The organism is Scandinavium sp., assembly GCF_036271055.1.
GTDB lineage: Bacteria > Pseudomonadota > Gammaproteobacteria > Enterobacterales > Enterobacteriaceae > Scandinavium.
Genome location: NZ_DATBBJ010000031.1, coordinates 1 through 57,282, shown reverse-complemented (window position 1 = coordinate 57,282; position 57,282 = coordinate 1). Strand labels below are relative to the sequence as shown.

General features: G+C 54.6%; 56 protein-coding genes (1 of these 56 only partly in view). 24 read left to right on the top strand and 32 right to left on the bottom strand.

From position 1 onward, the window contains the following. From alr to VH187_RS04630, 4 genes are all read left to right on the top strand, one after another. A protein-coding gene (alr, locus tag VH187_RS04645) for an alanine racemase (protein ID WP_329700317.1) crosses the window boundary here: on the top strand, window positions 1–919 show its 3' portion. Its footprint begins 161 nt before the window's first position; 919 of the gene's 1,080 nt are visible here — the last part of the coding sequence; its start codon lies off the left edge, out of view; it ends in the stop codon at window positions 917–919. A 171-nt stretch (window positions 920–1,090) separates the two neighbouring features. Further along, window positions 1,091–2,284 (top strand): aromatic amino acid transaminase, encoded by a 1,194-nt coding sequence (gene tyrB, locus VH187_RS04640; protein ID WP_329700316.1) that lies wholly within the window; start codon window positions 1,091–1,093, stop codon window positions 2,282–2,284. Window positions 2,285–2,493: 209 nt separating this feature from the next. Continuing rightward, complete coding sequence (aphA, locus tag VH187_RS04635; RefSeq protein WP_329700315.1) at window positions 2,494–3,210, top strand: acid phosphatase AphA; 717 nt, start codon at window positions 2,494–2,496, stop codon at window positions 3,208–3,210. Between the two features lie 200 nt (window positions 3,211–3,410). Continuing rightward, window positions 3,411–3,764, top strand: a complete 354-nt coding sequence (locus tag VH187_RS04630; RefSeq protein ID WP_329700314.1) for an MmcQ/YjbR family DNA-binding protein — start codon at window positions 3,411–3,413, stop codon at window positions 3,762–3,764. Here the strand turns inward: VH187_RS04630 and uvrA are convergent, their stop codons facing one another. Continuing rightward, window positions 3,765–6,587 carry an excinuclease ABC subunit UvrA gene (gene uvrA, locus VH187_RS04625; protein WP_329700313.1) on the bottom strand — a complete coding sequence of 941 codons (2,823 nt, stop codon included), beginning with the start codon at window positions 6,585–6,587 and terminating at the stop codon, window positions 3,765–3,767. It abuts the gene before it with no gap. 247 nt (window positions 6,588–6,834) lie between these two features. Between uvrA and ssb1 the strand changes: the two genes are divergently transcribed. Then, the gene (ssb1, locus tag VH187_RS04620) at window positions 6,835–7,368 is read left to right on the top strand and encodes a single-stranded DNA-binding protein SSB1 (protein ID WP_329700312.1); all 534 of its coding nucleotides are present in this window, start codon (window positions 6,835–6,837) and stop codon (window positions 7,366–7,368) included. Window positions 7,369–7,463: 95 nt separating this feature from the next. Here the strand turns inward: ssb1 and VH187_RS04615 are convergent, their stop codons facing one another. Next, a complete protein-coding gene (locus tag VH187_RS04615; protein ID WP_329700311.1) occupies window positions 7,464–7,748 on the bottom strand; it encodes a YjcB family protein in 285 nt (94 codons plus the stop codon). A 616-nt stretch (window positions 7,749–8,364) separates the two neighbouring features. On the opposite strand from VH187_RS04615, the gene VH187_RS04610 reads away from it, so the two are divergent. Then, complete coding sequence (locus VH187_RS04610; RefSeq protein ID WP_329700310.1) at window positions 8,365–9,693, top strand: GGDEF domain-containing protein; 1,329 nt, start codon at window positions 8,365–8,367, stop codon at window positions 9,691–9,693. A 302-nt stretch (window positions 9,694–9,995) separates the two neighbouring features. Then, the gene (locus VH187_RS04605) at window positions 9,996–11,594 is read left to right on the top strand and encodes an EAL domain-containing protein (RefSeq protein WP_329700309.1); all 1,599 of its coding nucleotides are present in this window, start codon (window positions 9,996–9,998) and stop codon (window positions 11,592–11,594) included. Here VH187_RS04605 and soxS read toward each other — a convergent pair. Continuing rightward, window positions 11,579–11,908 (bottom strand): superoxide response transcriptional regulator SoxS, encoded by a 330-nt coding sequence (soxS, locus tag VH187_RS04600; RefSeq protein WP_329700308.1) that lies wholly within the window; start codon window positions 11,906–11,908, stop codon window positions 11,579–11,581. The two genes, VH187_RS04605 and soxS, sit on opposite strands and share 16 nt — an antisense overlap. 86 nt (window positions 11,909–11,994) lie before the next feature. Between soxS and soxR the strand changes: the two genes are divergently transcribed. From soxR to VH187_RS04575, 5 genes are all read left to right on the top strand, one after another. Beyond that, a complete protein-coding gene (gene soxR, locus VH187_RS04595; RefSeq protein WP_329700307.1) occupies window positions 11,995–12,456 on the top strand; it encodes a redox-sensitive transcriptional activator SoxR in 462 nt (153 codons plus the stop codon). 266 nt (window positions 12,457–12,722) lie between these two features. Next, window positions 12,723–13,391, top strand: a complete 669-nt coding sequence (locus tag VH187_RS04590; RefSeq protein ID WP_329700306.1) for a glutathione S-transferase family protein — start codon at window positions 12,723–12,725, stop codon at window positions 13,389–13,391. 491 nt (window positions 13,392–13,882) lie between these two features. Continuing rightward, a complete protein-coding gene (locus VH187_RS04585; protein ID WP_329700305.1) occupies window positions 13,883–15,229 on the top strand; it encodes an NCS2 family permease in 1,347 nt (448 codons plus the stop codon). Window positions 15,230–15,469: 240 nt separating this feature from the next. After that, window positions 15,470–15,943 carry a type II toxin-antitoxin system PemK/MazF family toxin gene (locus tag VH187_RS04580; protein WP_329700304.1) on the top strand — a complete coding sequence of 158 codons (474 nt, stop codon included), beginning with the start codon at window positions 15,470–15,472 and terminating at the stop codon, window positions 15,941–15,943. A gap of 284 nt (window positions 15,944–16,227) precedes the next feature. Beyond that, on the top strand, window positions 16,228–17,874 hold the full coding sequence (locus VH187_RS04575) for a Na+/H+ antiporter (protein WP_329700303.1): 1,647 nt from the start codon (window positions 16,228–16,230) through the stop codon (window positions 17,872–17,874). Window positions 17,875–17,933: 59 nt separating this feature from the next. Here VH187_RS04575 and murP read toward each other — a convergent pair whose 3' ends face one another. Together murP and murQ are read right to left on the bottom strand one after the other, a co-directional pair. Then, window positions 17,934–19,385, bottom strand: coding sequence for a PTS N-acetylmuramic acid transporter subunit IIBC (gene murP, locus VH187_RS04570; protein ID WP_329700302.1), 1,452 nt, complete (start codon window positions 19,383–19,385; stop codon window positions 17,934–17,936). Window positions 19,386–19,387: 2 nt separating this feature from the next. After that, window positions 19,388–20,299 (bottom strand): N-acetylmuramic acid 6-phosphate etherase, encoded by a 912-nt coding sequence (gene murQ / locus VH187_RS04565; protein WP_329700301.1) that lies wholly within the window; start codon window positions 20,297–20,299, stop codon window positions 19,388–19,390. Between the two features lie 234 nt (window positions 20,300–20,533). On the opposite strand from murQ, the gene VH187_RS04560 reads away from it, so the two are divergent. Beyond that, a complete protein-coding gene (locus VH187_RS04560) occupies window positions 20,534–21,388 on the top strand; it encodes an SIS domain-containing protein (protein WP_329700300.1) in 855 nt (284 codons plus the stop codon). Between the two features lie 28 nt (window positions 21,389–21,416). On the opposite strand, the gene VH187_RS04555 is transcribed toward VH187_RS04560, so the two are convergent. From VH187_RS04555 to VH187_RS04545, 3 genes are all read right to left on the bottom strand, one after another. After that, on the bottom strand, window positions 21,417–22,058 hold the full coding sequence (locus VH187_RS04555) for a DUF2057 family protein (RefSeq protein WP_329700299.1): 642 nt from the start codon (window positions 22,056–22,058) through the stop codon (window positions 21,417–21,419). After that, window positions 22,058–23,137 carry a porin gene (locus VH187_RS04550; protein WP_329700298.1) on the bottom strand — a complete coding sequence of 360 codons (1,080 nt, stop codon included), beginning with the start codon at window positions 23,135–23,137 and terminating at the stop codon, window positions 22,058–22,060. The genes VH187_RS04555 and VH187_RS04550 overlap by 1 nt, the downstream gene beginning before the upstream one ends. A gap of 349 nt (window positions 23,138–23,486) precedes the next feature. Continuing rightward, window positions 23,487–24,374 carry a LysR family transcriptional regulator gene (locus VH187_RS04545; RefSeq protein ID WP_329700297.1) on the bottom strand — a complete coding sequence of 296 codons (888 nt, stop codon included), beginning with the start codon at window positions 24,372–24,374 and terminating at the stop codon, window positions 23,487–23,489. A 102-nt stretch (window positions 24,375–24,476) separates the two neighbouring features. Between VH187_RS04545 and VH187_RS04540 the strand changes: the two genes are divergently transcribed. After that, on the top strand, window positions 24,477–24,887 hold the full coding sequence (locus VH187_RS04540; protein WP_329700296.1) for a CidA/LrgA family protein: 411 nt from the start codon (window positions 24,477–24,479) through the stop codon (window positions 24,885–24,887). Then, on the top strand, window positions 24,880–25,569 hold the full coding sequence (locus tag VH187_RS04535; RefSeq protein ID WP_329700295.1) for an LrgB family protein: 690 nt from the start codon (window positions 24,880–24,882) through the stop codon (window positions 25,567–25,569). Before VH187_RS04540 ends, VH187_RS04535 begins: the two co-directional genes overlap by 8 nt. Before the next feature lie 103 nt (window positions 25,570–25,672). On the opposite strand, the gene actP is transcribed toward VH187_RS04535, so the two are convergent. The 3 genes from actP to acs form a co-directional block, all read right to left on the bottom strand. Then, entirely contained in the window at window positions 25,673–27,322 is a 1,650-nt protein-coding gene (gene actP, locus VH187_RS04530; protein WP_329700294.1) for a cation/acetate symporter ActP, read from the bottom strand. Then, the gene (locus VH187_RS04525) at window positions 27,319–27,633 is read right to left on the bottom strand and encodes a DUF485 domain-containing protein (protein WP_329700362.1); all 315 of its coding nucleotides are present in this window, start codon (window positions 27,631–27,633) and stop codon (window positions 27,319–27,321) included. The genes actP and VH187_RS04525 overlap by 4 nt, the downstream gene beginning before the upstream one ends. A 158-nt stretch (window positions 27,634–27,791) precedes the next feature. Further along, window positions 27,792–29,750: an acetate--CoA ligase gene (acs, locus tag VH187_RS04520; RefSeq protein WP_329700293.1), complete on the bottom strand. Its 1,959-nt coding sequence runs from the start codon at window positions 29,748–29,750 to the stop codon at window positions 27,792–27,794. 414 nt (window positions 29,751–30,164) lie between these two features. On the opposite strand from acs, the gene gltP reads away from it, so the two are divergent. Beyond that, window positions 30,165–31,478 (top strand): glutamate/aspartate:proton symporter GltP, encoded by a 1,314-nt coding sequence (gene gltP / locus VH187_RS04515; RefSeq protein WP_329700292.1) that lies wholly within the window; start codon window positions 30,165–30,167, stop codon window positions 31,476–31,478. Between the two features lie 35 nt (window positions 31,479–31,513). On the opposite strand, the gene VH187_RS04510 is transcribed toward gltP, so the two are convergent. After that, entirely contained in the window at window positions 31,514–32,182 is a 669-nt protein-coding gene (locus VH187_RS04510) for a tetratricopeptide repeat protein (protein ID WP_329700361.1), read from the bottom strand. 127 nt (window positions 32,183–32,309) lie between these two features. Continuing rightward, the gene (gene fdhF, locus VH187_RS04505; RefSeq protein WP_329700291.1) at window positions 32,310–34,457 is read right to left on the bottom strand and encodes a formate dehydrogenase subunit alpha; all 2,148 of its coding nucleotides are present in this window, start codon (window positions 34,455–34,457) and stop codon (window positions 32,310–32,312) included. 261 nt (window positions 34,458–34,718) lie between these two features. Here fdhF and VH187_RS04500 point away from each other — a divergent pair, with 261 nt between their 5' ends. Then, entirely contained in the window at window positions 34,719–35,450 is a 732-nt protein-coding gene (locus VH187_RS04500) for a response regulator transcription factor (RefSeq protein ID WP_329700290.1), read from the top strand. Between the two features lie 55 nt (window positions 35,451–35,505). On the opposite strand, the gene VH187_RS04495 is transcribed toward VH187_RS04500, so the two are convergent. The 6 genes from VH187_RS04495 to VH187_RS04470 all read right to left on the bottom strand — a co-directional run bounded on the left by VH187_RS04495 (window position 35,506) and on the right by VH187_RS04470 (window position 41,629). Beyond that, complete coding sequence (locus VH187_RS04495) at window positions 35,506–36,513, bottom strand: carbohydrate kinase family protein (protein WP_329700289.1); 1,008 nt, start codon at window positions 36,511–36,513, stop codon at window positions 35,506–35,508. Continuing rightward, window positions 36,510–37,370 carry a ketose 1,6-bisphosphate aldolase gene (locus tag VH187_RS04490; protein WP_329700288.1) on the bottom strand — a complete coding sequence of 287 codons (861 nt, stop codon included), beginning with the start codon at window positions 37,368–37,370 and terminating at the stop codon, window positions 36,510–36,512. Before VH187_RS04490 ends, VH187_RS04495 begins: the two co-directional genes overlap by 4 nt. A gap of 11 nt (window positions 37,371–37,381) precedes the next feature. Continuing rightward, entirely contained in the window at window positions 37,382–38,068 is a 687-nt protein-coding gene (locus VH187_RS04485) for a D-lyxose/D-mannose isomerase (protein ID WP_329700287.1), read from the bottom strand. Between the two features lie 64 nt (window positions 38,069–38,132). Next, window positions 38,133–39,074: an ABC transporter substrate-binding protein gene (locus VH187_RS04480; RefSeq protein WP_329700286.1), complete on the bottom strand. Its 942-nt coding sequence runs from the start codon at window positions 39,072–39,074 to the stop codon at window positions 38,133–38,135. Between the two features lie 30 nt (window positions 39,075–39,104). After that, entirely contained in the window at window positions 39,105–40,112 is a 1,008-nt protein-coding gene (locus tag VH187_RS04475) for an ABC transporter permease subunit (RefSeq protein ID WP_329700285.1), read from the bottom strand. Then, a complete protein-coding gene (locus VH187_RS04470; RefSeq protein WP_329700284.1) occupies window positions 40,109–41,629 on the bottom strand; it encodes a sugar ABC transporter ATP-binding protein in 1,521 nt (506 codons plus the stop codon). The genes VH187_RS04475 and VH187_RS04470 overlap by 4 nt, the downstream gene beginning before the upstream one ends. Before the next feature lie 135 nt (window positions 41,630–41,764). On the opposite strand from VH187_RS04470, the gene VH187_RS04465 reads away from it, so the two are divergent. Continuing rightward, the gene (locus tag VH187_RS04465; RefSeq protein ID WP_329700283.1) at window positions 41,765–44,047 is read left to right on the top strand and encodes an ATP-binding protein; all 2,283 of its coding nucleotides are present in this window, start codon (window positions 41,765–41,767) and stop codon (window positions 44,045–44,047) included. A gap of 69 nt (window positions 44,048–44,116) precedes the next feature. Continuing rightward, window positions 44,117–44,452 (top strand): DDRRRQL repeat protein YjdP, encoded by a 336-nt coding sequence (gene yjdP / locus VH187_RS04460; RefSeq protein WP_329700282.1) that lies wholly within the window; start codon window positions 44,117–44,119, stop codon window positions 44,450–44,452. 13 nt (window positions 44,453–44,465) lie between these two features. Here yjdP and VH187_RS04455 read toward each other — a convergent pair whose 3' ends face one another. Continuing rightward, window positions 44,466–44,732 (bottom strand): hypothetical protein, encoded by a 267-nt coding sequence (locus VH187_RS04455; RefSeq protein ID WP_329700281.1) that lies wholly within the window; start codon window positions 44,730–44,732, stop codon window positions 44,466–44,468. Window positions 44,733–45,107: 375 nt separating this feature from the next. Between VH187_RS04455 and VH187_RS04450 the strand changes: the two genes are divergently transcribed. From VH187_RS04450 to VH187_RS04430, 5 genes are all read left to right on the top strand, one after another. Then, window positions 45,108–45,377, top strand: a complete 270-nt coding sequence (locus VH187_RS04450; RefSeq protein WP_329700280.1) for a YdgH/BhsA/McbA family protein — start codon at window positions 45,108–45,110, stop codon at window positions 45,375–45,377. Between the two features lie 79 nt (window positions 45,378–45,456). Next, on the top strand, window positions 45,457–46,527 hold the full coding sequence (locus tag VH187_RS04445; RefSeq protein ID WP_329700279.1) for a DUF4331 family protein: 1,071 nt from the start codon (window positions 45,457–45,459) through the stop codon (window positions 46,525–46,527). A 7-nt stretch (window positions 46,528–46,534) separates the two neighbouring features. Continuing rightward, window positions 46,535–47,356 (top strand): DUF4198 domain-containing protein, encoded by an 822-nt coding sequence (locus tag VH187_RS04440; protein ID WP_329700278.1) that lies wholly within the window; start codon window positions 46,535–46,537, stop codon window positions 47,354–47,356. Further along, a complete protein-coding gene (locus VH187_RS04435) occupies window positions 47,353–47,928 on the top strand; it encodes a HupE/UreJ family protein (RefSeq protein ID WP_329700277.1) in 576 nt (191 codons plus the stop codon). Before VH187_RS04440 ends, VH187_RS04435 begins: the two co-directional genes overlap by 4 nt. Before the next feature lie 24 nt (window positions 47,929–47,952). Further along, window positions 47,953–48,276 carry a cupin domain-containing protein gene (locus VH187_RS04430; RefSeq protein ID WP_329700276.1) on the top strand — a complete coding sequence of 108 codons (324 nt, stop codon included), beginning with the start codon at window positions 47,953–47,955 and terminating at the stop codon, window positions 48,274–48,276. A gap of 30 nt (window positions 48,277–48,306) precedes the next feature. On the opposite strand, the gene phnP is transcribed toward VH187_RS04430, so the two are convergent. The 12 genes from phnP to yjdN all read right to left on the bottom strand — a co-directional run bounded on the left by phnP (window position 48,307) and on the right by yjdN (window position 56,981). Then, entirely contained in the window at window positions 48,307–49,065 is a 759-nt protein-coding gene (gene phnP / locus VH187_RS04425) for a phosphonate metabolism protein PhnP (protein WP_329700275.1), read from the bottom strand. A gap of 84 nt (window positions 49,066–49,149) precedes the next feature. Next, window positions 49,150–49,581, bottom strand: a complete 432-nt coding sequence (gene phnO / locus VH187_RS04420; protein ID WP_329700274.1) for an aminoalkylphosphonate N-acetyltransferase — start codon at window positions 49,579–49,581, stop codon at window positions 49,150–49,152. Continuing rightward, a complete protein-coding gene (phnN, locus tag VH187_RS04415) occupies window positions 49,571–50,137 on the bottom strand; it encodes a ribose 1,5-bisphosphokinase (protein ID WP_329700273.1) in 567 nt (188 codons plus the stop codon). The genes phnO and phnN overlap by 11 nt, the downstream gene beginning before the upstream one ends. Beyond that, window positions 50,137–51,273, bottom strand: coding sequence for an alpha-D-ribose 1-methylphosphonate 5-triphosphate diphosphatase (gene phnM, locus VH187_RS04410; protein WP_329700272.1), 1,137 nt, complete (start codon window positions 51,271–51,273; stop codon window positions 50,137–50,139). Before phnM ends, phnN begins: the two co-directional genes overlap by 1 nt. Continuing rightward, entirely contained in the window at window positions 51,270–51,950 is a 681-nt protein-coding gene (gene phnL, locus VH187_RS04405; protein ID WP_329700271.1) for a phosphonate C-P lyase system protein PhnL, read from the bottom strand. The genes phnM and phnL overlap by 4 nt, the downstream gene beginning before the upstream one ends. A 10-nt stretch (window positions 51,951–51,960) precedes the next feature. Continuing rightward, the gene (phnK, locus tag VH187_RS04400; RefSeq protein WP_329700270.1) at window positions 51,961–52,719 is read right to left on the bottom strand and encodes a phosphonate C-P lyase system protein PhnK; all 759 of its coding nucleotides are present in this window, start codon (window positions 52,717–52,719) and stop codon (window positions 51,961–51,963) included. Beyond that, window positions 52,716–53,561: an alpha-D-ribose 1-methylphosphonate 5-phosphate C-P-lyase PhnJ gene (gene phnJ, locus VH187_RS04395; protein WP_329700269.1), complete on the bottom strand. Its 846-nt coding sequence runs from the start codon at window positions 53,559–53,561 to the stop codon at window positions 52,716–52,718. The genes phnK and phnJ overlap by 4 nt, the downstream gene beginning before the upstream one ends. After that, window positions 53,554–54,618: a carbon-phosphorus lyase complex subunit gene (locus tag VH187_RS04390; RefSeq protein ID WP_329700268.1), complete on the bottom strand. Its 1,065-nt coding sequence runs from the start codon at window positions 54,616–54,618 to the stop codon at window positions 53,554–53,556. The genes phnJ and VH187_RS04390 overlap by 8 nt, the downstream gene beginning before the upstream one ends. After that, window positions 54,618–55,202, bottom strand: a complete 585-nt coding sequence (phnH, locus tag VH187_RS04385) for a phosphonate C-P lyase system protein PhnH (RefSeq protein ID WP_329700267.1) — start codon at window positions 55,200–55,202, stop codon at window positions 54,618–54,620. Before phnH ends, VH187_RS04390 begins: the two co-directional genes overlap by 1 nt. Continuing rightward, on the bottom strand, window positions 55,199–55,651 hold the full coding sequence (phnG, locus tag VH187_RS04380) for a phosphonate C-P lyase system protein PhnG (RefSeq protein ID WP_329700266.1): 453 nt from the start codon (window positions 55,649–55,651) through the stop codon (window positions 55,199–55,201). The genes phnH and phnG overlap by 4 nt, the downstream gene beginning before the upstream one ends. After that, a complete protein-coding gene (gene phnF / locus VH187_RS04375; RefSeq protein WP_329700360.1) occupies window positions 55,652–56,377 on the bottom strand; it encodes a phosphonate metabolism transcriptional regulator PhnF in 726 nt (241 codons plus the stop codon). Between the two features lie 169 nt (window positions 56,378–56,546). Further along, window positions 56,547–56,981: a VOC family metalloprotein YjdN gene (gene yjdN / locus VH187_RS04370; protein ID WP_329700265.1), complete on the bottom strand. Its 435-nt coding sequence runs from the start codon at window positions 56,979–56,981 to the stop codon at window positions 56,547–56,549. Window positions 56,982–57,282: the final 301 nt, after the last annotated feature.

Here is a 57,282-nt window from a genome sequence, read left to right as displayed (position 1 = left end):
CTTTGGTGTCGCCCGCCTGGAAGAGGCTCTGAGACTGCGAGAAGGCGGCATCAGCCAGCCTATTCTCCTGCTGGAAGGTTTTTTTAATGCCAGCGACTTGCCGCTGATTTCCGCTCAGGGTTTCCATACTGCGATACACAATCCCGAACAACTTGAAGCGCTGGAACAAGCTGAGCTGCCAGCACCTGTCACTGTGTGGATGAAACTCGATACCGGTATGCATCGCTTGGGTGTGCGTCCGGAAGAGGCGAATGCGTTCTACCAACGTCTGAGTCTGTGCAAAAATGTGCGCCAGCCGGTGAACGTGGTGAGTCACTTTGCCCGTGCCGACGAACCTGAATGCGGCGCGACTGAACAGCAACTCGATATTTTCACCACCTTCACCGAAGGCAAACCAGGCCAGCGTTCCATCGCCGCTTCCGGGGGAATTTTGCTGTGGCCGCAGTCGCATTTCGACTGGGTTCGTCCGGGGATTATTCTCTACGGCGTATCGCCATTGGAAAACAAACCCTGGGGCGAGGATTTCGGTTTTAAACCGGTGATGTCGCTGATGTCCAGTCTGATCGCGGTGCGTGAGCACAAAGCCGGGGAGCCCGTGGGCTACGGCGGCACCTGGACCAGCGAGCAAGACACGCGTCTCGGCGTGGTTGCTATGGGCTACGGCGACGGTTATCCGCGCGCTGCGCCAACAGGTACTCCGGTGTTGGTTAAGGGTCGCGAAGTGAAGATTGTCGGTCGTGTGGCGATGGATATGATTTGCGTTGATTTGGGGCCGAAAGCCACCGAAAAAGCGGGCGATTCGGTCACGCTTTGGGGCGAAGGTCTGCCGGTTGAACGCATTGCAGAAATAACAAAAGTAAGTGCTTACGAACTTATCACGCGCCTGACTTCGCGGGTGGTGATGAAATACCTCGACTAAACCCCTTTTCTTGCCCGGCAGCGCAATGCTGACCGGACCGGGGAGATGGCTGATTAGCCTATTACCAGCAGCTATCTTCCCTTCTCAGGCCCTGAATATCCTTCTCGATCTTCCTGCGTATCCAGTTTATTGTGTTTATTCATGCCCTGTATAACTCCGGAGAATCCACCCGTGTTTCAGAATGTCGACGCCTACGCAGGCGATCCCATCCTTTCCCTGATGGAACGGTTCAAAGAAGATCCTCGTAGTGACAAAGTGAATCTCAGCATCGGTCTCTACTACAACGAAGACGGGATTATCCCGCAGCTGCAGGCCGTCGCCGAAGCGGAAGCCAGGCTGAATGCGCAGCCGCACGGTGCGTCGGTTTATCTGCCAATGGAAGGGTTGAATACCTATCGTAATGGCGTTGCGCCGTTATTGTTTGGGGCCGACCATCCGGTTCTGCAGCAAAACCGTGTAGCGACTATCCAGACGTTGGGCGGCTCCGGTGCGCTGAAAGTGGGTGCGGATTTCCTCAAGCACTATTTCCCGGGTTCAAAAGTGTGGGTCAGTGACCCGACATGGGAAAACCACATCGCTATATTTGAAGGGGCTGGATTCGAAGTAAGTACTTACCCTTGGTTTGACGCTGACACTAACGGCGTGCGTTTCGAAGCGCTGCTGGAAAAGCTGAACACGCTGCCTGAAAAAGACATCGTGCTGCTGCATCCGTGCTGTCATAACCCGACAGGGGCCGATCTGACGAACGCGCAGTGGGATGCCGTCACTGAAGTGCTGAAAACGCGTAACCTGATCCCCTTCCTTGATATCGCTTATCAAGGTTTTGGCGCGGGCATGGAAGAAGATGCGTATGCCATTCGCACTATCGCCGCTGCGGGCTTGCCAGTGCTGGTCAGTAACTCCTTCTCTAAAATCTTTTCGTTGTACGGTGAGCGGGTGGGTGGATTGTCTATCGTCTGCGAAGACAGCGAAACCGCGGGCCGTGTGTTGGGCCAGCTGAAAGCGACTGTGCGCCGTAACTACTCCAGCCCGCCGAATTTTGGCGCGCAGGTCGTTTCCACGGTGTTGAACAGCGCTGAGCTGAAAGCCTCATGGCTGGCAGAAGTCGAAGCGATGCGCACGCGTATTCTGGCCATGCGCCAGGCGCTGGTGAAAGTGCTGAAAGAGGCGATGCCGGAAGGCAATTTCGACTATCTGCTGCAACAGCGTGGCATGTTCAGCTACACCGGTCTGAGCGCCGCTCAGGTTGAACGGCTGCGTGAGGAATTTGGCGTGTATCTGATCGCCAGTGGCCGTATGTGCGTCGCGGGTCTCAACTCTCGAAATGTACAACGCGTGGCACAGGCGTTCTCTGCCGTCATGTAAGTGCCCACTTACTTTGGCTCTCTCTTAACCGGGAGAGTCAATCTCAGCCCATTGACGGTAATGATAATCATGTATGTGATTATCATCTTTTTCTATAACATTCAGGCCAGATATTCCTTTCCTTCACTCCCTTTCGCAGTTAAGGTCAAAATGCTTTTTGACTACCCCTCGATCTTAAGTAATAACAATCGCATTTTTTAAGGATGAATATGCGCAAACTGACATTGGCGTTCAGCGCTATCTGCTTGTTGTTGACGTTCAACAGCACCGTTGTTGATGCTCATGCATCGTCGCCATCTCCGGTCTATGTCGGCACAAATGTAGCGAAACTCGCCGAACAGGCGCCGATCCATTGGGTCTCTGTGGCACAGATTGAAGACAGTCTTTTAGGTCTTCCCCCTATGGCGGTGGGTTTTGACATTGATGATACCGTGCTGTTTTCCAGCCCGGGTTTTTGGCGCGGGAAAAAGACATTTTCTCCGGATAGTGAAGATTATCTGAAGGTCCCTGCGTTCTGGGACAAGATGAACAATGGCTGGGATGAGTTCAGCATTCCGAAAGAAGTCGCTCGTGCGCTGATTGCAATGCACGTTAAACGTGGCGACAGCATCTATTTTGGGACCGGACGTAGTCAGACCAAAACAGAATCGGTGACGAAAACCTTGCAGGATGATTTCCTGATCCCGGCAGCAAACATGAACCCTGTGATTTTTGCGGGCGATAAGGCCGGGCAGAACACCAAGACTGAGTGGCTGCAGGCCAAGAGCATCAAAGTCTTCTATGGCGATTCAGATAACGATATCACCGCTGCCCGTGATGCGGGTGCACGCGGTATTCGCGTATTGCGTGCTTCAAACTCTACTTACAAACCGTTGCCCAATGCTGGCGCGTTTGGCGAGGAAGTTATCGTCAATTCTGAATACTGACAGCGAAAAGCGGCAACCCATAAAGTTGCCGTTTTTTTAATCAGAAGCGTTTCCCCTTTCTCCCGTCTTGCTGCACACTAAGAACAGACTCATTTCACTCTCCTGGCCTCTCGCGTTTTCAAAAGAGGTATTCGTTGGGAGGGTATCGCATCCATGGCGACTCGCGACGGACAGTGGCGGGGCTAAAAGGGGATTGAAAGATGACGATTTCGGAGTTGCTGCAATATTGCATGAACAAGCCAGGCGCTGAACAGAGTATCCACAGCGACTGGAAAGCCACACAAATCAAAGTGTCTGATGTGCTGTTTGCGATGGTGAAAGAGGTTGAAGGTCGACCGGCCACGTCGCTCAAAACCAGCCCGGAGCTTGCCGATCTCTTACGTCAGCAGCACAGCGATGTGCGTCCCAGCAAACATCTCAATAAAGCGCACTGGAGCACGGTTTATCTCGACGGCTCACTGCCGGATTCGCAAATTTACTATCTGGTGGATGCGTCGTATCAGCAGGCGATGGGGATGCTGCCGGAGCAAGTCCGACAGCATCTTTCGGAGTGATTACAGCAGAGGTTTAAGGAAGCGCGCCGTGTGCGAAGCCTCGCACTCTGCGACCGTTTCCGGTGTGCCGGAGACGAGAATTTCCCCGCCGCCGCTACCGCCTTCCGGGCCGAGATCGACAATCCAGTCTGCGGTTTTAATCACGTCCAGATTATGCTCGATAACCACGATGGTGTTGCCCTGGTCACGCAGCTTGTGCAGAACATCCAGCAGTTGCTGGATATCGGCAAAGTGCAGGCCGGTGGTCGGTTCATCGAGGATATACAGCGTTTGCCCGGTGCCACGTTTCGACAGTTCACGCGCGAGCTTCACGCGTTGTGCTTCACCGCCAGAAAGCGTCGTGGCAGACTGCCCCAGACGAATGTACGTCAGGCCCACGTCCATCAGTGTTTGCAGCTTACGCGCCAGCGCTGGAACGGCATCGAAGAATTCACGTGCCTCTTCAATGGTCATATCCAGGACTTCGTGGATAGTCTTGCCTTTGTACTTAATTTCCAGCGTTTCGCGGTTATAGCGTTTGCCTTTGCACTGGTCGCACGGCACATAAATGTCCGGCAGGAAGTGCATCTCGACTTTGATCACGCCATCGCCCTGACAGGCTTCGCAGCGACCGCCACGGACGTTAAAACTGAAACGTCCCGGCGTATACCCACGCGCACGTGATTCAGGAACGCCCGCGAACAGCTCACGTACAGGCGTAAAGATGCCTGTATAGGTCGCCGGGTTGGAACGCGGGGTACGCCCAATCGGGCTCTGGTCGATATCAATGACTTTATCGAAATGCTCAAGCCCTGTGATATCGCGGTACGGCGCGGGTTCTGCAAGCGTTGCCCCGTTCAGTTGGGTTTGCGCCAGCGGGAACAACGTATCGTTAATCAGCGTTGATTTACCGGAACCCGATACCCCAGTGACACAGGTAAACAGCCCAACCGGCACGGTCAACGTAACGTCTTTCAGGTTGTTGCCGCGCGCGCCAGTCAGTTTCAGAACCTTTTGCGGATCCGCAGGCACACGCTGTTTCGGTATTTCGATTTTGCGTTTGCCGCTCATGTACTGGCCTGTCAGCGATTCCGGCACTGCCATGATCGCTTCCAGCGTGCCTTCGGCCACGACTTCACCGCCGTGTACGCCAGCACCCGGGCCGATATCAATCACATGGTCCGCTGCACGGATCGCATCTTCGTCATGCTCAACCACAATCACCGTATTGCCGAGATTCCGCAGATGAATCAGCGTGCCAAGCAGGCGTTCGTTATCGCGCTGGTGCAGGCCAATCGACGGCTCATCCAGCACGTACATGACACCCACTAAACCTGCGCCAATCTGGCTTGCCAGACGGATACGCTGGGCTTCACCGCCGGAGAGCGTTTCCGCTGAACGGGAAAGTGACAGGTAGTTCAGACCGACGTTGACCAGGAATTTCAGGCGGTCGCCAATCTCTTTCAGCACTTTTTCAGCAATTTGGGCGCGTTGCCCGGACAGCTTCATGTTATTGAAGAAGTCCATTGCATGGCCGATGCTCATGTCTGAAATGGTTGGCAGTGGGGTGTTCTCAACGAACACGTGACGCGCTTCGCGATTCAGACGCGTACCGTCACAGCTGGTGCACGGGCGATTGCTGATAAATTTCGCCAGCTCCTCACGCACCGCATTCGATTCGGTCTCTTTGTAGCGGCGTTCCATGTTATGTAGCACGCCTTCGAACGGATGACGGCGCACGGATGTGTCGCCACGATCGTTCATGTATTTGAATTCAATCGACTCTTTTCCAGAACCGTACAGCACGACTTTATGCACATTCGCGCTCAGGCTGCCCCAAGGGGCTTCGACGTCAAATTCATAGTGCTCCGCCAGCGAGCGCAGCATCTGGAAATAATAGAAGTTACGACGATCCCAGCCACGAATAGCGCCACCTGCCAGAGAGAGTTCAGGATTCTGGATGATGCGATCGGGATCGAAATACTGCTGCACGCCCAAGCCGTCACAGGTTGGACACGCGCCCGCCGGGTTGTTGAACGAGAACAGGCGCGGTTCCAGCTCGCGCATACTGTAGCCACAAATTGGGCAGGCAAAGTTGGCGGAGAACAGCAGTTCTTCGGCTTTGGTGTCGTCCATGTCGGCGACAATTGCCGTGCCGCCGGACAGATCCAGCGCGGTTTCAAATGATTCAGCCAGTCGTTGAGTCAGATCTTCACGCACTTTAAAGCGGTCAATCACCACTTCAATGGTGTGTTTCTTTTGCAGCTCAAGTTTTGGCGGATCGGAAAGGTCGCAGACCTCGCCGTCAATACGCGCGCGGATGTAGCCCTGACTTGCCAGGTTTTCCAGCGTTTTAGTGTGCTCGCCTTTACGCTCTTTAATGATAGGCGCAAGTAGCATCAGGCGTTTGCCTTCCGGCTGCGACAGCACGTTATCAACCATCTGGCTGACGGTTTGCGCCGCCAGCGGGACATCGTGATCCGGACAGCGCGGCTCACCCACGCGGGCATACAGCAGACGCAGATAATCGTGGATCTCAGTGATGGTCCCGACGGTGGAACGCGGGTTATGTGACGTCGACTTTTGCTCGATAGAGATGGCCGGAGACAGCCCTTCGATGTGGTCTACGTCGGGTTTTTCCATCAATGACAGGAACTGACGCGCATAGGCGGAGAGTGATTCAACGTAGCGCCGCTGCCCTTCGGCATACAACGTATCAAACGCCAGCGAGGATTTACCTGACCCAGAAAGCCCGGTCACGACAATGAGTTTGTCGCGAGGGATAACGATGTTGATGTTTTTGAGATTATGGGTGCGGGCGCCCCGAACTTCGATCTTATCCATTCACCTTTCCCGGTAGAGACTCGGAATGCCTGGTTTGTTAGAAGGACAAACGGCAGAAACGGCTAATTATGACACAGTTTAACCTGAATGAATATACAGTACTGGAATCGTCCTCCAGCGTTTCGCTGCAACAACAAGAGACCACAACGGAAACCTGGAATCAGACTCGCAAACTATCAAATCGACACTTTGTAATGCTACAATCTCCCAATTACACTATTAAGAAATGTTTTCAGGAGACACGATCATGGCCAGCAGAGGCGTAAATAAGGTTATTCTCGTCGGTAATCTGGGTCAGGACCCGGAAGTACGCTATATGCCGAGTGGTGGTGCAGTGGCCAACATTACGCTGGCGACTTCTGAATCCTGGCGTGACAAAGCGACCGGCGAAATGAAAGAGCAGACTGAATGGCACCGCGTTGTGCTGTTCGGCAAACTGGCGGAAGTGGCGGGTGAATACCTGCGCAAAGGCTCCCAGGTCTACATTGAAGGCCAGCTGCGTACCCGCAAATGGACCGACCAGGCGGGTGCTGAGAAATACACCACCGAAGTGGTTGTTAACGTGGGCGGCACCATGCAGATGCTCGGCGGCCGTCAGGGTGGCGGCGCACCAGCAGGTGGTGGTCAGCAGCAGGGTGGAAGCTGGGGTCAACCACAGCAGCCACAGGGCGGCAACCAGTTCAGCGGCGGCGCACAGTCTCGTCCACAGCAGGCTCCTGCAGCGGCTCCAGCACCGTCTAACGAACCACCGATGGATTTTGACGACGATATCCCGTTCTGATAACGCCGGATATTTTCTGACATAACGTCACGCATCAAAAAAGCGCTTCCTTTCGGAAAGCGCTTTTTTTTGCGTAAAAAATGGAGTCAATAAACTCAGTTCATCATCATCGGCCATTCTGGCGGTGGGGTTTGGCTCATCACTTCCATCATCACATCTTTGATGTTGTTCCAGACAATCGTCATGTCAACCAGCGTAATACCGAGTAATCCAGTCGCAAACCAGCAGGACGCAATCACACCGAGTAAACTGCAGATCACTGCCAGCCCGGCGTAATCCGTTTTACGGAATTGAATTTTTAAGGTGCTGGCGAGAAACATCAGTACAGCGCTAACAAGTGGCCAGCGCAGAAGAACAACACCGGTAGTGACAGAAACCATGAAACGTACCCTCAGAAAACATGGGCCAGGGATAGCGCGGCGTGGCTCATCAGTGGCATCACACTCTGGCTATCGGTTGGCATCGACCAATACAATGAAACACCGTTTTGTGTTTCAGTAGATAATGTGAACTATATCACATTTGCTGCTTTAATCACCACTGGTATGGTGAAAGTTTTCATAGCTTGAATGGTGTTTTTTGAAGGGAATGATTAGTGAGGTGAATATATTCTTCATGCTTTTCGGAAGGGGTTATCTGACATTTCAGTGAGATAGCGAATCGATACGAAAGTTAAGCACCTGTACATGATTTACATTATAAAATACATGGCTTATGCTTTCTGGACAATTTATTTTACTTGCGATCAATTAATCAGCTATTGATTTTATTGGCTATTTTAATATTTTGTCCTTCTTTTAAGACAACACAGTGTGTTTTGTTACCTTTAGCGTACAGCTTCATGATTAACCTGTGCTTAATCATGCAAATCAGTATCTGATTTATTCATTGCGGGTTTTTTTCATTAACACACCTGTGATTGAAAAAATGAAAAAAGAAAGATTACACACAGCAATCAATGATGCAGAGCTTTGCCTGCATCGTCTGGCAAGGCTCATGCCTGGGTTGTCAGCACATCGAACGCTTGCCGAAGTGCTGCAACTCATTCATGAAGTCTTTGACGCCCGTCTTTCCTGGATCATGCTGGAAAATGAAGGCGTCAATCATTTAGAGGTGCTGGGCGATCCGCTCTATGTCGATGAGGGCGCTGAACGTCTATTGATGGCACTTCACCAACAGCAGGCCCCGTGGCGGGTGAAATGCTGGCACCGGGACGTTGGTCGTCAGCTTTACCCTGCGGAACATCCGCTGGCGCAAGAATTACAATGCGGTGTACTGTGCCGGATTCTTCCATTGCAGGATGATGCCCGTGCTTTCCTTTTTCTGGCGTTCGACCAGCCATTATTAGCGCCAGGGGTATTACGCAGCGTGGCACAAATTATTGCTGAGAAATTACATGACTCAATAACCGAATTAATATCTCGTGAGCGAATGGCTGTTGAATTAAAAAATATCGTTAACCAATATCGCACCCTTTTCGAACGCGCTCCGGTATTAATGAATTCTTTCGATAAACATAATCGCTGTATATTATGGAATGGTGAATGTGAAAGAGTATTTGGCTGGACGCTGGATGAAATTAACCGCCAGCCTGACCCGCTCGCATTATTCTATCCCGATCCCGAGATACGTCGTCAGGTGCGTGAATCGGTCAATTACTCCCCTACACTCGAAATGCACGAGTGGTATCCACATCGACGCGACGGTGCTGTGCTGGCGACATTATGGTCAAATATTATGTTGCCCGACGGCGAAATAATGAATATCGGTGTGGATATTACCGAGCGCAAACGCGCGGAGAATCTGCTGGCGTTTCAGGCTACCACCGATGCCTTAACGCGCTGCTATAACCGGCTTGCTATCCTCGACCACTTACAGCAAAGCCTCGAGAATTGTCATTCTGAACAAAATGATACGCATTTTGTGATGGTGATGATCGATCTCGATCACTTTAAGCAAATTAACGATCGCTGGGGGCATTTGGTGGGCGATGATGCGCTGCTTTACTTCTGCCAATGTATTCGTGAACAGTGTGAAGGCCAGCTAAGGCTGGGGCGATTAGGGGGTGAAGAATTCCTGCTGTTGCTGCCTGGCACCTCTGCGCATGAGGCAATTGCGTTTACGGACCGCCTGCGTGCGCAATTGTGCTCGGAACCCTTTGTCATGGGGGAGGCAACAGTAACGTTATCGTTTAGCGCAGGGGTTATCGTGGTCGCCCAAAACAACTGTGAACGCGCGGTCCTGTTAACACTTGTGGATAACGCCCTTTATGACGCCAAACGTACCGGTCGTGGCAAAACGGTGGTGACTTCAGTCTCGTCTTAATCTACAGAACAGGCGGCACTTTGATGCCGTCTGCTATTGTTCTTTGATTTTACTTAATCTCATTTTGCCTGCGTTTTAAACAGCAATGTCAACCGTAGCTTAATAAATAGCAGACTTAATAAAAACACTCACACGACTTTTAGTTTGCCTTACGGAAAAATATTATCATCATAACCAAATATTCGATTTTTGAGGGCAAAAGACGGTTGCTAATATTGAATGATTGATGCAACGTAATCACCTGTCAGAAAGCGTCCAGCCTGAATGTCAGGCACATAAAATGCAGGGATAACAGGCTGAATATGAATCAGAGTGCGCGAAGCAACGTGCTGAGGGGCTTGGGGGTGATCATCGTCGTGCTCTTGCCGGTGATGCTTGCGCTTTGTTTTTCGCAGCTCAGAGCGGAATCTGAAACCCATAGCCAACTCCGCACGTATGCCCATCTCGCCCTCAATAAAACAGAACAAGTGATCCGCCAGGCCGATCTCGCTCGCGATGCTGCGGAGCAATATCACGGCGCTATTTGCTCGCCCGAGCATCAGCAGCAGATGCTCAATATTGTTCGCGGACGTTTATATGTAGAAGATTTAATTTACGCGCAGAATGATCGGTTTGTTTGCTCTACAACGGTGCATCCTGCGGCGGCCTGGCAAATGCCCGAGCCAAATTACCGACGCAATCCGAATATCGCTATTTATTATTATCGTAACACGCCATTTTATCCTGGCTATAACATGACCTACATGCAGCGTGGGAATTATGTTGCCGTGATTAACCCGCTTTCCTATGGTGAAATCGTTACCGATGACGATAGCCTGATTTTTGGCGCCTATGACACCAAAACTAACGAATTCTTTTCGGTCAGCGAGAATGCCAGTCCTGATGCATTAAAATCGCTGATGCGCGATAGCAATGATGCCTTTCAGCGTGATGGTCGTTTTTATACGGTCGCCCTTTCTGAGCAGCGACCGATTGCCATTATTATTTCGTCATCAGATTCACGCTATTACCAAAACTTCCGCCACCAGGCGACGCTCACTCTGCCGCTGGGGTTAATTTGCAGCATCCTGATCCTGCTAGTCTGGGCCCGCAGCCGCCAGCGTTTTAATTCGCCAAAGCGGCTTTTACAACGCGCGTTGAATAAACAGCAGTTGCGTTTGCACTATCAGCCCATTATCGATATCAAAAATAACCAATGCGTGGGGGCCGAAGCGCTGTTGCGTTGGCCTGGGTTTGATGGCCCAGTGATGAGTCCGGCGGAATTTATCCCAATGGCGGAAAAAGAAGGCTTAATCGAACAAGTAACTGATTATGTAGTGGAGTCCGTGTTTGCCGATTTAGGGAATTTTCTGCAACAGAATCCGCAGCTGTATGTTTCTATCAACTTATCGGCATCGGATTTTCACTCTTCACGCCTGATTGCGATGATTTCCGATAAAGCCCTGCAGTATGGGGTTTGCGCCCAGCAGATTAAAATTGAAGTCACGGAGCGTGGCTTTATTGATGTGCCGAAAACCACCCCGGTCATCCAGGCGTTTCGTCAGGCGGGTTATGAAGTGGCGATTGACGATTTCGGGACGGGCTACTCGAACCTGCACAACCTCTATTCTCTGAACGTCGATATTCTTAAAATTGATAAATCGTTCGTCGACACGCTCACCACCAATAGCACCAGCCACCTGATTGCCGAGCACATCATTGAGATGGCACAAAGCCTGCGGCTAAAAACGATTGCCGAAGGGGTGGAAACCGCCGAACAGGTCAGCTGGCTTCTCAAGCGCGGGGTGCAGTTCTGTCAGGGCTGGCATTTCGCGAAAGCCATGCCGCCGAATGAGTTTATTCAGTGGCAGCAGGGATCAATGCAGTGGGTGAATCAGAAGGCTGCTCACGCCGAGATCTGATGGCGGTAGTCGCTCGGGGTGCGGTCGAACTCGCGGCGAAAGACCCGAGAAAAAGTCTGCTGCGACACGTATCCCAAATCCATCGCAATATCAAAAATCGGCCGCTTTGTGGTGCGCAGCGCTTCTGCTGCCATCAGCAGTCGGCGCTGACGAATGTAATCGCCGAGCGTCTGATGCATCACGGTGCGGAACATCCGTTGTAAATACCATTTCGAATAACCCGATTTTCTGGCGACCACGTCAATGTTAAGTGGTTGATCAATATGTTCATCAATCCATTCAATCAGCGTTTCAATGATGTCGTGATGGGACATAAGCGGCCTCTCTTTCACAATTTCGGTTCGTCGATTTGTCTGCGGGCGAGTATAATTCCTCAAGTTAACTTGAGGTAAAGCGCTTTATGGAAAAGAAATCTTCTCGCATTAAAACGCTACTGACTCCTGGCGAAGTGGCAAAACGCAGTGGCGTCGCTGTCTCGGCGCTGCATTTCTATGAAAGCAAAGGCTTAATAGAGAGCACGCGCAACGGGGGTAATCAGCGGCGTTATCGTCGTGATGTGCTGCGTTATGTGGCGATCATCAAGATTGCGCAGCGTATTGGCATTCCGCTTACGACCATCAGCGAAGCGCTGGGTGTGCTGCCGGAAGGGCATAATCTCAGCCCGAAAGCGTGGAAGCAACTCTCGTCACAGTGGCGAGAAGAACTGGACAGCCGTATCCACACGCTGGTGGCGCTACGCGATCAGCTCGATGGCTGCATCGGCTGCGGCTGCTTGTCGCATCGGGATTGTCCACTACGTAATCCGGGCGATATGCTCGGTGAAAAAGGGCCTGGCGCTCATTTCCCGGATGACAACGTATAAAAAACTAAAGCGCCACAATTGGGCGCTTTAGTTGTTTTCCGGTCTTCGTCTTTCTCTCTATCCCGCTGGTTCACGGGAGGGTTTCCCCCGACGTCAGTACGCCTCAGTGGTGCAAAAGTGGTTGGAGGTTCCGGTTTGTGCTGACACTTTAATTGTATGTCGTCACCGCACTTTCGCCACTGGGTTTGGCGATTATTTCGCCGAAATTTTTCCCGCCTTACGCCAGAGTTCCTATAGTTATTTTGAACAACTCACAGGAGACCGCCATGCTGACGGTGCATCATCTGAATCTTTCGCGCTCGCAGCGCGTGCTTTGGGCCTTAGAAGAACTGGAATTGCCCTACCAGATTGTGCGCTACCAGCGCGAGCCGACCATGCTGGCGCCCGAGGCACTTAAAAAAGTGCACCCGCTCGGCAAATCGCCGGTGCTGGAAGACGATGGCATGATCCTCGCCGAATCGGGGGCTATCCTCGAATATCTTCAGGAGACACACGATCCCGGGCAAACGCTGAAACCGCTGTCACCGCAAGACAGAACCCAGTATCGCTATTGGCTGCATTATGCGGAGGGGTCGCTGATGCCAATGTTGCTGATGAAGCTGATTCTCAGGACGCTCGGCAAGCCGCCAGTGCCGTTTGGCCTGCGGTCGGTAGGCAAACTACTGGGACAGGGCGTCGAAAAGGCGTATCTCAACAAACAACTCGCGACCCATGCGGCGTTTATTGAGGGGCATCTGGCGCAGAATGCGTGGTTTGCCGGAGAACACCTGAGCATGGCGGATATTCAGATGAGCTATCCGGCTTTTGCATTGCTGGCGCGAGGAGGACAGGGAGAATTGCCGCATCTAATGGCCTGGAAAAAACGTGTTGAAATTCGTCCTGCCTGGCAAAGAGCGATCCAGCAAGGCGGTCCACTCGATTTTCCCGGTAGCTAAGTCATCATCATAAGAACCGATGACGACGTGAAATGAAAATAATCCTCCATAAAATTGTTGCCAGATTGCGCATCGACGATAACGTTTGCGCACACGTTGTCTATTTCTTCGCCGTCATAAGCGAAAATTAGCAAAATGGCGTAAACATCAGTTGAAAAGGGCAGCGTAAAAGCCAGATAATCGTTTGCCTTTTTTTACCGGTGCCTTTCGGATCGCATTTTTGTTGGCTGCCTTTGCTCACCCCAGTCACATAGTTTGCCTATGCTCCTGGGGATTCGCGCAGTTGCCGCCGCAATGCAGCCCGAAATCCACTCGGTAAACCTTCTCCGCCTTTATAGCTGGAGTCAGGTCACATTGAATACCGTTTTTGTCTGCGCGGAGCTAATCGTTTGCTTTTTTGTGGCGCCCCTTAGCCACAGGAAAGTACAGGGAGATAAACACGCACTTCACGCAGACGGACGAATGATAAAAACTCTCAGGGGATGTTTTCTATGTCTACGCCTTCAGCGCGTACCGGCGGTTTGGACGCCTGGTTCAAAATTTCAGCTCGTGGCAGTACTGTGCGCCAGGAGATCCTTGCCGGTTTAACTACTTTCCTGGCAATGGTGTATTCCGTTATCGTCGTTCCGGGCATGCTCGGTAAAGCAGGCTTCCCGCCAGCCGCTGTTTTCGTGGCGACCTGTCTGGTTGCTGGTGTTGGTTCACTGGTGATGGGCCTGTGGGCGAATCTGCCGCTGGCGATTGGCTGTGCCATCTCGCTGACCGCATTCACCGCATTCAGCCTGGTGTTGGGCCAGCACATCAGCATTCCGGTCGCACTTGGCGCTGTGTTCCTGATGGGTGTACTGTTCACCGTTATTTCCGCGACGGGCATCCGTAGCTGGATCCTGCGCAACCTGCCGCAGGGCGTTGCGCATGGCACCGGTATCGGTATCGGTCTGTTCCTGCTGCTGATTGCGGCGAACGGCGTTGGCCTGGTTATCAAAAACCCGCTGGATGGCCTGCCGGTGACGATGGGTCACTTCGCGAGCTTCCCGGTTATCATGTCGCTGATTGGTCTGGCGGTGATTATCGGTCTGGAAAAACTGAAAGTGCCGGGCGGTATTCTGCTGACCATCATTGGTGTATCGGTTGTTGGTCTGATTTTCGATCCGAACGTGCATTTCTCCGGTATTTTCGCGATGCCATCGCTTAGCGATGAGCACGGCAACTCGCTGATTGGCAGCCTTGATATTATGGGCGCACTGAACCCGATTGTTCTACCGAGCGTATTGGCACTGGTGATGACGGCGGTATTTGATGCGACCGGTACTATCCGTGCGGTGGCCGGTCAAGCGAACCTGCTGGATAAAGACGGGCAGATCATCAACGGTGGCAAAGCACTGACCACTGACTCCCTGAGCAGCGTGTTCTCTGGCCTGGTCGGTGCTGCACCAGCCGCGGTGTACATCGAATCCGCAGCCGGGACTGCCGCAGGCGGTAAAACTGGCCTGACCGCGATCACCGTCGGCGTATTGTTCCTGCTGATCCTGTTCCTGTCTCCGCTCTCCTATCTGGTTCCGGCCTATGCCACCGCTCCGGCGCTGATGTATGTAGGTTTACTGATGCTGAGCAATGTAGCGAAAATCGACTTTGCCGATTTCGTCGATGCGATGTCAGGCCTGATCACTGCGGTATTCATCGTGCTGACCTGTAACATCGTCACTGGCATCATGATCGGTTTCGCCACGCTGGTGATTGGCCGTATCGTCTCCGGTGAATGGCGTAAGCTGAATATCGGCACCGTGATTATCGCGCTGGCGCTGGTAGCCTTCTACGCAGGCGGTTGGGCGATTTAAGCCTTACCTGATGCAAACTGGGGCGGCCTTGGGTCGCCCTTTTTATTTTTTGCCGTGTGATCCACTTGCAGTGCATTTTGCGAACATCCTCGATAAATCATCATTTTCTCAAAGAGATAGCGGCAATTACATTGTTGATAACTCTCTTCCAGCGTATGTTAGCTGTGCCTTTGGTCAGTCAGAAGGCGCGAATGCCGCAGGGAATGGCGGTGACTGATTTTTTCATTTTAGAGTCAGAAAATGGGGATAAATTTTTCGCCAAAAGTGGGGCAAATCCTGACCTGTAATTTCGGGAACTATCCGAGGGATGGGCGGGGTGATATTGTCCCGGATGTGATTGATGCACACATGCCGCCCGAAATGATTAAGTTCAGGCTGGTTGTTGTCCTGAATGGCAAATTAAACGGCAATGCCTGTACCGTTGTTCCGATCTCTACGACGAAAGACAGTGCGAAACTCGGCAGCGGATTTCATGTTGAGCTGGAAAAGGGTGTCATCGAAGAAGCGCGATATTTCCCGCAAAAAACGAGCTGGGTGAAATGCGACATGGTGCAGACAGTGAGTAATAAGCGTTTAAACAGGCCGATGGATGTCGAGCGAGGGTGGTTAACGCAGATTTTGCCGCGTGAAAGTGTGAGTGAAATACAAAAGGCGGTGATCAATGCGTCTTCTTTGTTGCCACAACCTCACAGGGATAGTATGGTTGAAAAATAAGCATTGACACTTATTTGGCGTTTGATAACATTTGCCGCGTAGCCCACCGAGGCCATTCAGATTTCTTCCCCTTGAGGGACCGCAAAACCCAGTTGAAAAGCTGGGTTTTCGCATTTCTGGCGCCTGCTTTTATGCCGATCTCTTTTCTGTATCACCCACTCAATAACGCGCCGATTGTGCGGCGACCCAGTATTTATAGGCACATCCTGTTGTTCTTTGCGATAAGCTGAAGGGCGTATTATCTGAGGTTGCATTAGAAATAAGTCATCGCAAACAGGGATAGCATGGAAATTTTCTTCACAATACTGATCATGACCCTTGTGGTCTCCCTTTCCGGGGTAGTTACCCGCGTACTTCCTTTTCAGGTTCCGCTGCCTTTGATGCAAATCGGCATCGGTGCGCTGCTGGCGTGGCCGACGTTCGGTCTGCACGTTGAATTTGACCCGGAACTGTTCCTCGTTCTGTTTATCCCGCCGCTGCTGTTTGCCGATGGCTGGAAAACGCCCACGCGCGAATTTCTGGAACATGGACGCGAGATTTTTGGCCTTGCGCTGGCATTGGTGCTGGTCACTGTCGTGGGCATCGGTTTCCTGATTTATTGGGCTGTGCCTGGGATCCCACTGATTCCCGCGTTCGCACTGGCGGCGGTGTTGTCGCCGACTGATGCGGTCGCGTTATCTGGCATCGTCGGTGAAGGGCGCATTCCGAAGAAGATCATGGGGATATTGCAGGGTGAGGCGTTGATGAATGACGCGTCCGGCCTGGTCTCCTTGAAATTTGCCGTCGCGGTGGTGATGGGCACGATGGTCTTCACCGTCGGGGGCGCCGCGCTTGAGTTTGTCAAAGTGGCAACAGGCGGTATTTTGGCCGGGTTTGTTGTGAGCTGGTCGTACGGGCGTTCGCTGCGTTTCCTCAGCCGTTGGGGCGGCGATGAACCGGCCACGCAGATTGTGCTGTTGTTCCTGCTGCCGTTCGCTTCTTACCTGATTGCTGAACACATCGGTGTTTCGGGCATTTTGGCTGCAGTCGCCGCCGGGATGACGATTACCCGCTCCGGCGTGATGCGCACCGCACCGCTGGCGATGCGCCTGCGTGCCAACAGCACCTGGGCGATGCTGGAGTTTGTGTTCAACGGTATGGTCTTCCTGCTGTTGGGCCTGCAACTGCCGGGCATTCTTGAAACGTCATTAGTGGCGGCAGAAGCGGATCCGAACGTCGACACCTGGGTGCTGTTCGCCGATATTATTCTGATTTACGCCGCGCTGATGCTGGTACGTTTTGGCTGGTTATGGACCATGCAGCGTTTCAGTCAGCGTTTCCTGAAAAAGAAACCAATGGAGTTTGGTAGCTGGAGCACGCGTGAATTGCTCATTGCCACGTTTGCAGGCGTGCGCGGGGCGATTACGCTGGCGGGTGTGCTCTCCATTCCGCTGCTGCTTTCCGACGGCAACGTCTTCCCGGCACGCTATGAACTGGTCTTCCTCTCGGCGGGCGTCATTTTATTCTCGCTGTTTGTGGCCGTAGTGGTGATGCCTATATTGTTGCGACACATTGAAGTCGCCGACCACTCTCAGCAGTATAAAGAAGAGCGTCTGGCGCGTGCTGCAACGGCGGATGTGGCGATTGTGGCGATCCAGAAAATGGAAGAGCGGCTGGCACAGGACACCAAAGAGAATATCGATAATCAGTTGCTGACCGAAGTGAGTTCACGCGTTATCGGTAATTTGCGCCGTCGTGCGGACGGGCGTAACGATGTGGAAACCTCGATGCTGGAAGAGAGTCTCGAACGCCGCTTCCGTCTGGCGGCGCTGCGCTCTGAACGCGGTGAACTCTATCACTTACGCGCGACCTGCCAAATCAGCAACGAGACGCTGCAAAAGCTGCTGCACGATCTCGATTTGTTAGAAGCGCTGTTGATCGAAGACCAGTAATTTTCCCCAAAAAAAAGCCGCCTCATCGGCGGCTTTAAGGGGGGGAACCCCGTCGACCCTTATTGCAGGTCGACGTTTTTACTGCCAAAGAACCAGGTCAGTACAAAACCTGCAAGATACGAAATCAGGATACCCACGACGTAGACCGCCATCCCGGCAAAGATGCCTTGCGAAGAGGTCATCAGCGGAATCGATACCAGGCCAGACGGGCCGAACACGGTGTTCAAACCTACTGGCAGCCCCAGCCATGAAACCAGACCGATAAAGAAGCCACCTACCGCGCCGCCAATACAGGCCGTGACGAAGGGTTTCAGTCGTGGCAGGGTGACACCGTAAATCAGCGGTTCACCAATACCCAGCAGGCCCGGGAAGATGGCGCCTTTAATCTGCGTACGCAGCAGAGAACCCTGCTTCGCACGGTAGAACAATGCCAGTGAAGCACCCACCTGTCCGGCACCGGCCATCGCCAGAATCGGGAACAGTGAGTTGAAGCCCTGCGCGTCCATCAGCGCGAAATAAACCGGAACAAAGCCCTGATGAATACCAAACACCACCGCAATCAGGAACAGACCGGCCAGCAGTGCAGTTCCAAACGGGTTGCCGTTGAGGTGCAGGAACAACCATGACATGCCTTTAAACAGCTCGCCGCCAATCGGCATAATTACGGTGAAAGTGATAGCGCCGGTAATCAGCAACGTAATCGCGGACGTCAGGATCATATCCAGAGAGTCGTGAATGAAGCGACGGACCTGGCGTTCAATCCATGCGCCCAGAATACAGGCCAGCAGGACGCCAATGATGTTGCCGCGTGGGTCAATCACTATGCCGAAGAAATCCTGCATTCCGGCGTAATAGCCGACTTTGCCTTCCGGCACATAACGCAGAATAAACAGCGAGGCGATGATCGCACCGTTCACACCAGAACCGCCGAAGGCTTTCTGGGTGTTGAAGCCAATCAAAATACTCAGGAAGGTGAACAGGCCGATGCTGAACACTTTCATGTAGGCGATCATGTCAACGAGCCAGGTCGCTTCCGCTACGCCTTCGACCACAAAAATCTGCTGCAGCAGTGTAGCGAAGCCGAGCAGTAAACCTGCGGCGATAAAGCCTGGGATAAGCGGAGTAAAGATGGTGGCAAACTTGGTTAAAAAGTTATGCACCGCGCTGTTCTGCTTGCCCTTCATTTTGGCTTTGTTTTGGCTCGCCTGAGAGGCAAGGTCAGCTTCTGCGACCGGAGCGGCACCGTTATCGCCACCGGCTTTAATCATCTCATTCATCATCTCGCTGGCGGTTTGTGCTTTACCAGGGCCGAGAATAATTTGTAGCTGATCGTCACCGTTGATCACGCCCATCACGCCGGGTACGGCTTTGAGCTTATCGATATCAATGATGTCGCGATCGACCAGGGTCAGACGCAGACGTGTCATACAGTTCCCGCACACGCTGATGTTGGCAGTCCCGCCAGACAGTTGCAGGAGTTGCTCAATCATTGAGCTGGTAATTTTTGCCATGGTTATTTGCTCCCGATGCCCTGAATGGCGCTGCGAATAAAGCCGTTATTGCTGTTAAGCATTTCGCTTGCGTCGGCGGCGCTCAGGCCTGCCAGAATCATCACGATGGCGGTTTTACAGTGACGGTTACACGCAGTTAACGCGGCTTCTGCGGTGGCTGCATCGCACTCTGTCGCCTGTACTACGATATTTACCTGACGCTGTAACAGCTTGGCGTTAGTGGCTTCCACGTCGACCATCAGGTTGCCAAATACTTTGCCAGAGCGGATCATCGCGCCAGTGGTCAGCATGTTAAGAATGAGTTTTTGCGCGGTGCCGGCTTTCATACGGGAAGAGCCTGTAACCACTTCCGGGCCCACCAGCGGTTCCATGGCGATATCGGAGAGTTTGCCGATTTCGCTGCCACGGTTGCAGGCGATAGCACCGGTTGTCGCACCCACGCTGCGAGCATATTTCAGTGCGCCAATCACATACGGCGTACGGCCACTGGCGGCGATGCCGATAACCACATCGCGTTCGTTCAACGCTAAATCACGCAGATCTTGCTCGCCCATTTGTGGGCTATCTTCGGCGTTTTCGACTGCCTGAAGGATAGCTGTGTGACCACCGGCAATCAGACCCACGACCATTTCGCGCGGTGTGCCGTAAGTCGGAGGACATTCGCTGGCGTCCAGAATACCCAGACGACCGGAGGTGCCAGCGCCGCAGTAAATCAGGCGACCGCCGCAGGCGAACGCTTTGGTAATGGCATCGACGGCTTGAGCGATAGCATGCAATTGTTCTTCTACTGCCAGCGCCACTTTTTGGTCTTCCGCGTTGATGACTTTCAGCATGTCCAGCGTCGACAGGGTGTCAATGTTCTCGCTCGCGCGATTGCGACTTTCAGTGGTCAGTGCGGATAAATCAATTTTCATAACGGCCTCGATGATTCATGTTTTCAATGTATGGAATAATATATTCCATAACCTTCATTCAGAAGTAATATTTTATGCCTTGCTGGCAATCTGTGATCGTGATCACTTGAGAAGTGACTTTTCCCACTCGTTCTGCCGTGGATTCAGGATCAAAGGGTGTAATGGGAAAAGGGATGACTTATCATTTTAATCCCTTAGCCCACGCTAAAAAACCGAGCGACCCATTACTGCCTTATGAAACACATCAATACCATCCTTCATAATAAATCGTTGTTTACCCCTGGTGAGCGCAAAATTGCGGATTTCATTCTGGAAAATCCAGGCCGCGTGAAGCAGTTTTCGTCGCCGGAGCTCGCACAAGTATTGGGCATTAGTCAGTCGAGCATCATTAAATTTGCGCAGAAACTGGGCTTTAAGGGGTACACCAATTTTAAGATAGCGCTGGTGGAGGAGTGGGGGCAGCAAAGTACCGAACGCAAAAATGACGTTGCCTATATTCATAATGAAATTAACAGCGAAGATACCTTCCCGCTGATCGCCGAAAAACTGCTGATGGAAAAACAGCAGGCGCTGCGCGATACCACTAACGGACTGGATTTTGCCAGGCTGCAACAGGTAGTCGATCTTATTCGTGTCGCCGGGCGCGTGCAGATCACTGCCATCGGTGGCTCATCGCTGATCGCCAAAGATTTGGCCTATAAGCTGATGAAAATCGGGTATCCGGTGATGAATGAGATGGACAGCCACGTGCAAATCACCGTGGCGCAGTCGTTGACGGCGGAAGATGTACAGATTGCAATTTCGTTCTCCGGCAACCGCAGAGAAGTGCAGGTCGCGGCGGAAACTGCGAAAGCACGCGGGGCGAAAGTTATCGCGCTGACGTCGTTGCAACAGTCGCCACTGCGACAGGCTGCGGACCTGTGTCTGGACACCATCGCGGAAGGCAGCAAAACACACAGCTCGTCGATTGCCGTCCGTACGGCGCAACACACGCTGATTGATTTACTGTTTGTCTGTCTGCTTCAGCAGGGAGAGGAAGGACGTCGGCAGCTCATTGGACAGAGCCGGACGTTGGTCGATAAGCTGTAATTTCCCCGGACGAACCGGGGAAAGAGGATTACTGCACGTCGAGCGCCCATTTCAGGAAGGCTTTACGCTGAGCGGGGTCGCTTTGCAGATAAAGCTGCTGCATCGCTTTGAATCTTTCCGCACTGGATTGACCGTTTGTCGTCACCGCAGGCGCTCGTGCTGGAGCCGATGTTGCTGCGACTGCCGGTGCTGCCGCGACGGCAACAGCCGCTGGCGTCGCTTCACCGTTGACCACCGAATCCCAGGACGTTGAAATCGATCCAAATGCGCTTTGGCGAACCAACGGCGTCGGGGTAAACGGCACCGCTTTCCCTTTCTCGGCGAGGCTAAAGACCGGATCTTTCGCCAGCGCCCGTACTTCAGACGTATCCGTCGCCTGTTTGATGCTCAGCGTAATCACCTCATCGCCTGACGCGTTGAACGTCAAAAGCCAGGGTTTGGACGTCACACGACCATTGCTCTGGTTAGTCGAAGACGGATTTTCCGGGCTGTCATATTTCACAACCACCTTTTGTTCGCCGTCTTTGAGCGCAATCTTATCGCTGAAAATACTCACGTCTGCTGATCTTGCCGCCAGCACCGTCAGATTATTACCCACGATAAGGTGGGGAGCAGCCAGTGCCTGGCTGCCGCAAAAAAGAAGTGACACTAACAGTAATTTTTTCATCATCAGAACTCGTAACGCAGACCCACGTGGTAGTAATCGTCGGCAGGGTTGCTGCCGCCAAAGGTGACGCGATTGCCTGTCACTTTGTTGGTGCCTTGCTTACCGTTACGCCAGGAATAAGAGGTGTAAATGGAGCTACGTGGCGTCAGTTTGTACTGCACTTCAAACGTGGTGTCGCGCAGTTGCAGGCCATCACCATCTTCGTTGTCCAGATGACGATAACCGGCACGCAGCGCCCAGTCTTCGTTCACGCTCCACACCGCGGTCGTTTCGTAATCTTTATCCACGCTGTCCGGGGAACCATCACGGTATGTCACGCGATCCTGTGCAAACAACACGCCGAGCATCACATCGCCTATGTAATAACGGGTGCCCACGCCCCAGAATGAATATTCGTCCGCCTGCTGGTTGGCCTGCATAGAGGTTGCATCGTGGCTGGCTTTCTCTTTTTGGCCTGCGATAACCGGTTGCAGTTTGCCCGCACTACCCATATCCAGCGTGTAACGAACGGCGCCGTTATATCCGTAATCCAGGTCCGAGCTGTCGTTGCCCAGAATATAAGCGGCAGAAACATCAAGGTCGCCAAAGGTATTTTGATACTGAACGGTGCCATCCTGACGGAAAACCTGAACGGCTGTTGGATCGACGAAGTTTGCCTGACGAGCCATCGCCACATCGGAGCTGGCAAATACGTCACCAATATCGGTAAACATAATCAGACCGGAAGAGACACGGCCACCGGTTAATTTGCCGTACTCGGCTAAATCCAAACCCGCCCACACATAACGTGCTGTTAAATCTTTCGTATTATCATGGAGATTGTTGGCATATTCGGCCGCATTGACCTGATATTGCGCCAGACCAATAACCGCCATTTTATCGTTAATCGCCTGACGTCCAGAGATGCCAAAACGGCCATCAAATCGGCCTTCGTTATCACCGCCTTTATTGGTAATGTTAAAGCCAAGACGACCATACAAATCAACAAATGAACCGTCGTCGGCCTGATAAATAGGCGCGGCGAAAGCATTGCTGGAAGCGAGTAAGAATAGTGCGGTAATGGTTTTAAATTTGAATTTCACGAAGGCTATCCCTGTACTTATTATCTTGAAAAAACATGATTGGAATTAAACATTCCATTGTTTATGTATCAATGTAATTTTTTATTCCATCCTGTTTTTTGTGAAGGCGCTCAAAGATAAGCATTCAAAACACAAGAATGCTCTGAGAAATTCACGTGAAATTTGCGTGTTTATTATTATGGGGAAGTGTGATTGATGAAGGTTAATACGTTAAAAATTAAACGAAACACAAGGATCGTCTTATTTTTGAGTCGTGATTTAAAAATGGAAAAACAGCAAGCTGTTCTATTTATATAGCGTGGCGCTAACGGTGAGCTAAACATCACGCGTTAGCGATCGCTACTGAATATTATACACCAGGCAACCAGAACCCTTCGCAGCAATTCAGCCACGCCTGGGCGCTGTGGGAGAGATAGGTTCCTTCACGCCAGATCATCCCTAACTGCCAGTGCAGTTCGCTATCGAGCGGGATCCAGCGCAGAGTGTTTTTATCGAGTCGTTGGCAAATCGGCTCCGGTAAAATCGCCACACCAACGCCCGCCTGAACCATGGCTGCCAGAAAATCCCATTGACCGCTGCGCACTGCAATGCGCGGTTTCACGTCATGATCGGTGAACAGCTGCATTAACTGGCGGCTAAGGGCGAAATCTTCGTTGTAAATCAACAGCGGATGCGCGGCCAGTTGTTCCGGGCTAATGGACTCGACGTTAAGCCAGTCGCCGGAACGTGGCACCAGCACGCACAGCGGATGGCTGAACAGCGGCAGCGTTGACAGGCCGCTCTCTTCATCGACGGGCAGGGCGGTCATCGCCACATCCAGCTCGCCGTTCATCACCGCCTGCTGTACCGTCAGGCCGCCAAATTCGGCAATTTTCAACTCCACGCCCGGGTAGCGCTGACGAAACAGGCTGATTGGCCCGGCCATTAACATGCCGACCATCGGTGGAATACCCAAACGCAGCAAACCGCCGTGCAGGTGATTGATATCACTGAGTTCGGCTTCCAGTTGGCGAAATTCAGCGAGGATCGTCAGGCCTCGGTCGAACACCACGCGCCCGGTATCGGTCAGCAGCAGTTTGCGTCCGTCGCGAATGAGAAGGGTACAGTTGAGCTCATCTTCCAGATTTTTCAGCATCTTACTGATAGTCGGCTGGGTGACAAATAGCTTCTCTGCCGCGCGGGTAAAACTCTGCTGCTGGACCACTTCGACGAAATAGCGCAGCGTTCTTATGTCCATGATTATTCCTCGAAACTATACCTTCAATGATTTTAATTCATTTCTGTCGCAGTCGGCGGCTCACTATACTGAGCGCCTTCACTTTTTTCAGGAATTCCTTTCATGGCTGTGGCCTTAGGGCGCGTAACGCCTGCTGTCCTGCATCATCTTCAGGTTCCGGTGCAGGTGGTTTTGTACGCCGGGGTGTTTGTACTGGCGGAACATTTAGTGGCGTGGGGCCATCTTCCGTTGCCCGCGAATCTGGTCGGCATGGTGCTGATGCTGGCGTTGATTGTCTGCCGCGTGCTACCGCTCAATTGGGTGCGCGCGGGTTCCCGCTGGCTGCTGGCAGAAATGCTTTTATTTTTCGTGCCTGCGGTAGTGGCAGTGGTGAATTACGCCCAATTGCTGATGGTCGATGGCTGGCGTATTTTCCTGGTGATCGCACTGAGCACACTGATGGTGCTGGGCGCAACGGCGTGGGTGGTCGATAAAGTCTATCGTTACGAGTTACGCAGGATGAACCGTGAATAGCCTGACATTAAGCCTGCTGTGCCTCGCCATTACCCTTGGCCTCTATTACGCCAACAAACGCCTGTATCGCCGCTTTCGCAAATTGCCGCTGATGCCGCTGGTGTTCACCCCGCTGTTGTTGGTGCTGATGCTGGTGTTCGGGCATATCTCTTATCAGAATTATATGGGTGAAGCGCACTGGCTGCTGTGGCTGCTTGGCCCGGCGACCATCGCCTTTGCCGTGCCTGTTTATGACAATCTGGCGGTGATTAAACGCCACTGGATGTCGCTCAGCGCGGGCGTGGTGACGGCGACGGTGGTCGCCGTGTGCAGCTCCGTCTGGTTGGCGCGTTTGTTTACGCTGTCGGATGAAATTCAGCGCAGTCTGGCGGTGCGTTCGGTGACGACGCCATTTGCGCTTGCCGCCGCCAAACCGCTTGGCGGCCAGCCAGAACTGGTGGCGCTGTTTGTCGTCGTGACGGGCGTATTTGGCATGGCGGTCGGCGATATGCTTTTTTTACGTCTGGCGATCCGTGAAGGGATGGCGAAAGGGGCAGGGTTTGGCGCGGCCTCGCACGGAGCGGGTACGGCGCGTTCTTACGAGTTGGGCCCGCAGGAAGGGGTCGTTGCCAGTCTGGTGATGATGTTGTCTGGCGTGACAATGGTTTTGGTTGCGCCGCTCGTGGCGTGGGTGATGTTCTGATCGCCTGAATTGCCGGATGCGGCTACGCCTTATCCGGCCTACAACTTGTGTCGTCGTTATTCGCTTGTTCGCCCGGTAAGCAGTAGCGCCACCGGGCAATTCTTTAGTGCGCGGAGCCTTGCTCGATACCAATCCCGGTTTGAGAACGGATGAACTGCGCCCGGAACCGCTCGCGTTCGAGTTTCCCGGCTTCGGAGTTGTCGGTCGCCGAGAAGAACCAGATCCCGATAAAGGCCACGGCGATGGAGAACAGCGCCGGGTATTCATACGGGAATACTGCTTTCTCGTGACCGAGGATCTGCACCCAAATGGTTGGGCCGAGGATCATCAGGATAATCGCCGTCAGCAGGCCCAGCCAGCCGCCGATCATCGCGCCGCGCGTGGTCAGTTTCGACCAGTACATCGACAGCAGAATAATTGGGAAGTTACAGCTCGCGGCAATCGAGAACGCCAGGCCGACCATGAAGGCGATGTTCTGCTTCTCAAACAAAATCCCCAGCAGAATGGCAACGACGCCCAAAATCAGCACCGTGATTTTCGACACGCGCAATTCATCGCGTTCAGACGCGCCTTTGCGGAACACGTTGGCGTACAAATCGTGTGAGACCGCCGAAGCGCCCGCCAGCGTCAGGCCGGCAACCACCGCCAGAATAGTGGCGAATGCCACGGCGGAAATGAAGCCGAGGAACAGGTTGCCACCTACAGCATCAGCCAAATGCACTGCCGCCATATTGTTGCCACCAATCAGCTGACCCGCCGCGTCTTTAAACGCCGGGTTCGCCCCCACCAGCATGATCGCGCCGAAGCCGATAATAAAGGTCAGAATGTAGAAGTAACCCATGAAACCGGTAGCGTAGAACACACTTTTACGCGCTTCACGTGCATCGCTGACGGTGAAGAAACGCATCAAAATGTGCGGAAGACCTGCCGTACCAAACATCAGACCCAGCCCCAACGACAGCGCGGAAATCGGATCTTTCACCAGCCCGCCAGGACTCATGATCGCCGCCCCTTTCGGGTGTACCGCCATCGCTTCGGTGAACAGGTTATTGAAGCTAAAGCCGACGTGTTTCATCACCATAAACGCCATAAAACTTGCGCCGAACAGCAGCAGTACGGCTTTGATGATTTGCACCCATGTCGTTGCCAGCATGCCGCCGAACAGTACGTACATCACCATCAACACGCCGACCAGTACTACCGCAATGTGGTAATTTAGGCCGAACAGCAGTTCGATGAGTTTGCCCGCGCCGACCATCTGCGCAATCAGATACAACGCTACCACCACCAGCGAACCGCAGGCGGAAAGGGTGCGAATCGGTCCTTGTTTCAGGCGATAAGACGCCACATCGGCAAAGGTATAACGCCCGAGATTACGCAGGCGTTCGGCAATCAGGAACAGAATAATTGGCCAGCCGACGAGGAAGCCGAGCGAGTAAATCAGCCCGTCGTAGCCGGAGGTATACACCAGCGCGGAAATCCCGAGGAACGACGCGGCGGACATAAAGTCTCCGGCTATCGCCAACCCGTTCTGGAAACCGGTGATATTGCCGCCCGCAGTGTAGTAATCGTTACGCGAACGCACCCGTTTGGAAGCCCACCAGGTGATGTACAGCGTCAGCAGCACGAATACCAGGAACATAATAATCGCTTCCCAGTTAGTCGGCTGGCGCTGCACCTCGCCGGTAATGGCATCGGCGGCGTTAGCCGCAAAGGGCAGCGTGGCGGCGAGCGCCGTCAGGAGCTTTTTCATGATGCCTTCACCTCACGCAAAACGGCTTTGGTCAGCCGGTCGAATTCACCGTTGGCCCGCCAGACGTACACGCCAGTGAGCACGAAAGAAATCACAATGACGCCAATCCCAATAGGAATGCCGCGCGTGACGCTGGTTCCCGCGTGCAGCGGCGTACCGAGCCAGCCGGGGGCGAAAGCAATTAACAGGATAAAACCGACGTAAACCACCAGCATGATAATGGACAGGAACGTGGCAAACCGTTGCCGTTTTTCGACTAACTCCCTGAAATGCGCACTGTCTTCTATCTGCTGACAAATAGATTCATTCATCACAGAGTTCTCCAGAGGTTTTCCCCGTCATCTTTCGCGGTGCAGGTGCGTTGGCTCGTAGCCGCCTGCAACACGAAATCTTTAGGGGAGGGTAAGGTATTGTTGTTTTAGGGTGGTACGCGTTGCCCTCTCCCGATCGGGAGAGGGGTTAAACAGGGTTAAGAAGGCATTGAAATGGACTGCTTCTCTTCGAGCAGTTTTTCCACCACGCCAGGATCCGCCAGGGTCGACGTATCGCCAAAGTTACTGGTATCCCCGGCGGCGATTTTGCGCAGAATACGGCGCATGATTTTGCCGGAACGAGTTTTCGGCAGCGAATCGGTCCAGTGCAGCACGTCCGGCGTCGCCAGCGGGCCAATCTCTTTGCGCACCCAGTTACGCACTTCGGTGTACAGCTCCGGGCCAGGTTCTTCACCGTGGTTCAGCGTGACGTAGGCATAAATCGCCTGGCCCTTGATGCTGTGCGGAATACCGACCACTGCCGCTTCGGCAATTTTCGGGTGTGACACCAGCGCAGATTCAATTTCCGCGGTGCCCAGACGGTGACCGGACACGTTCAGCACGTCATCGACGCGCCCGGTGATCCAGAAGTAACCGTCTTCGTCACGGCGTGCGCCGTCGCCGCTGAAATACATGTTTTTGAAGGTCGAGAAATAGGTTTGTTCGAAACGTTCGTGATCGCCAAACAGCGTACGCGCAGAACCCGGCCAGGAATCGGTGATCACCAGGTTGCCTTCGGTGGCGCCTTCCAGCACGTTGCCTTCGTTATCGACCAGCGCGGGCTGGACGCCAAAGAACGGACGCGTCGCAGAACCGGCTTTCAGTTCGGTCGCGCCTGGCATCGGGGTGATCATGAAGCCACCGGTTTCGGTCTGCCACCAGGTGTCCATCACCGGGCATTTTTCGTTACCGATTTTCTTCCAGTACCACTCCCAGGCTTCCGGGTTGATTGGCTCGCCTACGGAACCCAAAATGCGCAGCGATGAGCGGTCAGTGCCCTGAATCGCTTTATCGCCTTCGGCCATCAACGCGCGGATAGCGGTCGGCGCGGTGTAGAGAATATTCACTTTGTGCTTATCAACCACCTGGCTCATGCGCGCTGGCGTCGGCCAGTTTGGCACGCCTTCGAACATCAGCGTGGTAGCGCCGCAGGCCAGTGGGCCATACAGCAGATAGCTATGACCGGTGACCCAACCCACATCGGCGGTACACCAGTAAATATCACCCTGATGGTAATCAAAGACGTATTTAAAGGTGCTCGCGGCATACACCAGATAACCCCCGGTGGTGTGCAGCACGCCTTTCGGTTTGCCAGTGGAACCGGAGGTGTAGAGGATAAACAGCGGATCTTCCGCGCCGACTTCCACCGGCTGATGCTGGTCGCTGGCTTTTTCTGTCAGCTCGTTCCACCACAGGTCGCGGCCTTCGTGCCAGGCCACATCGCCACCGGTACGCTTAAGCACTACCACGTTTTCAACGGTTTTGACGTTCGGGTTTTTCAGCGCGTCGTCGACATTTTTCTTCAGCGGAATCGAACGGCCCGCACGCACGCCTTCATCGGCGGTGATCACCAGTCGGGAACTGGAATCAATAATACGTCCGGCAACCGCTTCCGGTGAGAAGCCGCCGAAAATGACGGAATGCACAGCGCCGATACGCGCGCAGGCGAGCATCGCCACCGCCGCTTCCGGCACCATCGGCATATAGATAGCCACCACGTCGCCTTTTTTGATACCAAGGTCGGTCAGGACGTTGGCGAAGCGGCAGACATCGCGGTGCAGTTCTTTATAAGTGATTTTTTTACTCTGGCTGGCGTCATCGCCTTCCCAGATGATGGCGGTCTGGTCGCCACGTTCAGCCAGATGGCGGTCGAGGCAGTTGGCCGCCAGATTCAGCGTGCCATCTTCGTACCATTTAATCGACACGTTACCGGGGGCGAAGGAGGTGTTTTTTACTTTCTGGTACGGCTTGATCCAGTCGAGAATTTTTCCCTGTTCGCCCCAAAAGGCATCCGGATCGCTGACCGACTGCTGGTACATCGCTTGGTACTGTTCCGGGTTAATCAGGCAGTTTTCCGCAATGTTTGCGGGAATAGAGTGTTTGTGTATTTGGCTCATGCTTTTTTTCTCCCTGTAGAATGTTAATAATATGTCAAGCAATCGTTAATTATAGAGCTTATAACGGCTTTGTTTATTATTTGGGCGACAGATCACGCATTCTTTGCAGAGTATGAAAATCCACCAAACGAATCTTTGAAGGCGAATAATAACTATGATGAATTTATAGTTTTATTGAATGGAAAAAGTTTTTTATAACAAAAGGTTATTTTCAGTAACCAGACTTAATTCGCCTTCCTCTGCCTTTTATCAGTCAAAAGCCCCGTAATGTAAGGCTTGCGCGGCATGCCATGCAGGTGGTACTGATACGCCGCGTTAAAAAACGCCACGCAAAAACACAACACGTCTGATCCCCGTTTTAGTGGGTAACATTCGCCACATGAATGTCACCCTGCATTGAGGAAGTCTGTAGTCATGAAAAAAGCAAAAGTCAGCCTGGCCTGGCAAATCCTGCTGGCGTTGGTGCTGGGTATTCTTCTGGGCAGTTATCTGCATTACCAAAGCGACAGCCGTGAATGGCTGATTACCAATTTGTTATCGCCAGCCGGTGATATCTTCATTCATCTGATCAAAATGATTGTGGTGCCGATTGTGATTTCGACACTGGTGGTCGGGATTGCAGGCGTGGGCGATGCCAAATCGCTGGGACGTATCGGCGCGAAAACCATCATCTATTTTGAAATCATCACCACCATTGCCATCGTGCTCGGCATTACCCTGGCGAATGTGTTTAAGCCGGGTGCGGGCATTGATATGTCAGCGTTGGCGGCGGTCGATATTTCCAAATACCAGAGTACCGCCGCCGATGTGCAAAGCCATGCGCATGGCCTGATGGGGACGATTTTGTCGCTGGTGCCGACCAACATTTTCGCGTCGATGGCGAAAGGCGAAATGCTGCCGATTATCTTCTTCTCTGTGCTGTTTGGTCTGGGCCTGTCATCGCTGCCGTCTGCACATCGCGAGCCACTGGTCACCGTGTTCCGCTCGGTGTCCGAAACAATGTTTAAAGTGACGCACATGGTGATGCGTTATGCGCCGGTTGGCGTGTTTGCTCTGATTTCTGTCACCGTCGCCAACTTCGGTTTCGCCTCTCTGTGGCCACTCGCTAAGCTGGTTATTCTGGTGTACGTCGCTATCGTGTTCTTCGCGCTGGTGGTGCTGGGTGCGGTGGCAAAAATGTGCGGGCTCAGTATCTGGATTTTGATTCGCATCCTGAAGGATGAACTGATTCTGGCTTACTCCACCGCCAGCTCTGAGAGTGTGCTGCCGCGAATCATTGAGAAAATGGAAGCCTACGGCGCCCCTGCGTCGATAACCAGTTTCGTGGTGCCGACGGGTTACTCCTTTAACCTTGATGGCTCAACGCTGTACCAAAGTATTGCGGCGATTTTCATCGCGCAGTTGTACGGTATTGACCTCTCTCTCGGTCAGGAAATCATTCTTGTGCTGACGTTGATGGTGACGTCGAAAGGCATTGCGGGCGTGCCCGGCGTGTCATTCGTGGTGTTGTTGGCAACGCTCGGCAGCGTCGGCATTCCGCTGGAAGGGCTGGCGTTTATCGCAGGCGTAGACCGACTGCTCGACATGGCGCGTACTGCGTTGAATGTGGTGGGTAATGCGCTGGCGGTGCTGGTGATTGCCAAGTGGGAACACAAATTCGACCGCAAAAAAGCGCTGGCTTATGAGCGTGACGTGTTGGGGAAATTTGAGAAGACCGCGAACCGTTAAGACAAAAACGCCCGGCGCCGCCGCCGGGCGACAAATTATTCGCCGCTCAGCGCATCAAGCGCTTCACATCCTGAATCGTTGCCTTCCAGACAGCTGACGTTAAACCAATTCAGCGCTTTCTGCGTATTCGGCTGGATAAACCCTTTTTCCCCATCGCGAAACATTACGCCCGCCCAATATTCGGCGTAGCCAGAGCGCGACAGCATCGAGCTACTCTTGAAGAATTCCGTGGCTTTCGCGTCATCCTCTTTGATCTCGCCGCCGTTGGCGTAAATCAGGCCAAGCAGCATTTGCGCATCCACGGCGCTGTCATCGTCTGTATTTTCCGCCGCTTTCTGTAACATCGAGATCGCGCGCGGGTAATCTGTTTTCCCCGCCTGCGTGTTCAGCAACGTGTGAGCGAGGGTGATTTCCCCGCTCGAACTGCCCGCCAGCACCGCCTGTTCGGCGAGTTTACGCGCATCGGGCAGGCTGGTTTTCATGGTCATTTGCGCCAGCAGGGCAACCGCATCCGGCTCGCCCGCTTCTGCTGCTTTCTCGGCCCAATAACGGGCATGCGACTCATCGCCGGAGCTGTAATAGGTGTCGGCCAGATAATACTGGGCGCGTTTGTCGCCCGCTTCGGCCTGTTCTTTGTATTGGGTGCCAATGTCGTCGGCCTGAGCCAACAACGGGAATAACAGCCACAAACCCCAGCGTTTCATCATGGAATAATCATCAATTAGTCAGGACGCGCAGTATAAAGGGCGACCAATAAGAATGAAATGGCTGCCAGATGACCAAAAAAAGGGGGTGAAAAAATTTCACCCCCAGGTAGAACACACCTTCGCTTTAGCCCAGCGCACTCTCACGTAACCGGGATTTCAGCTTGTTGTATTCATCAATAACGTATTGTTCCGCGCTGCGCTGATCGGCTATGCGCTCCACGCGTACCGCACAATATTTGTACTCCGGCGTTTTGGTAATCGGGCTCAGGTTCTCCGTCACCAGCTCATTACAGGCACCAATCCACCACTGATAGGTCATGTACACCGCCCCGACGTTCGGGCGATCGCTGACCTGTGCACGGGTGATGATTTTGCCCTTACGCGAATGCACCCACACCAGCGCTTCGTTTTCGATACCGAGTTTTGTCGCGTCTGCGGTGTTGATCTGCGCGTATCCCGGTTCATCGGCCAACGCCGCCAGTGCTGCACAGTTCCCGGTCATCGAACGGCAGGAGTAGTGGCCCACTTCACGCACGGTGGAGAGCACCAATGGATAGGCTTCGGTGAGCTTATCGATAGGCGCGACCCAGTCACAAGTGAAGAACTGCGCCATGCCGTTCGGGGTATCGAATTTCTCTTTAAAGAGATACGACGTGCCCTGATCGGCGTCTGATTCATCGCGGCACGGCCACATCACATAGCCCAGTTCACCCATTTTTTCGTAGGTGGCCCCGGTGAAATCCGGACACAGATGACGCAACTCATCCCAAATTTCCTGGGTGTTGTTGTAGTGCATCGGATAGCCCATACGGGTGGCGATTTCGCTGATGATTTGCCAGTCGGTTTTCAGATCCCACTTCGGTTCAACCGCTTTAAAGAAGCGCTGGAAACCACGGTCGGCGGCGGTATACACCCCTTCGTGCTCGCCCCAGGAAGTGGACGGCAAAATGACGTCAGCCGCCGAGGCGGTTTTGGTCATAAAGATGTCCTGGACGATGACCAGTTCGAGATCTTCAAACCCTTTGCGCACCGCCGACAGTTCGGCGTCGGTTTGCAGCGGATCTTCACCCATGATGTACGCCGCGCGCACTTCACCATGCGCCGCGCGATGCGGCAGCTCGCTGATGCGATAGCCCGTATGTTCAGGCAGACTGTCCACGCCCCAGGCCTTGGCGAATTTCTCGCGGTTGGCCGGATTGTTGATGTACTGATAGCCCGGATAGGTATCCGGCAGCGCACCCATATCACACGCGCCCTGCACGTTGTTTTGCCCACGCACCGGGTTTACGCCAACACTCGGGCGGCCCAGATTGCCGGTCAACATCGCCAGGCTCGTCAGCGAACGCACGGTTTCCACGCCCTGATAGAACTGGGTGACGCCCATGCCCCATAGGATCGCAGCGGATTTCGCCCCAGCGTACATTCTCGCGCACTGGCGAATTTCCTGTGCGCTCACGCCGGTAATGGCTTCCACCGATTCCGGCGTGTAGCCCTCAACGATTTTGCGATACTCCTCGAAGCCTTCGGTACGGCTGGCGACGAACACCGTGTCGTAGAGATTTTCTTCGATAATCACATGCCCAATCGCGTTCAGCAGCGCGATATTCGAGCCGTTTTTCAATGCAATATGCATATCGGCAATGCGCGCGGTTTCAATTTTGCGCGGATCGCAGACGATGATTTTCGCCCCATTACGTTTGGCGTTAATCACGTGATTCGCCACGATAGGGTGGGAATCTGCCGGGTTGTACCCGAAAATAAACACCAGATCGGTGTTATCAATCTCTGTGATGGCATTGCTCATCGCGCCATTACCGACCGATTGGTGCAGACCTGCAACCGAAGGGCCGTGTCAGACGCGAGCGCAGCAGTCGACGTTATTGGTGCCAATAACGGCGCGTGCAAATTTTTGCATCACATAGTTGGTTTCGTTCCCTGTCCCGCGTGAGGAACCGGTGGTCTGGATAGCATCCGGGCCGTATTTGGCTTTGATGGCGCTCAGGCGTTCGGCGACGTAGTTCAGCGCTTCATCCCAGGACACAGACTCCAGTTTGCCGCCACGCTGGCGACGGATCATCGGGGTTTTCAGGCGCGGGGTGAGGATCTGGGTATCGTTGATAAAATCCCAGCCGTAATAGCCTTTCAGACACAGCGTGCCCTGATTGGTTTTCCCCTGCGCCGCTTCCGCCCGGATTATTTTGCCGTTATCCACCACCAGGTTTATCTTGCAGCCCGATGCGCAATAAGGGCAAACCGTGACGACTTTTTTCATCGGTTTCGCTCCACTTAAACAGTCGCATAAATGCGTTCAGTGCACCTAATGCAGGTTTTATGCCACTCTTTATCATGTGGGTATTTAGGCGGTTGTCCGTGGAAAACGGTGTCGAAAAAGAGTCGTTCGTCAGTTTTGACGTGTCGAAAGCCGCCGGGATGTGACAGCGGTTAAAGATTCGTCATCGCAGGCTGGCATTGGCTGGAGCGTACAGCAGAATCAGCCAGACTTACTCCATAGCGTTCTGGGCAGGGGCTGACGATGAAACCGGTCATTCTGGTAATTGATGACGACACCGCAATCTGCGAGCTCCTTCGGGATGTGCTCGCCGAGCATGTGTTTGATGTCGCGGTGTGCCATCTCGGTCAACAGGGCGTGGCGATGGTAGCGCAGCGGCCCGACATCGCGCTGGTATTGCTCGACATGATGCTGCCAGATATCAACGGCTTGCAGGTGCTAATCCAATTGCAAAAGCTGCGCCCGGAATTACCCGTCGTGATGTTGACCGGCATGGGCAGCGAATCTGACGTGGTGGTCGGGCTGGAAATGGGCGCAGACGATTACATCGGCAAACCCTTTAATCCACGGATTGTGGTGGCGCGACTGAAAGCGGTATTACGCCGCAGCGGTGCGTTGGCCTTGGATGTGCGCAGCGAGCAGGGGAACGGCATGACGTTTAACGGCTGGCGGCTGGATACCGAACGCTGTGAACTGTTCAGCCCCGCGCAACACGCCGTCGCGTTGACCCAGGGAGAATATGGCCTGCTGCTGGCGCTGGCGCAAAATGCACGGCGCGTGTTGAGTCGGGAACAGTTGCTGGAACTGACCCACAGTGAAAGTACCGACGTGTTCGACCGAACGATTGATGTGCTGATCATGCGTCTGCGCCGCAAAATCGAAATTAATCCACACCAGCCAATGCTAATCAAAACCCTGCGCGGATTAGGTTACGTGTTTGCCGCCGATGTGGTTCACGGCGACAAAGCGGCGTGAATGGTTACCCTTGTAGACCCGAGCAAGCGCAGCGCCGCCGAGCAATGCAAGCCATTCACCCGTTCTCACTGATAAACAACTGCAACTCTTCGAGCGTTTTCGCCCCGTCGATGGCGTTGGCGCACAACAGGCTGGTACGTGCGCAGGCGTGAGCCAACAACACGCTTTGCCGTAGCGGCCACCGTTCGTGGCAGCCGTACAGGAACCCGGCGCAAAACGCATCGCCCGCCCCGACACTGCCGACAATCTCATTTTGTGCCAGCTTCCACGACGGCACCCACTGGCCCGCTTCGTCCGGTGCTTCACACCACGCACCTTCCGGGCAGTGGATCACGACGCGTTGTTTGACGCCCGCCGCCAGCAGCAGCGTTGCCGCCTGAGCGATATTGTCGATATCGGGCTCACCGTTTTCGACGCGGATCGGTAACTCGCTGAATTCCCCGGCTTCCAGTTCGTTAATCACTAAATAATCAAGATGGGCGAGCGCTGGACGCACCAGCGGTTGATAGCGCGGGTCACCTTTGCGCGACACCAAATCCAGCGAGGTTTCATAGCCTTTCTCACGCATTTGCGCCAGCAATCGCGCGGCGCGAGTGCCGTACTCTTTATCGGGCAGATCCAGACTGTCGAGCAACAATAAATAGCCGAGATGGAAGATCTTCATCGATCCTTCCAGCCGATCAAACGCCGGAAGATCCAACAGACGGTTCGCGCCCGGTGAATGGAAAAACGTGCGCTGCCCGCTGGGATCGGTCATCACCTGCGACATCGACGTGGGCGCAAAGGTGGTGCGCTGTACGTGCTGACGGTTAACGTGATACTGGTCGAGCATCGCCATGATGTAATCGCCGTCGCCGTCTTCACCAATCAACCCGACCGCCTGCAACGGCAAATGGCTGCGCATTTTGGCGAGCGTCAGCAGCACATTAAGCGGTGCGCCACCAGTGGATCGCTCACTGTGGGTGATCTCTGCCAGCCAGCCACGTTCGGGCCATTGCACGATACGATGCACATGATCGACCAGCATATTCCCGGCTGCGATAATCCCCAGGCGTTCCATCACGCTTTCCCCGCGCTGCCGAAAATCCGCATCTGTTCGGCGACGGTATCGGTGATCGCCGTTTCAATGCCGAGCAGCAGTTCGGCAAACTCATCGTAAATCGGTTGTCGCTGCGTCATCCGTTGTTCGACTGCGCCCAGCGCCGCCTGCGACATGCCGGTGTAGAAATTGATTTTGTGAATGCCAAGTTCGATGGCGCGACGGAAATCTGCATCACTGATGCCGGAGCCGCCGTGCAATACCAGTGGTAAACCGGTCTGTTCGCGAATGGCGTCCAGGCGTGCGAAATCGAGTTTTGGCTCGCCTTTGTATTTGCCGTGCGCGTTGCCAATGGCGACGGCTAAAGCGTCGATGCCGGTTCTGTCGACAAATTCACGCGCCAGATTCGGGTCGGTGAAAAACGCTTCATCGGCATGACCGTACAGCGCGCCGCCTTCATCGCCGCCGACCGCGCCCAGTTCCGCTTCGACTGACACGCCAACTGCATGACACATCTTCACCACTTCACGGGTCTGACGGATATTTTCGTCGTAATCGAGCGTAGAGCCGTCAAACATCACCGAGCTAAAACCGAGACGCAATGCGCGGACCACCGCTTCAAAATGCAGGCCGTGATCGAGATTGAGCACCACCGGAATGTCGTGGCGCGCGGCCTCAAAACGCACCGCTTCGACCAGCGATTCCAGCGATAAATACTTAAAATGTACTTCGGCGATATTGATGATGAACGGCGAGCGCTCCTGTTCTGCGGCGGCAAATAACGCGCGCAGAAAGTGCGAGTCCAGAACGTTAAACGCGCCCAGCGCGTAACGGTGTTCCCGGGCATGGGTCAGCCCGTCGGCGAGGGAAATCAATGGCATACAATATTCCTTTAGCTGCGAAACAGGCGGTATTCGTTGCACAGCACCAGCTGCGCCGGTTCGTCTTCTTCAATGCTGATATAGCGGTCGAGCGGCACCAGGAAATGGTTGTCATGTTCATCGTCATTGATGCTCGACACTTCCCCGACCAGCACATCGCCAAAGCCGCGTTCGCCCCAGAAACTGTGGTACAACCCCGGCGGTAAACAGATGCTTTCGCCTGGTGCTATCCGCAGTTGGCTGCCCGCTGCGTGAGTCTGACGACAACCGTCGAGCGTTACCGTGACGTCACTGTTTTCTGTTTGCTCCAGACCATCGGCGTTCCACAGTTCGATAATCAGATTGCCGCCGCCGCGATTGATGATGTCTTCTCGCTTACGCCAGTGGAAATGCATCGGCGTCACCTGTCCGTCGCGCACGTGCATGATTTTTTCAGCATAGCTCTTTTCGTAGGGCATGCCGTTGGGCGAACCATTACGCAGAGTGAAAAGCGTTAAGCCTTGAGAGGAGAAATCGTTGCTGCCAAAAGAAGTCACATCCCAGCCGAGTCGCAGGGCGAACACTTCATGCCAGGTATCGGGATCAAGCTGTCGCCATTGGGTTGGCGGAAAGCTGGCGAACGGCGGCAGATGCACATTGTGCTGGGAGAAAAATTGCCGCGTATGGCCAAGTATGTCGTTGATTGCGGAGCGCTTCATCTCTTGAATTCTCCTTGAGTGGATGCCTGATGGCGACAATGCTATCGCCATCAGGCAGTCAGGCTTATTTCACCGTCCAGCCCTTATAGGTTCCGACGCTTTTCTTGTCGATCATTGTCACAGGGATCAGCACCGGCTCTTTCGGCGCGGGTTTGCCCTGCAAAATGTCATAACCGATTTCCACGGCTTTCGCCGCCATCACCTGGGGATCCTGCGCAGGCGTTGCCACGAACAGGGAATTTTCGCGTTTCAGCGCTTCTTCGCCATCCGGTGAACCATCGACGCCAACAATAAAGAACTCTTTACGCTGCGCCTGTTTCGCCGCCAGATCGGCCCCAATCGCCGTCGGATCGTTAATCGCAAACACGCCGTCGATCTTCGGATTCGCCGCCAGCAGAGCGGTCATCACTTCCAGCCCGCCTTCGCGACTGCCTTTGGCGTTCTGGTTGTCAGACAGCACTTTGATATCCGGGTGACGCTTGAACTCGGTCTGACAGCCTTCGACACGGTTTTGCACCGCAGAAACCGGTGGCCCGTTGATGATCACCACATTGCCTTTGCCTTTCAGGCGGTCGGTGATGTATTTACAGGCCATCTCGCCTGCCTGGGTGTTATCGGAGGTAATGGTTGCATCGGCCCCGGCCGCTGCCACGTCAACCGCGACGACTACAATGCCCGCCTCTTTCGCGCGTTTCACCGCCGGGCCGATGCCTTTGGAATCCGCGGCGTTGAGGATGATCATGTCGACCTTCGCGGCAATAAAGTTATCAATCTGCGACACCTGCTGACCGAGATCGTAACCGCTGGAGACCAGCGTCACTTTGACGTTATCTCCCGCCAGTTTGTGGGCTTCCAGTTCAGCCCCTTTGGTGATTTGCACGAAGAACGGATTGGCGAGGTCGCCCACCGTCACGCCGATGGATTTCAGCTCTTTAGCCTGCACAAACGGCGCGGCAGCGAGCAGGGTGCCAGCACAGAGTGCGATGGCAAGTGGCTTTAAACGCATGTTGTGATCCTCTGTCGTAGGGTTTTGTTGTTATGCACTTTGATGGTGTCGGGTACGGTATTTGTCGATCAGCACCGCAATGATGATCACCGCCCCTTTGATCACCAATTGCCAGAAGTAAGAGACGCCCATGAGCGTCATGCCGTTGTTAAGCGTGGCGATGATCAGCGCCCCCACCAGCGTGCCGGTGATGGTGCCGATCCCGCCGACAAAACTGGTGCCGCCCAGAATCACTGCTGCGATGGCGTCCAGTTCATAACCCATGCCAAGATTGCCGTTGGCGCTGTAGAGTCGCGAGGCGCTCATCACCCCGCCAAGCCCGGAAAGCAGGCCGCTCATGCCATACACAAACAGCAGCACCAGCCACACTTTGATACCGGTGAGCCGCGCCGCCTGCATATTGCCGCCGACAGCATAGATATGAACGCCGAGCGTAGTACGACGCAGAATGAACCAGCACACCACAATGACCGCCAGCGCGATCACCACCAGCCACGGCACGGGGCCGAGATAGTTATTGCCGATCCACTCAAAACTGATATCTGAGTTGATAACCGTGGTGCCATCGGCCAGCAGATAGGCCGCGCCACGTAGCGCCGTATAAGTGCCGAGCGTGACGATAAAGGGGGGAAGCCCGGCGAAGGCCACCAGTGCGCCGTTGAATAGCCCGAGGATCAGGCCCAGCATCAGCGCCGCCGGGATCGACAGCAGGGCGAACTGCGGGATCAGCGACACCACCATCGCTGCCACCGCTGTAGTGCCGAGAATCGAGCCGACCGACAGGTCAATCCCGCCGGTCAAAATGATGAAGGTCATGCCCGCCGCCAGCACGATGTTGATTGATGCCTGGCGGGTAATGTTCAGCAAATTACTTTCGGTGAAGAAGTTCGGCGTGATAAAGCCAAACACCGCCACAATCAGGATCAGGATCGGCAAGATCCCCACCGTTTGCATCAGATCACCCATTAGCATTTTACGTGCAGAGGCTTTCGCCACCTGCTGTGGGGAAGGCACGGAATGTTCTTTTTGCGTGGTCATGGTTGCACCGCCTGCTGGTGGGATTCGTTCACCCCTGTCGCCAGGGTCATAATATTTTCCTGCGTGATGTCATGGCTGAGCAGCTCCCCGGCAATGCTGCCTTCGCGCATCACGTACACCCGGTCGCTCATGCCGACGACTTCCGGCAGCTCGCTTGAGATCATCAAAATCGCCACGCCCTGACGCGCCATCTGGTTCATGATGCGGTAGATTTCGCTCTTCGCGCCTACATCCACGCCGCGCGTTGGTTCATCCAGAATCAGAATGCGCGGGCCAATCGCCACCCATCGGGAAATCAATAATTTTTGCTGATTGCCGCCGGACAACCCGCCTGCGCGTACCTGTGAATGCGGCACGCGGATGTTCAGCAGTTTGATGGCGTCATCGGAAATGATTTGCGCTTTTTTGCGGTCGAGCATGCCGTAGTGCGCGTCACGTTCCAGCGTTGCCATGGTGATGTTTTCCTGCGCCGCCAGTTCGAGAAACAGCCCTTGTTCTTTGCGGTTCTCCGTTAAAAAACCGATCCCTAAATCGATGGCTTCGCGCGGGGAGTGGATCAGCACCGGCTCACCGTCGACTTCAATCACACCGCCAGTCGCTTTGCGCACGCCGAAAATCAGCTGCGCCAGTTCTGAACGCCCCGCGCCGACTAAGCCCGCCAGTCCGACGATTTCGCCGGAACGCACCAGCAGGCTGCACGGTTGCACTTTGTTGCCGTCGGTCAGGTGATGCACGTTGAGGCGCGCCTGACCGTGGGGAATATCGCGCTCTTTGTTGAACAGGTCGCTGAGCGGACGACCCACCATCATGCGCACCAGTTCGGAGGCGTTGAGTTTGTCGCGGGTTAAACTGCCGACGTATTGCCCGTCGCGCAGCACACTCACACGGTCGGAAAGCTCATACACTTCTGCCATGCGGTGACTGATGTAGATGATCGCCATGCCCTCATCGCGCAGGCGCAAAATGAGTTCGAACAGACGATGGGTTTCGCGCGAGGAGAGTGCGGCGGTGGGTTCATCCATCACCAGAATCCGGCTGTTGCGGTGTAACGCGCGAGCGATTTCCACCTGCTGCTGTTCGGCGATGGTCAGCTTCATCACGCGATCGGTCGCTTTGAACTGTGCGCCGAGACGGTTAATCACTTCCTGTGCCTGCGCCACCATGGTTTTGCGCTGCACCAGCCCGCCGCGCGACAACTCGCTGCCGAGGAAAATGTTTTCGGCGACGGTCAGATTGGGCGCGAGCTGCATTTCCTGATAAATCAGGGTGATGCCAGCAGCTAAAGCGTCTTTCGGGCCTTTGATGGCGTGCGGTTTGCCATCTATCAGGATTTCGCCGCTGGTGGCGGTATAGGCCCCGGCGAGGATTTTCATCAGTGTACTTTTCCCCGCGCCGTTTTCGCCCATTAGCGCGTGGATTTCACCGGGAAACACCGTCAGGTCCACCCCTTTCAGCGCATAAAACTTGCCAAAGGCTTTGGCGATGTTGCGCATCTCCAGTACCGGCGTCGGGTTCATGGCGGCTCTCCTGAGGGATTATCGATATCAGCAGTGCATCACAGGAAAGTAAATGCAAAATGTCAGAGGCCGTTCATATTTGTCATAGTGCTGAAAAAGTGCCGAACCTTTGATTCACCTCACACTGGAGCCGCCATGCCGATACGCCGTCCTTCCTTTTTCGCCAGCGCACGCGGCCGCCTGCTGTTCTTTAATTTGCTGGTGGTGGCGGTGACATTGATGGTGAGTGCGGCGGCGGTGCTCGGTTTTCGTCACGCCAGCCAGATTCAGGAACAGGTGCAGCAGCAGACGTTTGACGACATGACCGGCAGCATGAATCTGGCACGTGACACCGCCAATGTGGCGACGGCGGCGGTGCGGCTTTCGCAGGTGGTTGGGGCGCTGGAATACAAAGGGGAAGCGGAACGGTTACAGGCCACGCAAAAAGCGCTGAAACACTCGCTCGACCAACTGGCAACGGCCCCGCTGGCGCAGCGTGCGCCGGAGCTGGTGCAGCGCATTACCCAGCGCAGCAATGAACTACAGCAAAGCGTGGCGGGAATGTTAAAGCGTGGGCAGCAGCGCCATCTGGAGCGCAACGCGCTGCTCAGTTCGCTGTACCAGAACCAAAGTTATCTGCGCCATTTGATTGAAATTAACCAGCGTCAGGGCGAAGGTTCGCTGGACGGGCGTCTGTTAATGGAAATGGACCGGCTTCTCACCGCCGCCATTGAAACGTCGATGCCGCGTTCCACGGTGCGTCAACTGGATACCGTCATGCATGCATTGCCGACGCAGAGCAGTGATTCGACCATTGCCTTTATTTTGCCGGATTTCAATGCAGAACTGCGCAAACTGGCGCCACTTTCGCTCAAACTTGAGCAAAGCGATCTCGCCATTAGTTGGTACATGTTCCACATTAAAGCGCTGGTCGCCATTCTCAACGACGACATTAATCAGTATGTGGCGCAGGTGGCGCAGTCCTCCGAACAGCGCGTGGCGCAAAGTCATCGCGAGTTAGGCTCGATAATCGACTTTATTCTTAGCTTTGCCCTGCTGGCGCTGGTGATCACCGGTTTTGCGGGCTGGTATATCTACCGCAATTTAGGGTCGAACCTGAACGCGATTTCCTCGGCCATGTCGCGGCTGGCCCACGGCGAGCAAGACGTGTCGCTGCCTGCGCTGCAACGGCGTGATGAGCTTGGCGAACTGGCGCGTGCGTTCAGCGTGTTCGCCCGCAACACAGCTTCACTGGACCACGCTTCGCGGCTGCTCAAGGAAAAATCGACGCAGATGGAGCTCGACCGCATTGAGCGTCAGGGGCTGGAAGATGCTTTGCTTCACAGTCAAAAAATGAAAGCCGTCGGCCAACTGACGGGCGGTCTGGCCCATGATTTTAACAATCTGCTGGCGGTGATTATTGGCAGTCTCGAACTGGTGAAGCCGAATGAAGCCGATGCGCCCCGCATTTCACGCGCACTGAAAGCCGCCGAGCGCGGGGCGTTATTAACCCAACGTCTGCTGGCGTTTTCGCGTAAACAGTCGCTGCACCCCCATGCGGTTGAAATGAAAGGGCTGCTGGAAAACCTTGGCGAACTGATGCGTCACTCATTGCCTGCGACAGTAACCCTGGATATCGAAGCACAAACGCCTGCGTGGTCTGCGTGGATTGACGTCGGTCAGCTGGAAAACGCCATTATCAATATGGTGATGAACGCCCGCGACGCGATGGAAGGGCAGGCCGGTGTGATCAAAATCCGCACCTGGAATCAGCGTGTGAACCGCAGCGATGGACGCAAGCAGGACATGGTGGCGCTGGAGGTTATCGATCACGGCAGCGGCATGTCGCAAGAGGTGAAAGCGCAGGTGTTCGAACCCTTCTTTACCACTAAACAGACCGGCAGCGGCTCAGGGCTTGGGCTATCGATGGTCTACGGTTTCGTGCGTCAGTCCGGCGGGCGGGTGGAAATAGAAAGCGCGCCGGGGCAGGGTACGACCGTACGGCTGCAATTACCGCGTTCAACGTTACAGGCCGTGGAGCGTTTGCAGGACGTTGCGGTGGCCGACGATATGCCTGCCGAAAAACTCGCGCTGGTGTTGGAGGACGAAGCCGATGTTCGTCAGACGTTATGCGAGCAGTTGCATCAACTGGGCTGGCTAACGCTCGAGGCGATGAATGGCGAACAGGCGATTGCGATGCTGGATGCCTCGGCTGATATCGCGGTGCTGGTGAGCGACCTGATGTTACCCGGCAGGCTGAGCGGCGCAGAAGTGGTTAATCATGCGCGCAAACATCACCCACAAGTGGCGGTGCTGATGATAAGCGGCCAGGATTTGCGCCCAACGAACAATCCTCAATTGCCTGACGTCGAACTTTTGCGCAAACCTTTTACGCGCGTCCAGCTCGCGCAGGCGCTGCGTCAGGCGAGCAGTAATTGAGATTCCTCCGCTACCCGCCGTCATAGGCGTTGATTACGCTCAAGTCAGTCCAACCCAGAGACTGAACTGATGAAACGTACCTCAATGGCGCTGCTGTTTAGCGCGCTCTCGCTGGCAAGCCAACTGGCTCATGCCGATATCATTGATGATGCCGTGGGCAACATCCAACAGGCCATTAGCGATGCTTATAAGCCGGATAGCGACCACGTGTATCACGATGACCGCGACGACGACCAGGATAACAACCGTCAACAAGACAATGACCGTAGCCGTCAATACGACGACCGCGAGCATCAGTTAGAGGACCGCCGCCGCCAGTTAGATGATCGGCAGCGCCAGCTCGATCAGGAACGTAGCCAGCTTGACGACGAAGAGAGCCGGTTACGGGACGAGTATGACCGCTGACAGGAAGCGAACGTTATTCCTGATGGCGGTGCCTGAACTTCTGTGATGCTTTGCGATTGAGCGCCGCGACCAGTATCGCGGTCAGCAGGATGGCAACCAGACCTATCATCGCCAGCGCCAACAAAAAAATGGCTAGAACTTGCGTAGTCATGCCCTGAATATGGTTCATAGCAGAAAGATGAGTCAGGGATAAAAACCAATTGCTGCGAGCAAGGGAATAAAACAGAGCAATAAATATAGTGGGTAATGACAACGGGATTATTAGCAAGTTAACAATCATGTTCGTTACCTCTTTATTGACCATCCAGCAGGATGAAAGTTAATCGACGTTGCGACTATTCCATATTTTTACGGCAATGTCTTTTGCTGATTAAATCCCATTCTGGATATCTACTACCTCTAATGAAGTATTGACGGCTAAGTGTTCAGGTTTTGTTGGTGATATAGTCTTTGAAGAACTGATTAATCGGAATTTAATAATCAAAAAGCCGTCAAAATTTAAAAATAAATATTAAATTATCCGTTATAACTTTGTTATGAATTGGTGATACATGTCCGCTTTATCTTGACTAAGGTGAAATTGAGCGGCGGAAAAGTTGCTACGTTTCCAGCAGGCTTCCGCTCCAACAACACAACATAATGAAAGGACGACACCATGTTCAATAAAGCAATTCTCCTGACTGCATTGATGGCTTTTAGCTCATTAACCCTCGCCGCGACAGAAATTCGTGACTCGCAAACGGCTGGAATGAAAGAGAAAGTGGGTAACATTTCGGTCAACGTTAAAAACGGCACTTTCGAAGAGGCGATGGCTGCATTGAGCAAAGAAGCCGATGGAAAAGGGGCCGAATTCTACCACATCACCTCACTTGAACGTGCCGGGATGAGCGCCGACATCAGGGCGACTGCCGTTATCTATAAGTAAAAATAAATCTTCTATGCCCGGTACTTTTAGCCGTAATAATCACTGTATAGATTATTACGGCTCTTTTTAAGGAAGCGAAATGTCTATTTTAAAAAAAGCCAAGCTGGCGCTGTTTTTATCCTCTGTCGTGTTGTCCCCGGTCGTCAGTGCAAGTCACCACTTTGAGTCTGAACAAGCCATTCAAACCCCATCACTTAATCAACTCGATAATTTTGTTTTTCCGGCCACTACGCCGGGATATACCGCTATCGTAATGACCGTCAATAACAGTCCGAAAGCGGGTGACGGCGGAATATTTAATCCTGAAGCGCTGTATAATATCCACATTGCTGAATCTGCAGATTATAAGCAAGGAAAGACGTTTACCTTCAAATTTGATGCCCAGGGCAATGCCACAATTTTCCAGGAAGCGACTGCCGACAGTGCGGTTGGGGTAACAGGAAAATCTATCGGTAAAGCCGAAGCCAACAGCACCGCAACGCTCAGCAACGGGATTAAAATCTGGACCGGTGCCGCACAGGATCCGTTCGTCGGCAACTCACCTGGATTACACCGTTTCCGCGCGCAGCTTGCTGAAGGGAAATACGATCCGAACGTATGGACCTCGACGAAGGGCAAGAATATCTTCGCGGCCCGTAACTGTGGCGCCATTGTGCTGGAAATCCCGAATTCGCTGCTGGCCTCAAAAGTCAGCGTCTACATGACCACCGATTTCCAGAGCAATGATGCGTGGAAGCAGGTGCAGTACTCAGCCAACCCTCTGTTTTCTCACACCATGCTCTTCGAGAACGAAGCCCTAAAACGTGAGCATGATGCAGGCCGTCCACAAAACAGCGATGACATGAAGAACTTTGTCTCTGCGCGTACGTCACGTGCCAGTGCGGTAGCGCATTCGCAGAAAGACCCTATCGCCTACGGTGACAAAGTCGCGAATATGCTGGTGCCGGACGTGCTGACCTATCAGGTGGGTGAAAAGGCCGTCTTCACCGCAGAGAAGCGCAACGGACGTAGCCTGGATGATGATGCCATGAGCGCCATGCTCAGCCTGCTGATTGGTCAACCGACTGATCAGGCCGTCGCCAATCCAAAACGTTACAGCCACACCTTCCCGTACGTGGTGCCTGTGTCCCTGAAAAAAGCGCAATACTGAGTCGCGGATGAAACCTTCATTAAGCGGTTTTAAAAGCGCAATGATGGTGCTGGCGTTGTTGGTTTTCAGCGCCAGCAACGCTCAGGCGCATGAGTTTTGGATGATCCCGCATGATGCCCAAAGCCAGACAGATGCGAAGGTGCTCTTTGAACTGCGCATTGGCAGCGGTTTGCCGGGCAAGCAAACCGTGCGTATTCCGGGTCTCATCGCGGATTTCACCGCATCAGATTCAGAAGGTAAATACGTCGTCAGCGGTCACGATAACTCGCTAGTTATCGGTCATATCAAGCCGCGAGTGCCTGGCGCAACGCTGGTTTCACTGCGAACGAATCCGGCGCAAATCACGCTCTCCGCCACTGAATTTGAAGAGTACTTGCGAGAGGAAGGGCTGGAAAAGGTGATTCGTCAGCGCAAAGAAGACGGAGATTCCGCGCAGCCAGGGAGCGAGCTCTATTCCCGTTGCGCGAAAACCATCGTGCTGGTTGATGGCAAAAGTGAGGGGTTTGATAAAGCGGCGGGTATGCCACTGGAACTGATCCCTCTGACGGAGCCTTTGCAGTATCAGCCGGGTGAAAACTATCACTTACGGCTTGTACGTGACGGAAAACCGCTGGTGGGTGCGCAGGTGAAAGCCCTGCTTCAGGGCAAGAAAAACTGGTTCCTGAAAGCGGTGACGGATGCCAACGGTGAAGTCGCGATAGCGTTACCGGAACCTGGCGTCTGGTTATTCAGTTCAGAAGATATGGTGCCTTCGCAGAGCCCGGATGCCGAATGGGAAAGTTTGTGGGCGTCCGTCACGATGGAGATCGGCAAAAGGAGTGGGCAATGAAGTCAGGCATTAAGAACGCTGCTACCGCGCTAAGTCTTATCCTGCTACCGGCTTATAGCTGGGCACATGCAGGAAACGGCGCGGGATGGCTGCATCCGCTGAGTGGTATCGATCATCTGTTGGCGATGATTGCGGTGGGGGCCTGGAGTGTGCAGATTGGCGGGCGGGCCGTGTGGTTAGTGCCGGGAGCATTTGTCTGTTTTATGTTCCTCGGCGGCGTCATCGGTTTTGAACATATCGAACTGCCGTTTACCGAAGTGGGCGTGTCGCTATCGGTGGTTATCCTCGGCTTAGCCATCGCCTTTCGCCAACGTCTTCCGGTGGCTGCGGCCGCAGCTGCTACGGCGATATTCGGTATTTTCCACGGCTACGCGCATGGCTATGAAATGCCATTGATGCAGAACAAAGTCATCTACACGGTAGGTTTTCTGAGCACGACGGCCACGTTGCATCTGGTGGGCGCTTTCGGCGCGCACTTCTTACAAAAAGTCGCCATTGGCAGCCGACTGTTACGGTTGTCCGGGGCGCTCTCAGCCCTGTGTGGCGTCTGGTTGGTAATGAACGCAGTTTAACGAAGAACAACGAGAGGTGAGGCAATGACACAACACAACGATACCGTACACTTTGGCGATGTGGCTATCCGTATTCTGAGCAACAGCGATGACATGACCGTGTCAGAGCTGGAAATGCCTGCGGGCGCAGTCGCCAGCATTCATCAGCATCCCCATGAAGAAGTGAACTATGTGGTGAGCGGCGTGCTCGATTTTATGTGTGATGGCGAAACCACGACGCTGCGCGTCGGGCAAGCAATGCGTATCCCGCCGAATAAACCGCATAACATCACCTGTCATAAAGACGCGCCAGGCAAAGTGCTGACGGCATGGACCCCATCGCGTACCGACCTGATAGCTAAGCTGTAAACGCACCACACGCCCGGCATCGTCCGGGCGTTAATCCAGTACAATCTCCAGCCCGTCAAAACCCGCTTCAAACTCTTCTGGCAAGGCATTGCTCATCATCCACACGTCAAACTGATGACTGATATGCGTCAGCACTACGCGCGGGCAGTGCACGATCTCATTGATCGCGATGACCGTATTGAGATCGCAATGATTGCGCGGCGGCTGCATTTTGGGTTCGTGGCTGCAATCGATGATCATCACCTGCGGGTGATTATTCAGCAAAAATTTCAGCGTTTTTTCTGGCAGCCCCGCGGTGTCTGAGAGCCAGGCCACGCGGCTGTGGGCGGATTCCAGCAGATAACCGAAAGTGAGTTTGGAATGATTAAGCGGCAGCGGCGTGACCTGCAAACCTTGCAGTTCAAACACCACGAACGGTTCAACGGTATGGCTGAAATCGAGCAGGCCGGGATGTTTAAACAGATCGTCGCAGCCCTGTTCATCGGGCGGACCGTAAACCGGGATGTTATCGCCCACGCCCCAGCGCAGCGGGAATAAGCCCTGCACGTGATCCATGTGGTAATGCGTGAGTAAAAATTGCTGGAAGCTGCCTGCGGGGTAGTGGTCCATCAGCTCAGGGATGCCCGCGTCGAGCAGCGTGACGGCGTCGTTATAACGTACTTCGGCGCTGCACGGTCGACGACGATGGCTTTCATCCTGCCGCGCGCGACGGCAGGCGGCGCAGTCACAGCCAAACACCGGCACCAGTTGCGCGCCACCTGTACCGGTGAGACGGAGGGTCAGGGTCATGTTTTTCCTCGCCAAAAAATGCCGGGTCAGCGTAGGTTACGGTTTTGTAGGCCGGGTCAGGCGAAGCCGCCACCCGGCAACGGCTTACAACATTTTCTTAAAACGGAAATGGCTCTGCTGATACCCTTCTCGCAGATAAAAACGGTGCGCGTCTGTGCGAACTTTACCGCTGGAAAGCTCCATCAGGCTCGCGCCGTTTTGGCGGGCTTCCTCTTCTGCCCACGCCAGCAGTCGTTGCCCCACATTCAGGCCACGCATTTGTGGCAAAATAACCAGTTCCTGAATCTCGCCAATCCAACAGTTGAGATTCAATGGGAACATCATCTGTATTCCTATCAGACCGACGATGTCGCCATTCACCAGCGCCAGCTGATAGCGCTGGCTCGGGTTGCTGAGATTGGCGGCAAAGCCCGCCGCGAAGGTGTCCCGGTCATACTCTTTTTGTTTCAGTTCACAAATCAGGCCATACACCGCGTCGGTATCAGCCAGCGTGGCGGGGCGAAGTTCACAAGGCATGCTGATCCTCTTTCGGATTACTGTGGGCGCGAGTCAGGCGCATAAACGTTTCCACAGACTGTAGCAGACTGCCGTCGTTGTTCAGCGTTAAACAGTCGCTGAGCGTGTAGCGAGCGGCGCGTTCCAGGCGCTGGGCAATTTCCTTTTCTGTCTCACGCCCACGCTGTTCCAGTCGGCTGCGTAAAATATCGGGTGACACCTGCAAACAGACGGGCAGCAGCGCGTCGGCATAGCGCGCTTTGGCCTGCGCCAGATGGGCGCGGGAACCGTTCACCACTACGTCAAACCCGGCGTGTAGCCACACGTCGATTTCAATGCCGACGCCGTAATACAGTGCGTTGGCATGCCAGCTCAAGGCGAAAAGCTGACGTTCAGCGCGGGTGAAAAATTCGTGTTCGCTCAATGCGATATGGTTCTCGCTGCCCGCCGTTGAAGGGCGAGTGATATAGCGATGAGCGACCAACATGTGTGAATGTTCCCGCTGGCGTAACGCTGCCAGCAGGCTGTCCTTCCCGGACCCGGATGGGCCGACTAACCAGATAAGCCGTCCCGTCATCAGAAGACCCTCTTGCCCTGACGCCATACATGGTCGATATGCACGTGTTCGCCTTTGCGGTGAACCAATACCAGATCGGCGCGTTTGCCTTCGGCAATCACACCACGGTCAGACAAATTCAGCGCCCGCGCCGGGTTGCGCGTCACAAGATGGACCGCTTGCGGCAGGGTGAAGGCATTGCGTTCGTCATCGGCGATACGGAACGCCGCGTCGAGCAAGCTCGCGGGATAGTAATCCGACGAGAGAATATCCAGTTGCCCGAGCGATGCCAGCGCGTGCGCCGCCACGTTGCCAGAATGCGACCCGCCGCGCACGATGTTTGGCGCGCCCATCAGCACGTTCATGCCATGTTTGCGTGAAGATTCTGCTGCTTCGAACGTGGTTGGAAATTCGGCGATCACGCTGCCAATTTCGAAAGATTCAACAACATGTTCGTGAGTCGCATCGTCGTGACTTGCCAGCGCGATATTGCGCGAGCGGCAGGCCTGCGAAATCGCCATTCTGTTCGGCTGTGACCACTCGGCAGCCAGTGCCAGCTGTTCTTCTTCAAATTTGTCCATCTGCTCGTTGGTGAGATGGTATTTGCCCTGATAGTAATCACGATACTTCGAGCGGTCGGCGTACTGACGCTGGCCCGGCGAGTGATCCATCAGCGACACCAGTGACACCAGTTCGCGGTCGACCAATTTCTCGAACAACGGCAGTGTAGTGAAATGCGGCAGTTCGCAGCGCAGATGCAGACGGTGCTCGGCACGGTTGAGGCCGCGCTTTTCCGTGTCCTCAATGGCGTTGATCATCTTCTCTAAGTTTTCCAGACGGTCGCCGCCGTCGCGCACGTCGCCAATCGCCACCGCATCCAGCACTGTGGTGATACCGCTCGCCACCATCAGCGCGTCGTGGCTGCTCATCGCAGAATGCGCGGGCCAGTCCACTTTCGGGCGTGGGGTGAAGAATTTATCCAGATTATCGGTATGCAGCTCAATCAACCCCGGCAGCAGCCAGCCGCCTTCGCCGTCCATCGCCTGCGGGTTCTGGCTTTGGGTTTCCGCAAAGGTGCGGATCACGCCGTCCTGTACGTCGACCGAGCCGTGCACCACTTCATCTTCCAGCACTAATTTCACGTTGTTGATAATCATGCTGCGGCTCCCATCGGGTGTAGGCGGTCGGCGACGCGATTGCGCACCGTTTCATCATGGAAAATGCCGACGATGGCCGCGCCACGCGCTTTGGCTTCGTCGATGAGCTCAACGACTGCGGCGCTGTTTTTGGTATCCAGCGAGGCGGTGGGTTCATCCAGCAGCAGGATCGGGTAATCGACGATAAAGCCACGGGCGATGTTGACGCGCTGCTGTTCGCCGCCGGAAAACGTCGACGGTGCGAGGTGCCATAGGCGTTCCGGCACGTTGAGGCGTGTGAGCAGGCTGGCGGCCTTGGCGCGGCATTGGTCATACGGCACACCAAGATCCAGCAGCGGTTGCATTACCACGTCGAGTGCAGAAATACGCGGGATCACGCGCAGAAACTGGCTGACCCAGCCGATGGTGCCTTTGCGAACTTCCAGCACTTTACGCGCCGGAGCGGTGACTAAATCGATCCATTCATCGCCATGTTTGATGTGGATGTGGCCTTCATCGGGCAGATAGTTGGCGTACAGCGAACGCAGCAGCGTTGATTTTCCGCTGCCGGAATGACCGTGTAATACCACGCACTCCCCGGCGTTGACCGTCAATTCGGCTTTGTACAACACCGGCAAATTGATGCCGTTTTGATGATGCAGGACGAAAGTTTTACTCAGGTTTTCAACGCGAATCATAGTCAGATCCTTAATTCTGCAATACGGACGAAACCAGCAGTTGGGTGTAAGGATGGTGTGGGTCGTCGAGCACGCGGTCGGTTAAACCACTTTCCACCACCTGACCCTCTTTCATCACCATCAGACGGTCGGCGAGCAGGCGCGCGACGCCCAAATCATGGGTGACAATCACCACCGCCAGATCCAGTTCCACCACCAGACCGCGCAGCAGGTCGAGCAAACGCGCCTGCACGGAAACGTCCAGCCCGCCGGTCGGCTCGTCCATAAACACCAGCTTCGGATGGGTCACCAGGTTGCGGGCGATTTGCAGACGTTGCTGCATACCGCCGGAAAACGTGGTCGGCAGTTCATCAATGCGCGACGGGAGAATTTCTACCGCTTCCAGCCACTGTTGTGCGGTTTCGCGGATGTTGCCGTAATGACGCGCGCCAGTTGCCATCAGGCGTTCGCCGATGTTGCCGCCCGCCGATACCTGACGACGCAGGCCGTCCATCGGGTGTTGATGCACCACGCCCCATTCGGTGCGTAACAGGCGGCGGCGTTCGCCTTCCGACATGCCATACAGCGACTGGTTTTCGTAAATCACTTCGCCCTGCTGCGGCGCGAGACGCGCGGAAATCGCTTTCAGCAGCGTGGTTTTACCGGAGCCAGATTCGCCGACGATACCCAGCACTTCGCCAGGCCACAGCTCAAAAGAGACGTCGGTAAAGCCTTTGCCCGGCGCATAGAGATGGGTCAGGTTATTGACCGAAAGTAACGGCTGATTCATTGACTTAACGCCTCGCTCTGTTGGCGGCAGAAATCGGTATCGGAGCAGACAAACATCCGTTTGCCGGTGTCATCGAGCACCACTTCGTCGAGATAGCTGTGGCGCGACCCGCAAATGGCGCAGGGTTCTTCCCACGCCTGCACGGTGAACGGGTGATCGTCGAAATCGAGGCTTTCCACGCGGGTGTACGGCGGCACGGCGTAGATGCGTTTTTCGCGTCCTGCGCCGAACAGTTGCAGTGCAGGCATGCGATCCATTTTCGGGTTATCGAATTTCGGGATGGGCGACGGGTCCATCACATAGCGATCGTTCACTTTCACCGGATAGGCGTACGTCGTGGCGATATGGCCGAAACGAGCGATATCTTCATACAGTTTCACCTGCATCACGCCGTACTCTTCCAGCGCGTGCATGGTGCGGGTTTCGGTTTCGCGCGGTTCGATAAAACGCAGCGGCTCCGGGATCGGCACCTGGAAGATCAGGATCTGATCTTCGGTCAACGGCGTTTCGGGGATCCGGTGACGGGTCTGGATAAGCGTCGCGTCTTCGGTGCGTTCGGTGGTGTTGACCCCGGTCACGCGTTTGAAGAAGTTGCGGATCGACACGGCGTTGGTGGTGTCATCTGCGCCCTGGTCGATCACTTTCAACACGTCGGCTTCGCCGATCACGCTGGCGGTCAGTTGAATGCCGCCCGTGCCCCAGCCGTAAGGCATTGGCATTTCACGCCCGCCGAACGGCACCTGATAGCCCGGAATGGCGACGGCTTTCAGAATGGCGCGGCGGATCATGCGTTTGGTCTGTTCGTCGAGATAAGCGAAGTTATAGCCGCTGAGATTAGCCACGGGTGCGCTCCTGTTGCAGGCGTTTGAGCAGTTCCAGTTCGGCCTGGAAATCGACGTAATGAGGCAGTTTGAGGTGCGAAACGAACCCGGCGGCTTCCACGTTATCGGCGTGGGCCAGCACGAACTCTTCGTCCTGCGCGGGGCCTGCGATGTGTTCGTCGTAGTCGGGCGCTTGCAGGGCGCGGTCCATCAGCGCCATCGCCATCGCTTTACGTTCGCTGAGGCCAAACACCAGGCCGTAGCCGCGAGTGAAGTGCGGGGACTTATCTTCCGTGGCGACAAAACCGTTCACCATTTCGCATTCCGTCATCAGCAATTCGCCGACGTTCACCGCAAATCCCAGCTCTTCCGGCACGATTTCCACATCTACCGTGCCGCTGCGAATTTCTCCGGCAAACGGATGATTACGCCCATAGCCGCGCTGCGTGGAGTAGGCCATCGCCAGCAAATAACCTTCGTCGCCGCGCATCAGCTGTTGCAGGCGCGAGGCACGAGAACAGGGATAAACCGGCGGGGTGCGGGTGATGTCATCTGGCGTTTCGCCCGCGTCTTCTTCCACTTTCGCCAGTCCCTGGCGCGTCAACAGGCTGAACACGTGCGGCGACGCGGCAGGCTGTTCATCGCTGGAGGTCACGCGCGGCGCTTCGCCGTTGGCGAGCAGCGTGAAATCCAGCAGGCGATGGGTGTAATCGTACGTCGGGCCGAGCAGTTGACCGCCGGGAACGTCTTTGTACACCGCCGAAATTCGGCGCTCTAAACGCATGTCGGCGGTGTTAATCGGCTCACTCACCGCCAGACGCGGCAGGGTGGTGCGGTAGGCGCGCAGCAGGAAGATGGCTTCAACGTTATCGCCGCTGGCTTGTTTCAGTGCTAACGCCGCCAGTTCGCGGTCGGCGATGCCGCCTTCGGTCATCACCCGGTCTACTGCCAGATTTAGCTGTTGCTCGATTTGCGCGACGCTCAGCTCGGGAAGCTCTGCGTCACCACGGCGTTTTTGTTCCTGAAGGGCGTGCGCGGCAGCGATGGCCTTTTCGCCCCCTTTGACGGCAACGTACATCAGCACACCTCCACATGAGTGGTGCGAGGGATAGCCAGCAGGCGGTCGCCGCAGGTCAGAATGAGATCCACGCCGAGCGGGAACGGGTGCGGGCGCTCGGTCAGTTCGTGAATGATGCACTCCGGCAGTTGCGGGGCGATCATCCGCTCTTCATTGATGCCTGCGCCAGTCAGACGCAGCATTCGGCCGCCGCTCAGGCTGCTGAGCTGAACAATCAGCGTGGCGCTGGTTTCTGGCGCGATGGCGCTACCCGCTGACAATGCGTTGAGTTGTTCGCTGCTGATCGACGCATCGGTCACGGCAAACAGTGCCTGATGTGGCTGATCGACGAGGGGGGCGTTAGTGTGAAAACGCAGGTTCTGACGTGCGATATCGTTATCGACCGAGGCCGACAGCCACACCGGGGTGTCGTTATCCGCCAGCGTCAGCAGCACGCTGGTGGTGGCCGGGGAGAGCGGCTGCCAGCCGTGTTTATGCTGATGCAGTGACACAATCACGCCCGGCTCGCTCATGGCTTTCAGCAAGCGGCGGAAACTGTGTTGGGCATCCTGCACCGGAAGAGGAAAAGCAGTTTGTAGGGTCATGCGTTGTCTCCACGCACTAAAGTAAAGAAGTCGACCCGGCTGGCGTTCACTTCAGCGTGGCGGGCGGCGATTTTCGCTTCGCGCTCCGCTTCCAGCGGGGCAATCAGGGTTTCCATCAGCGCCTGGAAATAGCTGTGGGTTTGTAACAATGCATCCAGCGCTGCGCAGCGTTCGGCGTGGGCTTTATCGCGGCCCAGCACCCAACTGTAGCCAAGAGTACCGTCATTCAGACGTACGGTGGCGCGGGTTAACGTGGCGTCACCGGCAAAGAAGCGCGAACCCGTCGCGCCCATCCGTGCCTGGATTTGCACCAGGCCGCTTTCCGGCGCGCGGAGGATTTCGTATTCCGGCGAAAGCTTCAGAGCCTGCATACGGGCGGCGAGTTGTTCTGGCTCGCTGTGGGCCAGCGCCGACATCCAGCGCTGGCGGGTTGCGGTATCGAAAGGCATTCAGTGCTCCATGGTGAATTCGATCATGTCGGCGCGGGTCAGGCTGACGGAGTATTCCGCCGCATTGGCCTCGCCTTCACGATGGTTCAGGGTGCGCACGCACAGCAGCGGCGCCATATTCGGGATTTCCAGCACTTTGCTTTCTTTGGCCTGGGCGCGGCGGGCGCTGATCCGCGTTTGGGTGCGAGTCAGGCTCAAATCCAGTTCTTCACGCAGGAAATCGTGCAGTGAGCCGCTGTGAAAGCGTTGCAGCGCGGGCCAGAAACGCATGTCGGCAAAGTAGTGATCGATAATGCACAGCGCGACGCCGTTGACGCGGCGCAGGGTGCGAAGGTGAATGACGTTGTCGCCTTCCTGCACGCCCAGCGCGTCAGCCACGTGGCCGGAGGCCGGACGCAGCACTGACAGCAGTTTTTCGCTGGTCGGGTGACTGCCCTGATCGAGCAGATTCTGGCTAAACCGGGCTTGCGCGTTGAGCGGGTAGTCGAACGGGCGCATCAACACCAGCACGCCCACGCCCTGACGGCGTTGCACCCAGCCTTTCTCGACCAGCTGATCGATGGCACGGCGCAGCGTGTGACGGTTGACCTCAAATCGGGCAGCTAACTGATGTTCAGCGGGAAGGTAGTCGCCGCAGCGATACTGACTGCGCAGCTCCTGCTCGAGCTTCGCGGCGATTTCCTCGTAGCGCGTCGGGTAACTGGTCGGATGTCTGGACAAGTGCAGCATAATGAGACCTCTTCAACGTCGGTATCGCCCGGTGAGGGGAAAGTGAGACGAAACTGGCGACATCGTGACCCCGCAATATGACAGCGCGGTTAAGGCACGGTGACTGAACGATGAAGAGTTGAGGTGAGGTGTGTGACAGGGCGAGAGGCCTCGCCCTGAAAGGAAGTTACTGCTGTTGCTTAACGACGTTGATCATCCACGGCACGCCGAATTTATCGGCCACTTTGCCAAAACCGTGGGCCCAGAAGGTTTCCTGCCACGCCATTTCGACTTTACCGCCCTGAGCGAGGGCATCGAACCAGCGTTTTCCTTCGTTGACGTCCTGGGTGTCGAGCACAAGGGTAAAACCGGAATAGCTGACGCTGTCGGTCATCCCGTCGCTCATCATGATTTCGCTGCCCGCGATGCGGACGTTGGAATGGGCGATGGCATCAGGTGGGAATTGCATTCCGGATGGGCAGCCTTCTTCGCTGTTTTGGTCGTTTTTCGGCATGTCGCCGAAGGTGATTTGATAACCGATTTCGGCATTCAACGCCTGCTTGTAGAAAGCATGGGCCTCCGCGCAGTTGCCAGAGAATGAGATGTAGGGACTTAACGGCATGGTCATGACCTCGGAAAGAATGACCCGCTAAGTGTAGTTACGCTGTGTGAAAGTAACCAGGCGGTAGCAGGTGGCGTATCGCCCGGCGGCGCTGCGCTTGCGTGGGCCAACGATTGCTTGAATTATTTTGGCTGTAGATTTAGCGAGGGAAAAATCGATGTTGTAGATACTGTTATGCCACGCAAGCATTTTCCATATGCAGAGTGGCATCGAACGGCTGTCCTGATTTCAGGACGCCGTACGCCACCTGCGCCAGTTTGCGCATCATTGCCCCGATTATCAGCTTCGCGCTCTTCCCGTT

Coding starts and splice junctions, on each gene's coding strand:
- aphA (WP_329700315.1), top strand. CDS start 2,494: ATGCGCAAACTGACATTGGCGTTCAGCGCTATCTGCTTGTTGTTGACG.
- VH187_RS04630 (WP_329700314.1), top strand. CDS start 3,411: ATGACGATTTCGGAGTTGCTGCAATATTGCATGAACAAGCCAGGCGCT.
- uvrA (WP_329700313.1), bottom strand. CDS start 6,587: ATGGATAAGATCGAAGTTCGGGGCGCCCGCACCCATAATCTCAAAAAC.
- ssb1 (WP_329700312.1), top strand. CDS start 6,835: ATGGCCAGCAGAGGCGTAAATAAGGTTATTCTCGTCGGTAATCTGGGT.
- VH187_RS04615 (WP_329700311.1), bottom strand. CDS start 7,748: ATGGTTTCTGTCACTACCGGTGTTGTTCTTCTGCGCTGGCCACTTGTT.
- VH187_RS04610 (WP_329700310.1), top strand. CDS start 8,365: ATGCCTGGGTTGTCAGCACATCGAACGCTTGCCGAAGTGCTGCAACTC.
- VH187_RS04605 (WP_329700309.1), top strand. CDS start 9,996: ATGAATCAGAGTGCGCGAAGCAACGTGCTGAGGGGCTTGGGGGTGATC.
- soxS (WP_329700308.1), bottom strand. CDS start 11,908: ATGTCCCATCACGACATCATTGAAACGCTGATTGAATGGATTGATGAA.
- soxR (WP_329700307.1), top strand. CDS start 11,995: ATGGAAAAGAAATCTTCTCGCATTAAAACGCTACTGACTCCTGGCGAA.
- VH187_RS04590 (WP_329700306.1), top strand. CDS start 12,723: ATGCTGACGGTGCATCATCTGAATCTTTCGCGCTCGCAGCGCGTGCTT.
- VH187_RS04585 (WP_329700305.1), top strand. CDS start 13,883: ATGTCTACGCCTTCAGCGCGTACCGGCGGTTTGGACGCCTGGTTCAAA.
- VH187_RS04580 (WP_329700304.1), top strand. CDS start 15,470: ATGGGGATAAATTTTTCGCCAAAAGTGGGGCAAATCCTGACCTGTAAT.
- VH187_RS04575 (WP_329700303.1), top strand. CDS start 16,228: ATGGAAATTTTCTTCACAATACTGATCATGACCCTTGTGGTCTCCCTT.
- murP (WP_329700302.1), bottom strand. CDS start 19,385: ATGGCAAAAATTACCAGCTCAATGATTGAGCAACTCCTGCAACTGTCT.
- murQ (WP_329700301.1), bottom strand. CDS start 20,299: ATGAAAATTGATTTATCCGCACTGACCACTGAAAGTCGCAATCGCGCG.
- VH187_RS04560 (WP_329700300.1), top strand. CDS start 20,534: ATGAAACACATCAATACCATCCTTCATAATAAATCGTTGTTTACCCCT.
- VH187_RS04555 (WP_329700299.1), bottom strand. CDS start 22,058: ATGATGAAAAAATTACTGTTAGTGTCACTTCTTTTTTGCGGCAGCCAG.
- VH187_RS04545 (WP_329700297.1), bottom strand. CDS start 24,374: ATGGACATAAGAACGCTGCGCTATTTCGTCGAAGTGGTCCAGCAGCAG.
- VH187_RS04540 (WP_329700296.1), top strand. CDS start 24,477: ATGGCTGTGGCCTTAGGGCGCGTAACGCCTGCTGTCCTGCATCATCTT.
- actP (WP_329700294.1), bottom strand. CDS start 27,322: ATGAAAAAGCTCCTGACGGCGCTCGCCGCCACGCTGCCCTTTGCGGCT.
- VH187_RS04525 (WP_329700362.1), bottom strand. CDS start 27,633: ATGAATGAATCTATTTGTCAGCAGATAGAAGACAGTGCGCATTTCAGG.
- acs (WP_329700293.1), bottom strand. CDS start 29,750: ATGAGCCAAATACACAAACACTCTATTCCCGCAAACATTGCGGAAAAC.
- gltP (WP_329700292.1), top strand. CDS start 30,165: ATGAAAAAAGCAAAAGTCAGCCTGGCCTGGCAAATCCTGCTGGCGTTG.
- VH187_RS04510 (WP_329700361.1), bottom strand. CDS start 32,182: ATGAAACGCTGGGGTTTGTGGCTGTTATTCCCGTTGTTGGCTCAGGCC.
- VH187_RS04500 (WP_329700290.1), top strand. CDS start 34,719: ATGAAACCGGTCATTCTGGTAATTGATGACGACACCGCAATCTGCGAG.
- VH187_RS04490 (WP_329700288.1), bottom strand. CDS start 37,370: ATGCCATTGATTTCCCTCGCCGACGGGCTGACCCATGCCCGGGAACAC.
- VH187_RS04485 (WP_329700287.1), bottom strand. CDS start 38,068: ATGAAGCGCTCCGCAATCAACGACATACTTGGCCATACGCGGCAATTT.
- VH187_RS04480 (WP_329700286.1), bottom strand. CDS start 39,074: ATGCGTTTAAAGCCACTTGCCATCGCACTCTGTGCTGGCACCCTGCTC.
- VH187_RS04475 (WP_329700285.1), bottom strand. CDS start 40,112: ATGACCACGCAAAAAGAACATTCCGTGCCTTCCCCACAGCAGGTGGCG.
- VH187_RS04470 (WP_329700284.1), bottom strand. CDS start 41,629: ATGAACCCGACGCCGGTACTGGAGATGCGCAACATCGCCAAAGCCTTT.
- VH187_RS04465 (WP_329700283.1), top strand. CDS start 41,765: ATGCCGATACGCCGTCCTTCCTTTTTCGCCAGCGCACGCGGCCGCCTG.
- yjdP (WP_329700282.1), top strand. CDS start 44,117: ATGAAACGTACCTCAATGGCGCTGCTGTTTAGCGCGCTCTCGCTGGCA.
- VH187_RS04455 (WP_329700281.1), bottom strand. CDS start 44,732: ATGATTGTTAACTTGCTAATAATCCCGTTGTCATTACCCACTATATTT.
- VH187_RS04450 (WP_329700280.1), top strand. CDS start 45,108: ATGTTCAATAAAGCAATTCTCCTGACTGCATTGATGGCTTTTAGCTCA.
- VH187_RS04445 (WP_329700279.1), top strand. CDS start 45,457: ATGTCTATTTTAAAAAAAGCCAAGCTGGCGCTGTTTTTATCCTCTGTC.
- VH187_RS04440 (WP_329700278.1), top strand. CDS start 46,535: ATGAAACCTTCATTAAGCGGTTTTAAAAGCGCAATGATGGTGCTGGCG.
- VH187_RS04435 (WP_329700277.1), top strand. CDS start 47,353: ATGAAGTCAGGCATTAAGAACGCTGCTACCGCGCTAAGTCTTATCCTG.
- VH187_RS04430 (WP_329700276.1), top strand. CDS start 47,953: ATGACACAACACAACGATACCGTACACTTTGGCGATGTGGCTATCCGT.
- phnP (WP_329700275.1), bottom strand. CDS start 49,065: ATGACCCTGACCCTCCGTCTCACCGGTACAGGTGGCGCGCAACTGGTG.
- phnO (WP_329700274.1), bottom strand. CDS start 49,581: ATGCCTTGTGAACTTCGCCCCGCCACGCTGGCTGATACCGACGCGGTG.
- phnN (WP_329700273.1), bottom strand. CDS start 50,137: ATGACGGGACGGCTTATCTGGTTAGTCGGCCCATCCGGGTCCGGGAAG.
- phnM (WP_329700272.1), bottom strand. CDS start 51,273: ATGATTATCAACAACGTGAAATTAGTGCTGGAAGATGAAGTGGTGCAC.
- phnL (WP_329700271.1), bottom strand. CDS start 51,950: ATGATTCGCGTTGAAAACCTGAGTAAAACTTTCGTCCTGCATCATCAA.
- phnK (WP_329700270.1), bottom strand. CDS start 52,719: ATGAATCAGCCGTTACTTTCGGTCAATAACCTGACCCATCTCTATGCG.
- VH187_RS04390 (WP_329700268.1), bottom strand. CDS start 54,618: ATGTACGTTGCCGTCAAAGGGGGCGAAAAGGCCATCGCTGCCGCGCAC.
- phnH (WP_329700267.1), bottom strand. CDS start 55,202: ATGACCCTACAAACTGCTTTTCCTCTTCCGGTGCAGGATGCCCAACAC.
- phnG (WP_329700266.1), bottom strand. CDS start 55,651: ATGCCTTTCGATACCGCAACCCGCCAGCGCTGGATGTCGGCGCTGGCC.
- yjdN (WP_329700265.1), bottom strand. CDS start 56,981: ATGCCGTTAAGTCCCTACATCTCATTCTCTGGCAACTGCGCGGAGGCC.